Below are 57671 nucleotides of genomic sequence, written 5' to 3'. Positions count from 1 at the left end.
TTCAGTCGCACCAATGGCCGCACATCGGTGGCGACAAAGCCATCGGGGCGAACGATTTCGACCACGCTCCAGCTGCCGGAAAGGCCAACCGAAACCTGCGCAACCCGAGGATCACGGGCGCGGGCCGCGGCGTCAATTTCTTGGCACAAGGCGACTTTCTTCGCGAATGGGATGGTTTCCAGCGGGTTGGTTTCACCGTAAAGATGCTGGTTGGACCCGCGCGGCGGAGGCGCAAGTTCCCCCTTGGCCGGATCCAGCAGTTGCAACGTCTGGGCCGCACGCTTGATCGCCGCTTCGCTAATCTCGTTACTGTGCGAGAATCCTGTCATCTCGCCCGATACACCGCGCAGGCCAAAGCCGCTATCCGTACTATAGTCTGCCGTTTTCAAACGACCGTCATCAAAGCCGAAACTTTCTACCGCGCTATATTGCAGGTAAAGTTCCCCATCGTCACAGGCCGAAAGGCTGTTCGATACTAGAGATTTGGCGCGCTCCGGGTCCAGGCCATCGGGGCGATACAGAAACGAACGGGGGTCTAAATTTTTCATCATTCCGTTTATATAGAAACGAAATCGGGGCAGCGCACCCCCTTAAGTCAGATTATTCGCTGGAAGATGCATCGGCGGCGACATCAGCCGGTCCGCCGATCAGGATGAAGCGCCGGTCGCAATAACCGCAATCGACATAACCTTTTTCATCAATTTCCAGCCAGACGCGGGGATGGCCCAACGCAGCTCCACCCGGAATATCGGACGCGCCATCACATGCATTGCGCTTTTTTGACGTTCTTACGGTTTCGGGTGTGTCAATCATGACGCCGAATTAGCAACAGTGTTCACCCAGCGCAATATATTACCGCAGGCAAACCGGCTGATTATGTCAGAGATAATCAACCGTCATGATGAAACTGCCGGTATAGGTGCCATCCAGCTGGTTCGCGTTAACGTTCAATCGACCACCGACGGTCAACTGATAAATGCCCAGCGTCCCCAGCAAGCCGCGTACAAAGGTGCTGAAATTCCGGTTGCCATTACCGATCGCCATCTGGTTGATCAGCATGCTATCCGAACCATTGCTATGCGTAATGGTCGTTGATCCGGGAATGGAAATTTCAACAATCTGGTTTGGTCCACCATAGATAATGAAATTGGCGCGGCTATTGGCGCCAGCAGCGGTCGTAACTCCGCCCGTGGTGGTCCGGTTGCCGTTGCGTGTGTCAATGAATACCGTGCCGGCCGTTGCACTCGGGATAATGCTCCCGAACTCAAGATCAGCAATATTGACAACAGATAGCGGTCCGATGGTTACAGCACGGCTATCCGCATTTGCATCTTGCGCCAATGCCGCCGGTGCACTTGTCATCCCGACTAGGACAATCAACAGGCCGACGATCAAACGTGGTATTATCTGGTCTCTGGTCTTCATCATTAACTTACTACCCACAAAATTTAACCAACCTGCTAGCGACCATGGTTAACGAAAATATTATTTGAAATGGATCAAAAGTAATTCACATCAACTTCGAACGTGCCGACATATGCTCCTGGTGTCTGGTTCGCTCCAACATCAAGTGTTCCGCCGATCCGAACAGTAAACGGTCCCGCCCCCGTGATTCGATATTGACCACTATTGCCTCGTCCGAGAAGCGTCGCATTGTCCACTTCCATGGTCAGATCGCGCAAAATCATGATTGCCCCACTTACACCCTCGGTCAGCGTGTAACTGCCCGATGGGGCCCTCAGCCGAATGCGTTGGCCACCTGTTCCAGATCCTTGAAAACGGGCAGCTGAAACAGTCCCACCTGCTTCCACAACGCTGCCGGTGACCTGGCGTGTGCCCTGCGGGTCGACAATAACTGTGCTGGCTGTTGTACCGGAAATCAAGTCGCCGAAATTCAGGTCAGCATCCTTGATGAGGGACAAAGAACTTACCACCGTGGTCCGGCTGGTGCCGTTTGACTGTGCGGCAAAAGCGGGCCGCGCGAAACCTACGCACAGGAGGACACACAGCAAAAATGCTGCATATGCAAATCCGGGTCTGGTCACCCGATCATTGTCCCCCAACTGTTCCACAATGCACTGCATAAGGATCAGACCCCAAAAAACGGTGTAAGATCATGGTTAAAATAATACTAAACTTTGTCACATCCTGTATAATTACACTCTCTTGAGCACTGTTGCGCAAAGCCTTTGATTGTAGGGCACAAGATGGTTATGCGGTTATGATGACTGAAGCTGCTATATCCATCAACCATCTCTCTAAAACCTATGCTGGCGGAAAAAAAGCGCTGGATGACGTGACTTTTGATGTCAAACGCGGCGAGATTTTCGGGCTTTTGGGACCAAACGGGGCGGGCAAATCAACCCTGATCAACATCTTGTCCGGCATGGTCAGCAAGAGCGGTGGCTCGGCGACTATCTGGGGCTTTGACATCGATGTGGATCATCGCAACGCCAAGGCATCCATCGGGATTGTCCCGCAGGAAATCATGTTTGACCCGTTTTTTACACCAGCGGAATCGCTGGAAGTGGTTGCCGGACTTTACGGAATCAAAAAATCCGAACGCCGGACCATGGAATTGCTGCGGGCTGTCCATCTGGAAGACAAAGCCGATGCCTATTCGCGCACCCTTTCCGGCGGGATGAAGCGGCGGCTTTTGGTGGCAAAAGCGATGGTCCATTCTCCGCCTATACTGGTGCTTGATGAACCAACGGCAGGCGTTGATATCGAATTGCGCCAACAGCTTTGGGAATATGTCGAGCAGCTCAACAAATCCGGTGTGACGATTGTTCTGACCACGCATTATCTGGAAGAAGCGGAGAATCTTTGCGACCGGATTGCGATTATCAATCACGGCAAACTGATTGCGCTGAAAACAACACCGGAACTGGTGGATATGGCGCGCGAGAAACTGGTTGAATTGACGTTGGACCGGGATATTTCGCAAGAATCCGATGCGGTCACCTTTGCTGATGACCTTTTCCTGAAAGCCGATATTATCGGCCCGCGCACCGTCGCAGTAACCTATAACAAGGATCACACCAATGCCGGCGGCGTTATGCGAGCTGTGCAAAAACGCGGTTATGAGATTGTTGATGTTACGACACGAGAAGCGGATCTGGAAGACGTGTTCCTGAACCTGACGCGCAAAGCCGCATGAGCCATTTCGACGTCATCATCGTCGGCTCTGGTGCCGCAGGTCTGAGCGCGGCCATAACACTGGCGCGAACACATAAGGTGCTGGTGCTGGCCAAGGGCGATCTTGCCGGCGGCTCAACAGCCTGGGCACAGGGCGGTATTGCCGCTGTGTTGGATGCTGGCGATACCTTTGAAAATCATATCGATGACACAATGGTGGCAGGCGCTGGATTGAACCGGCGCGAAACTGTGGAATTTGTTGTCGAAAATGCCCCTGCAGCGATTGAGCGGCTGGAAGAAATGGGCGTGCCTTTCAACAAGGAAGCGGAAGTCCTTCATCTCACCCGCGAAGGTGGCCATAGCCACCGGCGGATCGTCCATGTCGACGATGCTACTGGCTGGGCGGTACAGGAAGCGTTGCAGAAGACTGCTGCGGCGCACCCCAATATCACCCTTCAGCCGCATATGGTTGCGATTGACCTGATTGCGGACCGGCATGCTGAGACGCCTACGGGCGCTAAAAATGTCTGGGGTGTCTACGCGCTCAACAACGCCACCGGGCGTGTGGAAACGCTGACCTCACGCGCCACCATCATGGCGAGTGGCGGCGCTGGTAGAACCTACCTCTTCTCCACCGCACCGCGCGGGGCGACAGGGGACGGCATTGCCATGGCCTGGCGGGCTGGCGCGCGGGTTTCGAATATGGAAATGATGCAGTTCCACCCGACCTGTCTCTATAATCTCGAAGTCAAAAATTTTCTCATAACCGAAGCGGTGCGCGGCGAAGGCGGACATTTGAAATTGCCTGCCGATGCCGGAGATGAGGCAGGCGAGCGGTTCATGGACCGCTTTGACCCCGAACGTATGGAACTGGCGCCGCGCGATATTGTCGCTCGTGCCAATGACCATGAGATCAAGCGACTGGGCCTCGATTATGTCCATCTCGATATTTCACACCGTGATCCGGAATTTGTGAAAGACCACTTCCCTAATATCTATGAGAAACTCATCGGCCTTGGCATTGATATGACCAAGGAGCCGATCCCGGTAGTACCCGCTCAGCACTATACCTGTGGCGGAATTTTGATCGATCTGCATGGCCGCACCGACCTGCCCGGCCTTTATGCGGCCGGAGAGGCCAGCGAAAGCGGCTTGCACGGTGCCAACAGGCTTGCCTCGAACAGCTTGCTCGAATGTTTCGTCTTTGGTGATGCTGCGGCCCGCGACATTGCATCCCATTGGGATGAAATGCCGGAACCGCCGGCGATCCGGCCATGGGATGAGAGCCGCGTCACCGACAGCGACGAAGAAGTCGTGATCAAGCAAACCTGGACCGAAATCCGCCGCTTCATGTGGAATTATGTCGGCATCGTCCGCACCACCAAACGTCTCGAACGCGCCCAGCATCGGATCGATCTGCTGCGCGGCGAGGTTGAGGAATATTACGGCCATTTCCGGGTGACGCAGGATTTGATCGAATTGCGGAACCTGATCGAGGTAGCGGACCTGATCGTGAAATCCGCGCTGGCCCGCAAAGAAAGCCGGGGGCTCCACTATATTACCGATTATCCGGAACTGCTGCCGGAAGCTGTGGACACCGTTTTGGCGCCATAGGGTTGGGCTTCCGCGAAGACTGCCTAAATTTGGCTTAAAAACGACACCATCACTCTGCTGGAGCAAATTCTGGATCTGTTTTAACAGGAGTTTGCCCACCGGTTCGCTTTAGTAAAAGAAGTACTACAATGAGGGTTGCCAAGCTGATTGTTATGGGCAAACCGGCAAAGCTCATTACCGCTTCCTGATGACGCACCACATAGGTTGTAATTATACCGAGGAGTAAAACACAACTCACTGTTATCAAACACTGTTTTGCAGCGCTCTGGCCAATGCGGCTGCCATATATCATCATAGCCACGAGCGACAGCCAGAATACCGCGACAAGCCCCCAGTTTGGAACGACATCGAGCAGCGCCACAAACAGCGTCAGTGCCAAAGCAGTGGGTGTACCCCAGATAATAGCTGACCACGCTCCTTCCAGCCTCGGGACTGGATTCCCCTTCTCCCGTCGTTTGGTGAAATAGATTTTCAGACCGGAAGCCACGATGACGCACAGGCCAACGCCAAATAGCATATAGGCAAGCTTCACCGGCAAACCGCCCCAGTTACCGAAATGCACATTATAGACCGAGCCGATGATTTGCTGACCGATCGTACCATCGGAAATACCGATATTTCCCTGATACTCGCCCGCTGCATTATAAGTATAATAGTCGCCGAAGATCAGGCGATCACCATGCTCGCCGACTATTTGGGAATTTTGCCCCAGGGTTCCGGGGTCGTGCATGATAAAAAATGTCGGATCGACATCGGGGAAAGTCTCTTCAATATGTTCTATCGGCTTGGCAATTTTCGCAATATCGGATGGCGCCTCATTTGCCGCCGGTTCGCTGCCAAATATGGGAGAAAAAACCGCCTCCGTATCGCCATCAAATCCGGCTGTCGCAATGACGAAGGCAAGGACACTCGCAACCCCCAATATCGATCCGGTGAGCGCATTGGAAAAATGGAAAGGCAGGGTCCAGACACTTAACCTGTTGTGCAGATCAACGGTTGTCAGCCGCCCTGCCCCGCGTCGGAATGTAAAGGCATCGCGGAATATCCGGGGATGCGCCAGGACGCCGGATATCGACAACGCTATCAGCATGATTCCCAAAGCACCCACGACCGTCAGTCCCAGCGTCTGCGGCAGATGGAGATAATAGTGCAGATCGAGCAGAAACTGGGTCCAGGGAAATGCTTCCTCCGCCACGATTGCCCCATTTTGATCAGCAAAAAAGGCTTGCGTATCCGTCGTGATCACCGTTCTCGGCAAATCCGGCCGGGGGAAGCTTATATAGAGATGGGTTGTCGGCACCTCCTCGCTTTGAAAGACATTATAGGCGGCGCGCTCGGCGGCTTCCGGGCTAATGTTTTGCATCTCGGGCGCATAGGGCTGCTCCCAACGCTGGAGCTCGTGATTAAACACCGACAAGGTTCCGGTGACCGCCAATATGTAGATTAACCCGCCAAAAATAATTGCGATCAGGCTGTGCGCCTCCAGCGAACGCATGATCCGCAATGCTGATTTTTTCGGTTTGCCGCTATCCTGCATGATCTACACCTTAACTTGCCAGGGCCAAGCCGACAGCCGGAGCAATTGCCAGACCCCATATTACCAATGATTTCCGCAGCATCGTCGGTTGTGACCCAACATAAACCGCTAAACTGGCCCACAGGATCGAGAATAGAAAAGCGATCAGGGTCAGATTAACGCCGTGCTCCATTCCCAGCCAACGCAGCAGCAGGAACAATCCTGCGGACAGGAAGACGGCGGCCAGGCCCGTTATCAGAAACAGCAAAACGCCATTGTAAATATGCCGGAGCCACAGCGCGGGACCCGTTTGCGGAGGTTCGCTCACCCGCTGTGGCACCGCGCGGCCTTCTCTCTTGGTCCGCTTTGGCACTTGCAAAGCGGTCATCAAAACCGCCAGTCCGCCGATAATCACGACGACGATGATGCCCAAGGCAACCCCTTTGTCGGCGCCGCTGGTTTGCGCCCATGCAACAAGGGAAAAAAGCACCAGTAACGACCCGGCCAGCGCCTCCCGTTGCGCCTTCAGACGCTTTTGCCAGGCTTTATGCAGCAGGAATATCCCACCCAAGGCCGCCGCGACGCCGACACATTGCCAAAGCAAGACGCTCTCCATGATCAGAACTTATATCCGACACGAACAACCGCGGTGCGCTCTTCACCGACGAAACAGTCGCCGCGCGCCAGACAGGTGGAGAAATATTTCTCGTTTGTAATATTGCGGACGTTGAAAGTGACGTCCCAGCGTTCGGTCTCATAACCCAGCAAAAAGTCGCCGAGAACATTGCCATCGGTCACCACCCGAATCGGGCCGACGGCACCAGATCCATTGCTTTCATTATCCCCGACATAGCGCAACCCAAAGCCGGTTTTGAAACCTTCCAGTACACCGGCAACTGGTTGATATTGCACCCAGGCCGACGCTTGTTCTTCGGGGATGGAGGCAAAGGGGACACCATCTGCTGTCTCGGTATCCAAGAGGCTGCCGTTCAATTCCAGATACCAGTCGCCCAGCGTCGTCTGCGCCTGCATTTCAAAACCTTTGACGGTGCCAACGCCTTCCTGTTGGCTGTCCGGTTGATTGATCAGCGACGATGGATTGGGCAGATTGGACTCTTCAATATCGAAATAGGCCAATGTAATATAGGTTTGTGTTCCGGGCGGCTGGTATTTGATACCCACCTCCCATTGCTTGCCCTCGCGTGGTTTCAGCGGATTATTGGTAAAACCATCGGTGCCGATCACCGGCTCAAAAGACTCAGCGAAACTGACATAAGGCGAAATGCCATTTTCAAAGGCATAAAGCGCGCCGACGCTGAACGAAACCGCATCATCCTTTTGGACATTGCCAAGGCTTTCCGTTTTGCTGTCGTCATAACGCAATCCAAAATTCAGTTTGAGATCACCGATCGACATTTGATTGTTGAGATAGAGACCGTAATCATCGGTGATCGTGTCCCCCACATCGAAAAAATTGGCATCGTCAAACAGCGCGGTTGGTACGTTGCCATATATAGGGTTGAAGATATTTATCGTTCCGAAAGCGCGCGTTGCGGGATCGCTCAGAAAAATCACTTCGTTGCCGGTTTTCACATATTGATAGGCAATACCGCCGAACAGCTCATGTTCAATCGGTCCGGTATCAAATGTCCAGCGGGCGCGCAGATCAAACGCGGCCTGTTCGGAAAAGGCGTTGCTACGATAAAATGTCCGTCCGCCATCGCCATTGGCATCGACACGCGGAGGGCCTACTGCGCCGAGAAAATCAATATAGGATTGCCGATAGTCGACATCCGCATCTTTATATCGGAAAATGCCGTCAATCGAGAAATTGTCGGTAAAGGCGTGGCTGGCTAGCAAGCTCACCAAAGTAGAATTTGTATTATAGCGGTTAAAATCCGGATCGCCGAGATAGGTATCAAGCTCAACCCGTTCACCTGAAGCATTCACACAGACTGCCGCCGGTGTGATTGCAACATCCCCGCTGACACAGCCGGTTCCGGTCAAGGGCAGAAATTGCTGGGCTGTATCGCTGTCACGGTCGACATATTCGAGCATCGCCGTCAGCCGGGTCTGGCCGTCATCATAGGTTATCGACGGCATGATGATGACGGCATCGTCATTGACAAAATTAACCTGTGTATCTGAATCTCGGTAAAGGCCGACGAACCGCACAAAGAGATTATCAGCAAGTTCAGCGTTCAGATCTGCGGCGGCCTGATAGCGATCAAAGGTGCCGACATCAAAGACGACTTCGCTCTGCTTGTCCGGGCCAGCCAGTTTCGACACCGCGTTGACGATGCCGCCTGGCGTGCCCTTGCCATAGAGCACCGATGCCGGGCCTTTCAAAACCTCGACTTGTTCCAGCACATATACATCGGATCGCGTATTGTTGTAAAAACCAAACAGGACTTGCTGGCCATCGCGATATTCCGCTGCGTCAAAGCCGCGCACCTGGGGAAAGTCGCCGCGTGTCGCAAAGCCAAATGTATCGCCGACAACGCCCGGGATATAGTTCAGCACGTCGTCGAGAGTGAGCGCACCCTTGTCGCGAAATTGCTCTTCTGTTTCAATAGTAACCGACCGCGCGGTCTCTACAATCGGGGTTGCTGATTTCAGCGCACCGAAATCAGAGAGTTGACCGGTAACGATGATAATATCGTCTTCTTCAGATGAATCTCTGTCATTTCCACTAGAATCCTGCGCAAATGCATAAGACGGCAATGCCAGAACTGTAATCACCAAAAGAAGCTTCATTTTCATTTTGATCCCTCATTTTCAGATAAGGGGAGCCCATAATCACCTATATTGCTAATGTAAATAAGAATCATTATCATTACGGATGTGTGAAGTCATCTCATCTGCAGCTGCTTTTGCTCGCGAAGCGGTTGCTAGGATGCCCGATGACGGGGCGTTCAGCTAATAGTCTCGATCGGGTTGGTCGTGGTGGAAATGCTTATACAAGTCCCTCGACCAGGTTTGGAGCGAACCTCCATATGCAGGGCATTTTTCTTCGCCAGATCTTGGCAGATTGCGAGCCCCAACCCTTCGCCTTTTGATTTGCCGCTTTTTTCATAGGCTGACTGAAAATAGGTGATCTCATCAGCCGACATGCCCAAGCCAGTGTCGAGTACATCAATCGTGAAACCATTCGGACGACGCCTGGCTCCGATCAGTATCTTTCCTTTATCGGTATAATTGACCGCATTGGACGCGAGGTTACTGACCATCCGCATCAACACCAACGGCGGAATTTTAGTTTTTATGCTGCTCTTAACAATGCGAAGCTGAAGTCCCTTCGATATCGCTTCTTCACGAAACATTTGCCCGACGGTCTCGAAGATCATCGACAGGGGGTAAGGCTCGTCTGCCGCCTCCGGTTCGGCGGGCAAGGGTCGGCTTTCCAACAGATAATCCCCGGAAAGTGCTTCGAGATAATCCAGTGCTTCGCGAATATTGGCTTTCTCTGCGTCGCCCAGCTTAGCGGACACGGCATCCAGACTCATCCGAAGACCGCTGATTGGCTGCCTGATATCATGCGATGCGGTTGCAAGCTGCCGTTGCCTTAGCGCCGCCTGGTCCCGGGCACGCGAATAATTTTTCTCGGCTTCCAGAAGGCGCTTGCTGGTCTGCGCATCCTGTTTGAGAACGCGGATTTTTTGCTCCTGAGCCCGGTCATGCTCTCTTCTCAGAGAGATGATACCGTAGGTCAGGCCCAGCATGACCAGTGTCCCGATCACAATGAATGTTGTTTTGGCAAAATTACGCAAAACGATCTGGTTTTCCAGATATCCGCTGAACATCAACGTGGCGTAGATTACAAACGCGATAAAAATGATGATCAGTCCAGCCCACATCTCAATCAATCTGCGATTGGATGATTTCTCCCACCAGTATAGCGGCAGGAAATGTGCAAGGCACATGATGCCGGTCCACACAAGTTGGATCTTGTAGCTGGTAACCCGAGGAATAAACGGAATCATCACCAAGGTCACAACAGGCACCACAGCCAGCCACTGAACATATTTGGACCAGGGGTGGCTACCCTTGCGGGTGACCATCGAGGCCCCGGCGACATAAAAGCCGAACATGATGCAGGCATAGCTGATCAGAAAGCCGATATATGCATTCCACTCCGGATGGCCCGGATACAAAAAGCGCATGGGAATATTGTCATCAAAGGATAAGGCAGCGAGCAACAACCAGAAAAGCAAGGCATATCGGACTCCGACGTAACTTTTCAGCGATATGTTAACCCCTAACATCACAATCAGTCCGAAGACGGCCAGCGAATAAAAAGCCGCATTCAGCGCAGCGGTGCGCAGTTCATGCTCGATAAGGTCCGCTTCATCCCTTATCGCAAGGCTGGGTGCAGCGGCCATGAGTTTGGAGGTCCGCACCATCAGGATAGCTGTTTCCTCCGGTCGCAAGATCATGGGTTTGGATTTGATCTGTGTCCCGCTGAAAATTGCAGGATCATATGGTTCTGCCGATGAGAAAGATAATAATCGGTCCACGTCTCCAGTATTTCGAACCAGAAAAATATCGGCATGCCGAACGGCAAAGGCATCGAAGGTCACAATCCACTGATCTGCCAGACGTCCATCCGGCTTTGAGCCGTTCCTTAATGTGACCGCTGACCAAATATCGGAATAGGCGATAAAATCCTCTTCGGTTGTCGGTACGCTGGCTTTAAATCTGCCCGCCTCATATTCCGAAACCATTTGCGCTAGCGTCCGATTTTCGCCCAATTCATAAGTCATTTGGCTTGCCAAACTGGTCCGGTTTTCACCAGGCACCAATGTGACAACAGGTGCCGCTATTGCCTGGCTCAGCCCCATGGTCACGATCATGATGAGAACGACGATCAGGCTCCTGAAGCGCAAATCTGATTGGACGGATTGCTTGCTTAAGTTAAGAAATGTCATAGGTTACAATCATTTGTAGCATGTTGTAGAGCAAGCAAATGCCCCAAGGCAAGCAGAGCAGAAAACTGGAATGAGCCACTATACCGCCATTATTGCCGACGACCATGCGATTGTCCGTTCGGGTTTGAAGTCTGCTCTGGAAAACCAGCAGCTTGTCGACGGACATATTGTCGAAATCGTTGCAGAAGCGGGCAATGGAATGGATGCGATTGCGGCGGTCAAACAGTATCGGCCGAATCTGCTTGTTCTTGATGTTTCCATGCCCATTGCGGGCGGCGTCGAAGTCCTGGTTGAAACACGGCGCTGGTCGCCGGACACAAGGATCATTGTGTTTACCGGTATATCGGCGATGGGCAAAGTGGCCGAGTTGATCGAAGCCGGTGTCGATGGCCTGTTTTCCAAAGCCGAGGATAACGAGGGACTGTACCAGCATGTCCCGTTGATCCTTCAGGGTGGTCGATATATTTCGGCATTTTTTACCGACATCATGGACAATGCGCCCCAGCAAAGTGGCCTGACTGGGCGCGAGCGGCAAATACTGAACCTGATCGTCGCCGGGCAATCCAACAAAGAAATCTCTGGTCATCTGGGGATTAGCGCCAAGACAGTGGACCGCCATCGAACCAATCTCATGCAGAAACTGGACGTTCATTCGGTTGCGCAGCTGATCGCTTATTCGCTGCGTGAGGGATTGATTGATTCTGCCGCAGAAATCTGATCCCGTTAAAAAAATAATATTGGATGGAATGGTTGCCATGACCGGCAAATAGCCGTTGTTCCATCGATTTCGAAATGGGGGATTCACCTCATTCAGCCTCTCACCTTTACTTGCTACCCAAGATGGCAAGGAGCGGGACCATTTTGGTTTCCGATGTGAAGGAAGAGACGATGAAAAAGGAAAGCAAATCCTTTCGGGGTAAAAAAATCGGTTTGAAAATTTCAGGTGCTTTGCTGACGCTGGCCGCAGCCAGCGCGGTTATCACACCGCTGCCGCATCAGACGGCGCAGGCGCAGATTCCTGGGTTGTTACCAAAGGCAGACCAGGTTGCGGTTACACAGCCTATGGCCATTGATGGCGTCTGGCAGATTCGTGAACTGGGCAAACATATCATTGTCGAGGCGGGACGCGCTTACGCCTTGGAAAGCTGGATCCACGCCTTTGTATTCGAGGTTCAGCCGGACATGGTTGTGTTACGCAATTTCGAACAGACAGCACCCAACAAATATGTTGCGGACGATCTGCCGCTGATGGCGAAGGCCAATATGGTAGTCCAGGCGGACGGTTCGATCACAGCGACGGTCGCGTCACTGGTTCCAGTCACCTACCATCTTGATCCGGTAGAATTATTCTATCCCCAGCATTTCCTTGCGGCGATACAGGAAAGTCGGGTACCCGCCCAATATCATAGTCGTCCTGGACCGCCATCACATGCGCTGGGGCCACCACAACCCGGCGTTATCGGACACCCCAGAATTGAAGCTCAACCGGCATTGGAGCCGGGCGTCACAGAACCTTTCGTGGAGCGGTGTGGTAACTGCGGTCTTTTACCCCCGGGCGTAGCTGGGCAGCCCCAACTCGCCACCAACAGCAATGACAGCGCCGATGAAGGCGGTCTTTCCGATGAGGCCAAGCTGGGTATTGGTACAGTTGTGGTCGGCGGTATCGCTTACAAGGCAAGCGGATCCATCGGCAAAACGGCAAAAATGGTTGGCTCGGCCGGAAAAGTCGCTGGCAGCGGTAGAGCCGCAGCGAAACTCACAGAAGGCGCCCTGAGAGGAGGCATCTTGCAAAAGGCCGGTCCCAAAGGAACTGGACAGCTTATCGGGAAAGGCACAGCCGCGCAGGCGGCCCGCGGAATCGGCGGAGCCACCAGCGAAGCCCAGCTGATGCAGCGGATTAACAAGGCGGGCGATGTTTCCAAACTGAACAAAGCCGGTCGTGCGGCTCAGGTAGCGCGCGGTGCGGGCGGAGTAAAAGCCGCATCCACCGCTGCAGATGCTGCAAAGCTTGCCAAAATGGCCAAAGCCGGCGCGACCGCCGGAAAAGTTGGCAGGGCGGGCCGCGCAGCGCTGGCGGGCACTGGTGTAGGCGCCGTGGTGGTCGCGGCTGAGATCGTTGGCACCGAAGGGATTAAAGCAGCGACTGGAGCCGATATACAGGATCCCATTTCCACTACATTCCAATATGGATCCGCGATTTTCGACAAGGATGTGAAGCTGGGCGATGTCGCAAAGGCTCGTGCAGCGCATCACCGGGAGAATTTCCGCAAGATTGGTGAAACATTCACGACGAAAGGGAAATTCAAAGAAAATATGCAGGCCTATGGTGATGACAAACGGGTGAAAATTGAAAATTCCACCGGCATGGATTTGCAAAGCGGAAGGGAAAGACGCGCGGCTTACTCAGCAGCCCTGACCAGCGACAAGCCTGTCGCAGCGACTGCAAAAGTCATGGGTGACCGCGCCAAGCATCATCTGGAAAACACCGGCAAGGTCACAAAGAAAGTCGGCTGTAATCTGGGTAACATTTTCCGCAAGAAGGAAAATGACAAGGATTGCTGATCTGATCGAAATTGGAAGCGACCCTCGATTTCGACAGTTCAGCATAAGGAGGAGCGGCCACCGCTCCTCCTTTTTCGTTTGGCCCATCGCAATTGAGTATTGGGAACTTCAATCAGCGGGCCGCGGGACCCGTTTTCCTTTGGTGCGGCTGGTCAGATGAAACTGCCGGCAGCGGTCGCATAAATAGGGACGGAGCGGGAAATCAGCATGCTGGGCGACCAAGTGCGCATCCTGTTCGCTACGGTACCGTGCTTTCTTCCTGCAGATGCTTAGCCGGGTGCGCATTTTCCTCGTTGATCCCGCAATCTACTTCCGACCAACCACCTTTTCGCTTGCCTTGTTCTTCTCCAGCTCGGCCGGGTCAAACCAGACGGGTTTGAGCTTCTTGTCCACGAACAGCTGCATCTGGTCCGTATAATGTGGGCTGTCCGGCCGTGTCGTTGCGGCCCCGAACGGTTGTATGGAGCGTGAATTCACGTTGCCAGCCTTGTCCCATTCGACAAACATGATGAAACTGTCGCCATGGCGAACCGACAGGCGTCCGTCCTCTTCAATATCCCAAAGTGTAGAGGCGCGGATCGTATCATTGCCACCATCGATAGGAAGGTCAACATCGCCCTGGCGCAGGCGCAAGACCTCCAGCATCGGCGGATCGATGCGATCGAAATATTGGGTCAGATGATCGACCGTCTCCTGCAATATTTCTCGCGGATCAGGCACTTCGCCGCGCTGGTAATGCGCTTTGTTTGCCGGACGCAGGACTTTGAGAGCGAGCGCGTCGGCAGGCCCTTTGCCATCAAGATCCCAGTCCCATTTGGCCAGAAGGGCCTGCGCCTTTGCCAGCTGCGGATCGTCTTTCAGATCCAATGCGGCGATCTTGTCGAGCCAGTCCTTGGCATAGCCGGCCTGAACATAGGCCGTGTCATATTTGATCCTGCGGATTTCTTCCTCACCGATCTTGCCATTGGCTTCCAGCAGTTCAATCGACCGGCGCGACCGGTTGGTCTGGTCATTCTCGATCCCCATCAGCGGAGAGAAAGTTTCCGGGTTCAATTCATCGCCGGGTCCTGCCGCAACATAAGGCGTGTTATTGGCGTTCATGACATAACCAGAAGCTGGATTGATCAGCGCAGGCACGCGCGTAAACGGTAGTGTATTCTGCCACACCGCATTCGGATTATCGCCGGGCAGCACCGTCCGCCAGTCAAAACCCGGCGCACGGTCGGGGAACATGGCATTATAGAACATCCCGATATTACCCTTGGCATCGGCATAGATGAAATTGGTCGCAGGTACGCCCTGCCCCGCCATAGCGGCTTGCCATTGGTCGAAATCCTGCGCCTTGTTGATCCGGTAATATTGGGTCAGCATGTCGAGCTGGTCCATGCCCGCATAGCGCAGCGCATAGGCACCATTGCCGTTCATGATCACTGGTCCGTGGATGGAACGGTAAATCATCTGCGGATAGGGAATGACAAACGGGCCATATTTGATTTTCAGCCAGACGCGTTTCTTCTCCAGCGGCAACCACTCGCCATCAAATTTATAGGCATTGCCCTTCTCGTTCAGCGTGAGCTTGTAAATATCAATCAGATCAGGCCGGTTAACCGTATTGGTCCAGCCAAGATTCTTGTTGTGTCCAAGAAACGGGAAAGGCGATCCGGGGAAATTGGCGCCAGCAAAGTCCCAGCCTTCTTCGCTATGCACAACCAGTTCATACCACGCGACATTTCCGCGCAAAGGCTGATGCGAATTGGAAATCAGCCGGGTCTTGTCATCGGTCGAACGTTCCGGCGCAATTGCATAGGCGTTGGACCCGTTTTCATCAGGATCCGGCCCCACTGGCGTGATGATCTTGTCTTCACTCAGAGGATGCACGGTGCGGTTTTCCATCGGCACGGCCAGACTGGGTCCGCCTTCGCGGCGCAGCGGTTTGCCCTCGGTCAGCGCCTGTATCGGGCCATTGAGCCCAAAGAAAAATGGCGACCGCAACGCGAAACCGGCGGCAATATCGCGGCCGTTGACCGGAAACAAATTCGACAGGCTAACCTGATCCGGATGTTCTTCAGCATAAGCATTCAGGCCCGAAGCATAGCCTTCCAGTACAGCGCGCACATCTTCGGGCAGATCATCATATTTGCGTTTGACTGTGCCATCGACATCGAGCAGCGCCGCGACAAAATCAATCGGCGCGCCATCCGCACCGTTGAGTGTTGCGAGCCGTCCCCGGGTCATCGCAGTCACCTCTTGCAGCGTTACGAAATCATCTTCGGCATGGGCATAGGCAACACCGTAAGCGACATCGGCATCGGTTTTTCCGAAAATATGGGGTACGCCAAAATTATCGCGGACGATACGCGCTTCATAGTCCTTTTTGGGAGGTGGCGATGCAGGCGAAACGCTCAACGGCTCCCAGACAGCCAGCGAAATGGCAACGAGCAAAATCAGGATTAACAATCCCATTCCAATTCGCTTGATCACCTTCATCCCATTTCCCTTTTCTATGGCAATCAACCTTGCCCTTTTGATTGCTCTTGCGCAAAGTTGCGACATTGGTCAACCGGGTAGCCTCCCGATCATCAAAGCCACAAAGGATCGTTCATGCCAAAACCGAAAATTTCTCGCCTTTCTCTATTGTCCGCCTTGTCCGCTCTAACCCTTGCCGCCCCGATAAACGCACAATCTGTGCTTGGATCGGGTGTGCCTGCAAGTACAGTTCCGAACAGCACCGAACGTCCGATCGCCTTTGCCGAGCAAGCGCCTGCCGATGCAGGCCTGATAATTCTAATGCAGAGCGCTGAACTGCCGGATATTTCGGCTCTTTCACCTGCCGAACGCAATGCCGTGGAAGCGGCTATCGCCTCTGCCGACTTCAAGGGCAAGACGGGAAGCACTCTCGAACTGCGCGGGATTGGCAGCCGTCCCCTCATAATGCTTTCCGGTGCGGCCCAATCCGACAAAGCGGGACCGGGTGACCAGGAACCGGACTGGAAATCAGCCGCTGGCAAGGCCGTGCAAAAGCTGATGACGGAAGAAACAGCGCTGGCGTTGGTTGGTCCTCCCGATGCCACCGGCATGGCCGATGCCGCCCTTGGCCTTGATCTGGGCCAGTACCGGTTCGATCGCTATCAGACCGATGTCGAAACAGCGCCTGCCAGCCAACAGGTTACAATAGCTGGCCCGCAGGCATCTGCGGCACAAGCCCTCTGGAGCAATCGCCATAAGCATCTTGCTGACAGTGTCAGGATGGTCCGCGATCTCCAAAGCGAACCAGCCAATACCCTCTACCCACAGAGTTTTGTGGATCGGGTGAGCGCAGCGTTCAAAGGCGTTCCCAATATCCGCATCGAAGTCCTCGACGAAGCCGCGATGCGCAAAATGAATATGGGCGCGATTGTCGGTGTCGGTCAGGGCAGCCCACGCGGGTCGAGAATGATGCTGGTTAGCTATACCGGCGGAAGCGGGGCGCCGCTGGCATTGGCTGGCAAGGGCATCACTTTTGACACGGGCGGTATCTCGATCAAGCCCAATACGGGCATGTGGGCGATGAAGGCCGACATGTCGGGCGCCGCTGCTGTAATGGGGGCCACCTTGTCGCTGGCCAAGAGCCGTGCACCGGTTAATGTTGTAGCAGTTGCCGCGCTGGCTGAAAATATGCCCGGTGCCAATGCGCAGCGTCCTGGCGATGTCGTCCGCACCTATGGCGGTAAGACCATCGAAATCCTCAGCACAGACGCAGAGGGCCGTTTGGTGCTCGCCGACGCGGTGCAATATGTGGCGGATCGCTACAAGCCCTTTGCGCTGGTTGATATCGCGACCTTGACCGGATCAGTCGGACGTGCGGTGGGCGATCAATATGCCGGACTATTCGCGCGCGAGGATGCTGTCGCCGATCGCCTTCTGAAAGCTGCCGATGACACAGGCGAGCATTTATGGCGGCTGCCCCTGCATCCGGCCTATGCCAAAGCGATACGTTCGGACATTGCCGATGTTAAAAATTCGGGGGTAACCGACGCCCCGGGCGCGAGCGCAGGGGCTCATTTTATTGGCTATTTCATCGATGAATCGATGCCTTGGGCCCATCTGGATATTGCCGGTGTTGACTGGAACAATTCCGCAAAACCTCTGACGCCTAAAGGGGCATCCGGCTTCGGTGTTCGCTTGCTTGATCAACTGGCACGCGACTGGACCGCCGAATAGCTATTTGTAACAAATATTTGTCCCGCTCCCTTGTGTGATAAAAACATCACTCCATATCTGGTTAGAACCAGAAATGAGGGAACGGGACAATGAATCTCGAGAAATTTACTGATCGCGCCAAAGGCTTTTTGCAATCTGCCCAAACAGTAGCGATCCGCATGAACCATCAGCAGATTACCGCTGCGCATTTGCTCAAGGCGTTGCTGGAAGACGATCAGGGCATGGCTGCTGGCCTGATTGCCAAAGCTGGCGGCGATGCCAAACAGGCGCATCTTGCCACCGATGAAGCGCTTGCCAAGATACCAGCGGTGTCGGGTAGCGGTGCACAGCAGACACCCGGGCTGAACAACGATGCCGTGCGTGTCCTCGATCAGGCAGAGCAAGTCGCTGAAAAAGCCGGTGACAGCTATGTCACGGTGGAACGCCTGCTGCTTGCCCTCACGCTCTCCAAAGATACCGCAGCGGGAAAAGCATTGACCGATGCCGGCGTCACTCCGGATGCCCTGAACAGCGCGATTAATGAACTGCGCGGTGGCCGTACCGCTGACACGGCATCTGCCGAAGATCGCTATGAAGCGATGAAGAAATTTGCCCGCGACCTCACGGAGGCCGCACGCGAAGGGAAGATGGACCCGGTCATCGGGCGTGATGAGGAAATCCGCCGGACAATCCAAATATTGGCCCGCCGGACCAAGAATAACCCCGTTCTTATCGGTGAACCTGGTGTGGGTAAGACCGCTATCGCCGAAGGGCTGGCGCTCCGCATTGCCAATGGCGATGTGCCAGATAGCCTGAAAGATCGCCGCCTGATGGCGCTCGACATGGGCTCGCTCATCGCTGGCGCAAAATATCGCGGCGAGTTTGAGGAACGGCTCAAAGGCGTGCTCGACGAAGTGCGCGGTGCCGAGGGCGAGATTATTTTGTTTATTGACGAAATGCACACGCTGATCGGTGCCGGTGCTTCCGAAGGCGCAATGGACGCATCCAATCTGCTCAAGCCCGCCCTCGCGCGCGGCGAGCTTCATTGTATTGGCGCGACTACGCTCGATGAATATCAGAAATATGTCGAAAAAGACCCCGCCCTGCAGCGCCGTTTTCAGCCGGTTGTTATTGGCGAACCGACGGTGGAAGATACCATCTCCATCTTGCGCGGCCTGAAGGAAAAATATGAATTGCACCACGGCGTGCGGATTACCGATGGCGCATTGGTAAGCGCCGCGACTCTGTCGCACCGCTATATCTCCGACCGCTTCCTGCCGGACAAAGCCATCGACCTGATGGACGAAGCTGCCTCGCGCATACGCATGGAAGTCGAGTCCAAGCCAGAGGAAATCGAAACACTCGACCGGCGAATCATCCAGCTCAAGATCGAGCGCGAAGCCTTGTCCAAGGAAAGCGATGATGCATCGAAAAGCCGTCTGGAAACGCTGGAAAAAGAACTGGCGGAGCTGGAACAGCAATCCACGGAACTGACGACCCGCTGGCAAGGCGAAAAAGACAAGATCCATGCCGAAGCGCATCTCAAAGAACAGTTGGATGCTGCGAAGCTGGAGCTGGAACAGGCCGAACGGGCCGGCGATCTCGCGAAGGCGGGGGAGCTGAGCTACGGCAAGATTCCTGATCTGACGCGCCAGCTCGAAGAAGCCAGCGGCGCGACCGAAGGCGCCATGTTGCGCGAGGAAGTGGTCAGCGAAGATATTGCCTCCGTCGTATCGCGTTGGACCGGCATCCCGGTTGACAAAATGCTCGAAGGCGAGCGCGAAAAATTGCTCGCCATGGAAGAGCTCATCGGCAAACGGGTTATCGGTCAAAAAGACGCGATTGATGCCGTGTCATCGGCCGTCCGCCGTTCTCGTGCCGGGCTGCAAGATCCCAATCGTCCGCTCGGCAGCTTTCTCTTCCTCGGCCCCACCGGTGTCGGCAAGACAGAGCTTACCAAGGCACTCGCAGGATTTCTGTTCGATGATGACCAGGCAATGGTCCGCATTGACATGTCCGAATTTATGGAGAAGCACAGCGTCGCTCGCTTGATCGGCGCACCTCCGGGCTATGTCGGCTATGAAGAAGGTGGTGTGCTGACCGAAGCGGTAAGACGCCGGCCCTATCAGGTCATTTTGTTTGACGAGGTCGAGAAAGCCCATGGCGACGTGTTCAACGTCCTACTCCAAGTGCTTGATGACGGCCGATTGACCGATGGTCAGGGCCGGGTCGTGGATTTCTCCAACACATTGATCATCCTGACATCCAATTTGGGCAGCCAGTATATGGCGAACCTGAAAGACGATCAGAAGGTCAAGGATGTCGAACCACAGGTGATGGAAGTTGTCCGCGCCCATTTCCGCCCGGAATTTCTCAATCGCCTCGACGAGATCATCCTGTTCCACCGACTGGCAGAAGAGCATATGGCGCCGATTGTCGAGATACAGGTCGCCCGGGTTCAGAAGCTGCTAAAGGATCGCAAGATTGTTCTCGAATTGACCGATGCTGCGAAACGCTGGCTGGGCCGGGTTGGTTTTGATCCCGTTTACGGTGCAAGGCCTCTTAAACGCGCGATCCAGAAATATCTGCAGGACCCGCTTGCCGACATGATCCTGCGCGGCAATGTTCCGGATAATAGCACCGTACAGATTGACGAGGGTGACGGCTCTCTGGAAATGGTGCCGGTGGTCGAGGCTGTCGAAGGTTGATCTTGCGCCCACGGCTGATCTTGGGCAGACAATGACGATGATCAACACTGTGCAACCGGACGAAATATTGGGCGATGCCAGCTATTTGGCGCATCGTTATGATGAGGTCGGCGATGCGTTCCGGTTCCTCTCGGTCCCGCGTGATGTCCACCGCCGATGTACATTCATTACGGATGAGCATCTGCCCAATGTCGACCAATATAAGGCGATCGCCCGCTCCACGCTTCCCGATACCTTCTCTGACAGCGTACCGGTGCATTTCATCTTTCATTCGGCCTATTGCTGTTCCACCATGCTCGCCCGCGCCTTTGATATTGAGGGCGTTTCGATGGGGCTAAAAGAGCCTGTGGTTCTGAATGACATGATTGGTTGGCGCCGGCGTGGTGCGGATCCGGCGAAGCAAAAACAAGTCATTGACACAAGCCTGAACCTCCTCGCTCGACCCTTTGGCGAAGATCGTGCAGTAATCATCAAACCATCAAATATCTGCAATCCGCTGGCCATCGACATATTACGATTGCGCCCGGATGCCAAAGCACTTCTGCTCTTCGCCCCTATTGAGGGCTTTCTAAAATCAATCGCTAAAAAGGAAATGTGGGGCCGCATATGGGTTCGTGACGTCCTGATCGGCACTCTGAAAGACGGCTATGCCGTAGGCGGTTTTTCCCAAGATGAACTGTTACAATTAACCGATTTGCAAGTCGCTGCTATCGGTTGGCTCTCTCAGCATGCGCTGTATGCCAGAATTATCGAAGAGATCGGTGAAGATCGAGTGAAAACGCTGGACAGTGATACGTTTTTGGCACGGTCTCCGGAGACGATAGAGGCGCTATGCAATCACTACGGACTAGAAATGAATGACGCACAAATAAACGCTGTCATTCAAGGTCCAGCCTTTACGAGTCATTCAAAACTTGATCAGGCGAAGCCCGGCGAGACTTTTGATGCCAAAGCACGCGATGACGAGCAGCAAAAGGTTGCGCAGGTCCACGGCGCAGAGATTGATATGGTAGCGACGTGGACCAAGGCAGTGGCAGATAGTCAGGGTATAAAGCTGAGAATTGGTTCTCAGCTCTTATAACCGAAACTGTCTAGTTATTTCCGGGAGCAAAGCCTTGCTGATTATCATCAACAAAATCACGGCTTGCTCTGTTGCCTTTTCTGTTGGTTTCTTTCCATTCAGCATTGGTCATGCACGTCCGACGCTTTCGAGACAAAGACCCAATAATAGGCTCTGAACGACAGCGAACAAAATCCGGGTGGTTACGATCCGTGATCTTCTTGGGTTTTTCTTTCTTTGTTTCCACTTCTTCGACTGTGGAAGTGACTGTGTCAGAAGCAACCGCCGGGGAAGCGATTACCAACAGAGAGGCAAAAACACCGCTTGCGGTAATTTGACGCAATTTATTCATAATATATCCTTTATTTACTGATATTTAGGTGGGGAGATCGATTTTTTACGGAAAAAAACCGGGTTGATTGTCGGCAACAAAATCACTTGCATATTTGTTACCTAGTCTAATCGCGAGCTTCCAATTGCGATTGGTCATACAAACTCTGCGGTGCTTGATGATGGATCCAGCCACTGGCTCAACGCGGCACCGAACATAATCGGGATGACGCTTGTCCGAGATTTTGTCCGCTGGCTTTTCAACATCAACAGATTGCTGCTCATCCAATTCTGGCGGCAGCATTTTTACATTAACCAGGCCGGGTGGAACCTCTTCTACTTCTTGTTCAGATGCTTGGCGAAGCATTGAGGTAGCAGCGTTCGATGCAACAGAGCTTAGAAATAAAACAGAGAGAGTTGCCAATTTAAGACGAGTAACAATCATTACTACCCCTGCCAGTGCCCGATATCTTCATAAATAGTATCAAGTTTACATTACAGTGCAACGAAAAAGGGCGGGCCAAACGGCCCGCCCTCTTCATTTCAATTCTAACCGTTTTGATTAGAAGCTGAATTTAACACTCGCACCATAGCGACGACCCAATGTATCGTAGCTTGATGGGTAAACGTTACCAGAGTTAAACGCGGTTGAACCAATGTCCGAACCAACAATACCTGGTTTGTTATCAAACAGGTTTTGTGCGGTCAACGTCAACAATACGTTTTCGCTCACATCCCACTGGAAGGAAAGATCAAAATAGCTTTCCGCTGGGATCTCAGTGAAGTCTACAGAACCAAACAATGGTGAATCACCGATGAAGGCTTCGCCGTTGTCGATGATGTCCTGTGGTTCCTGCTCAACACCACTCAGGTAGCGCCAGCGAAGAGACAATGTGTAATCTTCATCGAACGTTACAGAAGTACGCTGAGAGAAAGCGAATTCGGATTGTGGGTTACAGTTGACCGAATAGAAGCCAATGCACTCACGGTTGAGAGCCGTTGGCGACGCTTGGAACAGGTTCTTGTTGGTCCAAGTACCATCAAACGACATTGACAAACCAATCATGTCGGTGATGTCGGTTGAATAGCGAACGCTGACGTCGATACCATCGGTAGCGATTGTGCCCAAGTTACTCTGCGCGAGAACCAAACCGAGAGTGTTCGATGGATCACCGTCGAGACCACCCGTATTCGGGTTACGAGAGATAAACTCAGGTCCACAGAATTCGTTGCTACCTGATGGTGCGTCGAAACAAGCAGCAATGGCGTCGCCAACAGTTGGAGACGAAACAGCACCAGTGACCTTGATATTGAAATAATCAATGGTCAATGACAGGCCAGGAACAAAGTCAGGTTGCCAAGCAACACCAGCAGTCCAAGTTTTTGCCGTTTCTGTTTCCAGATTTGGGTTACCGCCAGTGGTGATGTTGATCTGACCAGCGGCTGGTGGAAGTACCGTACCAGCCAAAACCGCAGCAGCACCTGGGCTACCAGCAGGAACCTGAAGCAAACAAGCTGCAAGCAGATTACCGGTTGGAGCGACAGGACCCTGACATGGGTCGTTCGCAAGGTTGCTCAAGCCAGTGGATACTGGAGCGAACAATTCTCCGATGTTCGGCGCACGTGAAGAGCGCTGATAGTTACCACGGAATGTCAGGCCAGGAATAACTTCCCAAGCACCGCCAGCTTTCCAGGTAAATTCTGTGCCAGCGGTTGAGTAATCCGAATAACGGGCACCCAAATCGATGGTCAGGCTTTCAGCGAACGATTCACCTTCGAAAATTGGAATGCTAAGTTCACCAAAAGCGTCATAAACATCGTAGTCGCCGAAAATGTCTGGAGCCGCACCACCAGCACCAACAACAGCACCAGGAGTTTGTGATGCTGAGTCAGACTGACGGGTTGCTTCAAAGGCACGGTACTCACCACCAACAGCAAACTGAATGGGTGTTTCGGAGAAACCGAAGCCAAGATCACCATTGATAGAAGCGTTGACGGTTGCGATGGAAGTTGCAGTGATAACCTGCTGTGTCAGGTTAAACACATAATCGATAGCTTCCTGTGAACCCAGATCGCCCTGAAGTCCGAACAAGTTGATCGGCGCACAACCAGCGTTGCCTGAGATACAAGTACCATCTGGCAGAGCCTGCAAGCTGTCGTCGAGACGTGAGCGACGAGCAAAACCGCTTTGACGTTGTATACGCTCACTCTCACCATATGTACCCGAAATATCGTAGCTGATATTGTCGGTAATCGCACCGCGAGCACCTATGACGATGTTGAACAGCGTCGAAGTGAATTCAGAGTTACGTGTACCAGCTTCGATTGTACGACGACGAACCTGCGTGTTCACCTGAACAAAGTCAGGGTTTGGCGAACCGTCAGCAAGCGTTGGGCCGAATGGCGTGGTGATACCAGCAGTACATTCAGCAGCCGTCAAACCAAGACCGGCACAGAATTGGTTAGCAATTCCGATGGGGATGGTTGGGTTGTTCAGGTTGATGTCGTAGTTGTTAAAGAACGAACCACCTGGAGCAATGATCGTCGAAACAGTCTGCTTCGAGAACGCTGCCTGAGAGTAAAGCTCTACATTTTCGTTGATTTCATAGTTAGCCGAACCATAAATGTTGAAGCGTTCGAATGGCGTCTGGAAAATGTTGAACGGGTTAAAGTTGAATGGACGATCAAAGACGCCTTCAAGAACAGTCAATCCGTCTGGAGCGATCTGACCGAAGCCACCTGGAATAGGTCCAACGATAACAGCAGGAATAGCGTTAGAAGAACCGCCCGCTGTACCCGTGAAAGAACCGACGTTGAATTCTGAGAACGAACGGTCGCCCTGGAAAACAGGGTCCTGGTCCTGGTAGCCAACGCTCAATACTGCGTTACCACGTCCATCGTCGAAGTTAGCACCAATGGTAAGGTCAGCACGGAATACGTTGCCGTCGCCTTGCTCGGTAAGCTGCTCACTGAGGTTCAGTTCAATACCAGCAAAGTCGCGCTTGGTGATGAAGTTAACAACACCTGAGATCGCGTCAGCACCATATGTAGTGGTAGCACCGCCGGTCAGAACATCAGTACGCTCGATGACTGCCAATGGAATGGAGTTTAGGTCAACACGGCCGGTGGTGTCAGCAGGAACGAAACGACGTCCGTCAAGCAGAACAAGGTTACGCTGAGAACCGATACCGCGAAGGTTCACGAAAGAAGAACCACCGTTACCGTTGTTAACAGCAGAACCAATGCTTGGAATTGCCGAAGGCAGTTCGCGCAAGAATTGCTCAGCAGTGTTGGTCTGCCGCAGTTCCAGTTCTTCGGAGGTTACAACGCCAACCGGGCTGGAAAGCTCCAAATTGGGGTTGCTGATACGAGAACCGGTAACAACGATGACTTCCTCATCCACTGCATCCGCGTCTTGTACGTCTTGGTCCTGCGCATAGGCAGGTGCTGAAACCATAGCGAGACCAAGCACCAGTGGTGCTGTACCGCTCATCAGCTTCGTAAATTTTTTCATGTTATTCCAGTCCCTTATTCTGGAGGAGCAGGGCCCCCAATGGCCCGCTTCTATAGTTGTCCGGTCGAATCAAACACGCTTTGGACACGCGCAATATTCCATCGGAATGGCTGGCAGATGCCGTAATTGCACAATTCTGTAAAGCTCATGTTCAGCTTTTCGGCCCGCTTTTGTAGATAATGTAACTATTTTGTCACAGTCATATAGGGAGAACCATGCATAATTAACCAGTTAAGGCCGTTAGTTTAATTTACATTGTGGTAGAAAAGGCTGATGCAGCCATTTACCATGAACCCAGACGATTGCGCCCCACCTACAATCTGTTAGGGCTGTTGCAATCAGAGGTTTCATGGAAAGAAAGCCATTAGAAACATGCCGAAAGTTGGGATGGAGTAAAATATGAAAAGTCATAAAATCGCATCGCGCGGATTCTTGTCTGCACTTGTATGTACATCAATGTTGAGCAGTGTTCCGGCTTTGGCAGCCGACAGGGACAAAGCGGTTTCCACACCCCCGGCCATTTATACTGATCTCGTTGCCTGTAAGAACATATCTGACGCCGACCAAAGACTGGCTTGTTATGATGAAAAAGTCGCCGCTTTGGAATCGGCACAATCCAATAATCAGGTCGTGATTGCTGATCGTGAACAAATCCGGGAAGCCAGACGCGGTCTGTTCGGACTGTCGCTACCGCGGATCAGGCTATTTAGTGGAGATGGCGATGAAGGTGACCAGGTTAATCAGATCGAAGGCAAAATAGCCTCGGTGCGCAAGGGGTCAGGTAGCAAATGGACTCTAAGGTTGGAAGATGGCGCGGTTTGGCAGCAAACTGCAGCACCGCGAAGCACTTCTCGACGGCCAAAAGTTGGCGACACCATTGTAATAGAACGCGGTTCATTAGGTAGCTTCGTCGCGAAAGTGAATGACGGGCGCGCCTTCAAGGTCAAGCGGATCGTCAACTGAACCGCTTCCTTTTGCGTCTGGTCTAATCCATCGGCCCGGTTAGCAGGATCGGGTCGATGCGCGCTTTGTTCCATTTCATCGACCAGTGCAAATGTGGTCCGGTTGCCCGACCAGTGGCGCCGATCCGGCCGATTGGTTCGCCACGCTTTACTTCCTGGCCTTCCTTGACGAGAATTTCGGACGCATGAAGAAATGCGCTGTTGAGGCCCATACCATGGTCAATCATCAGCAGCTTGCCTTCCAGCGAAAACGGCTTTTCCGCCGCCAACGTGACAACACCATCGGCTGGTGCGACGAAATATGTCCCTGCCCCGCCTGCAATATCCACACCGCTATGGTAGCTGCCCGGCTCGCCCTTGTAGACACGTTGCGACCCAAACATCCCTGAGATCCGGCCTTTCGCTGGCCAAATAAATGTTTGCCGCCAGCCTTTGCTATCACTTCTGACCTGACGTGCAGCATTTATCTGCGCTAACTCTGGACGGCGGCGCTCCATGAAGGCTGCGCTTGGCCCGCCGCTGCGGCGGGCGACGTTGACATGTTCGATATTCCATTTGCGTGGTGCGACGTTGAAAAATTTCTTGACCGTCTCACCATTTTCCAGCGTTGCAACCATTTGCGCAGACTGGCCGGCATCGCGGTTAAACCCGATAATGAACTTGCCATCTTGATCCACCGGCACAGGTTGTCCTTCAAATGAAAGACTGCGTGTTCCTGCAGGTGCATTGCCCAACATCACTCCGCCCTGAATTTCCTGTCCGGTAAAACCGAATTTAACCGCTTGCCGAAACGCCGATTCTTCGGCGGCTTCGTCTTCAGTACCGGCGCTTTCCGCCAATGTTGAAGACAAGGGTAACGAAAAAGCGGCCACGCCAGCCAAAGCCATGGTGCCGCCGATGACGGTTTTCTTGAAATTCATTATTTTTCTTCTTCCGGCAAATGCGCCTGGGCAGAGACTTGTGCCGTTGCATAGGCCTCCTGCTTCTCGACACTCCAATAGCGGAGATCTTCCAGCGGAATCTGCTCACTGGTAATGGCACATAAAACATGATCACCGGAGGAAAGCGGCCGAAACCCGTTCGGCATGTAATAGAGCTTTGCGATTTTGTTGCGATGAGACATTAACATAGAAAAACCTTACTTCGCAGTGCATTTACTGGTGATTTACCAGCTATATAATTACTGGCAAATATTTACCACTTCTATAACAAAAATTGGCCTAGAACAAATCGGGCTGCCTGTTATCCGACGGTTTTTTCGCTTTTGAAGGCTTTGGCTTCGTTACCGGCCTGGCTTTTCGATGGCCCGCTTTTGCAGCTTCAGCCGGCGTGTCGGTAATCTGTGCCGCCACGGTGCCATCATGAAAATGCAGATTGACAGCGCCTGCATTTTTTGCCGCCACCTTGCTGCCAATAAACTGATCATCCAATCCCGATATTCTCGCATAGCCTCGTTTTAAAGGGCCATCGGGGGAGACTTGTTGTGCCAATCGCCAAAGGCTGTCGAGCCTTTGCCGGGCGTCATCCAGCGGCCGCTTGATCAGCGCGACCGGCAGATCCAGACGCCCCAGCCTGCTTTTAGCCGTGTCCAGCCGCTGGCGGAGCATGGCGGGTCGTAACGCCCCTTCCGATGCGGAAAAGCGGCTCCTTGCCTCGGCTACATTCTGTCCCATGGCATATTTCATCCCATCCGTCAGTTCATCCACGCGCTGTTGATGCGGGCGGAGCAAATCTGTTAGCGCGGGCATCAGGCGGCGCTGCGCTTCCAGCCGCTCTTGGGCAGTTGCAAAGCCCCGTTGTATCGATCGCGCCATCCGTGCTTTCGATTCACTGAGCGACGCCAGCCATTCCGCACGCACCGGAACCGCCATTTCCGCCGCTGCAGTCGGGGTCGGTGCCCGTAAATCGGCAGCAAAATCGCAAAGGGTCGTATCGGTTTCATGCCCAACCGCGGAAATAACCGGTATAGAGCAATCCGCAACCGCCCGAACCACTTCCTCTTCGTTGAAGCTCCACAGATCTTCAATCGAACCACCGCCGCGTGCAACTATTACCAAATCAGGCTTGGTCATCGCGCCATCGGTTTGCATATTCGAAAAGCCGTCAATTGCCCCGGCGATCTGCTTCGCGGCGCCATCACCCTGCACCAGCACTGGCCAAACGACCACATGGCTGGGACAACGATCTGCCAGCCGGTGCAATATATCCCGAATGACGGAACCGGTCGGCGATGTCACCACGCCGATGGTTTTGGGCAGAAAAGGTATCGCGCGCTTGCGATCCTGATCGAACAGGCCCTCGGCCTGCAATTTGGCTTTCAGCTTTTCAAAAAGCTGCATCAGCGCGCCCTCACCAGCCAATTCCATCTTGTCGATCACGACCTGATATTTGGAACGGCCCGGATAGGTGGTCAATTTGCCGGAGACGACGACCTCAATCCCATCCTCCGGCTGGAATGGCAACCGCCCGGCATTGCCCTTCCACATCACACCATCCAGCACAGCTTTGTCATCTTTTAGTGCCAAATAGACATGACCGGATGCCGCGCGCTTATAACCGGAAATCTCGCCCTTGATCCGCACATAGCCAAAACAATCTTCAACAACCCGCTTCAAGCTGCCGGATATTTCTGACACCGAAAGAGGAGCGGCATTGTCGCCAGCGCCGCTCTCGGCTAACAGCTTCGCGTCTAAAGAAAGAGAGTCGTTCATGAATATCCTGTTGCTCGGGTCCGGTGGCCGTGAACATGCCTTGGCATGGAAGCTGGCGCAATCCCCGTCTGTCCAGAAATTTTATGCCAGCCCGGGCAATCCCGGCATTGCCCATCATGCGGAGTGCGTAAAACTGGACGTTCTGGATCATACCGCAGTGGCCCAGTTTTGCGGGCGTAACAAGATTGATCTTGTGGTAGTTGGACCGGAAGCCCCTTTAGTGGACGGGCTCGGCAACAGCCTACGCACGGCAGGCATATTGGTGTTCGGCCCGGACAGAGCCCCGGCACAGCTTGAAGGCTCCAAAGGCTTTACCAAAGACCTTTGTGCTCGCGCCAATATTCCCACGGCTGGCTATGTGCGCACGACAAATACAGCGGATGCATTGGCCGCGCTCGACAAATTCACAATTCCGGTTGTTATCAAGGCAGACGGACTAGCCGCAGGCAAAGGCGTCATAATTGCCGAAACCCTTGCACAAGCGGAAGAAGCAATCGCGATGATGTTTGAGGGCGGCTTTGGCGATGCTGGTGCGGAAGTGGTGATCGAGGAATTCCTAACCGGCGAAGAAGCAAGTTTTTTTGCGATTACTGATGGCAAAAACGTCATCCCGTTTGGCACCGCACAAGATCACAAACGGGTCGGCGAAGGTGACGTCGGCCCCAATACCGGCGGCATGGGCGCTTATAGTCCGGCACCAGTGTTGACCAAGGCGTTACAAAAACAGGTCATGGACGAGATCATCCAACCTACCGTCGACACGCTTGCCGCCGAGGGCACACCTTATAGTGGCGTGCTGTTCGCGGGACTGATGCTGACCGAAACCGGTCCGCAGCTCATTGAATATAATGCCCGCTTTGGTGATCCGGAATGCCAGGTGCTGATGCTGCGGTTGAAGTCGGATCTTGCTGCTATCATGCTGGCCACCGCAAAAGGTGAACTCGGCCAGATCAGTGCCCCCGAGTTTGACCCGCAAACAGCCTTAACAGTGGTGATGGCCGCGACCGGCTATCCCGGCACCCCAGAGAAAGGTGGCAAGATCCAGAATCTCGCCCGAGCCGAACGTAAAGGAACGAAGATATTCCATGCCGGAACCGCGGAAGTCGATGGGAAGCTGGTTGCAAATGGTGGCCGCGTACTCAATGTCACGGCTCTGGGTGGAACCACAACCGAAGCGCAGACGAAAGCATATACCGCTGTCGACAAGATTGATTTCGAAAGCGGTTTTTGCAGGCGCGATATCGGGTGGCGAGAGGTTGCCCGGGAACGCCGCGATTGAGTCGGCCAACAGATCAGTATCGACCAGAATCGCCAATTCTATTGACTTGTTGTTGAAATAGCCAACCGCCTTATGTGACAACATATCATTTGTTCATAATCCAGTCAGCTTGCTCTTGGCACCTTCTATCCCGGGTTGATTGTTTCGGGAGGGAGTGAACATGCGGCGTTTTTCCAATATTTCCAAAATCTTGTGCGGCTTTGCGGCGGTAAGCTTGATCGGCACACCGGGCACGGCAACTCTAGAGGCCCAGTCAAGACAGGGGCAGCGCCCCGATATTGTACGACTACCGCCGTCAAATCCGGTTAATTGTAGCATTTTTACCCGTGATGACCACGAACAGGTCATCGTTACCGGCTCAAGAAAAAAGGGTTCGGGTCGATTGCAACGGGCCCCTGCTGCTCTCCCGCCGCCACCACCACCAACCCCCGCACCCCTTGCCTCTCCTGCTGCCGAGTCTGTTGCAAGCGGCTATGTGGCACCGCAACGCCGCATAATAGTGCCCGGACCTTATCCCTATCCCCGCCCGCAACCACGGAACCGTGAGAAATATGCTGGTGAAGAGGTTGCAAGCATCAAGCGGGTTGCTGACGAACCGGTCTCGACCTTCGCCGTGGATGTTGATACCGGCAGCTATTCCAATGTCCGCCGTTTCCTGAATGACGGCCAAATGCCGCCCGAAGCTGCGGTGCGGACTGAGGAATTGATCAACTATTTCCGCTACGACTATCCGAAACCAGCCAGCCGGGAAGCACCCTTCAGCGTGTCGACCGATTTGTCCACCACGCCATGGAATGACGCCAGCCGTTTGCTTCGCATTGGCTTGCGCGGCTATGACGTTGACAGCAGTGAGCGGCCTCGCGCCAATCTGGTCTTCCTTGTCGATGTTTCCGGTTCGATGCGCAGCCAGGATAAACTGCCACTCGTTAAATCGACACTGAAATCGCTGGCAGGCGAATTGCGCAGTGACGACCGGGTTTCGATTGTCGTTTATTCCGGCACGGTTGGCCTGCTGCTGGCTCCGACATCGAACAAAGACCATGTTAAAGAAGCAGTCGACTGCCTTTTTGCACGCGGTTCAACCGCTGGCGGTGGTGCGCTCAAGCTCGCTTATTCCACCGCGCGGCAACACTTCCTCAAAGGCGGCATAAACCGCATCATCATGGCCACTGATGGAGACTTTAATGTCGGCACTTCCAATACTGACGAGCTGAAAAAGATCGTTGCAAAAGAACGGGAATCGGGCGTCAATCTGACCATGCTCGGCTATGGCACCGGCAATATCAGGGACGAGTTGATGGAGGGCATCGCCAATGTCGGTAATGGCAATTATGCCTATATCGACAGTGCGATGGAAGCCAAGAAAGTACTCGGTGAAGAACTGAGCTCTACGCTGTTTACTATTGCTAAAGACGTCAAAATCCAAATCGAATTTAACCCCGCACATGTTAAGGAATACCGCCTGATCGGTTATGAAAACCGGATACTCGCGGAAGAAGATTTTGCCAATGACAAAATTGATGCCGGGGACATCGGCGCTGGTCACCAGGTCACCGCGCTCTATGAAATCATGCCGGCAAAATCTACAGGCTGGCTTCCGGAACGCCGCTATCCGGCCAATCGTGTAGTTGACCGTCAATCGGATTTCTCCGGTGAGGTGGCGCAGGTGAAATTGCGCTACAAACTGCCAGGCGGCAGCAAATCAAAGTTGATCAAACGCCAGATCAATGCAGGGAGCCTGAATGATGCGAGGGCACCTAGCGGAGATATGGCCTTTGCCGTGGCGGTCGCAGCATTTGGACAGAAATTGCGCGGAGATAAATATCTCGGCAATTACAACTTCCAGAATATTCAGCAACTGTCCGGCAATGGTGGCGATTACTGGCGCCAGGAATTCCGCAAGTTGAATGATTTAGCGCAAAGTCAAAGCTGAATTTGATTCGGTCTGGCGGCCTAACCGATCAAAAAATAGCAAGCTGTTAACCATGTTTGCTAAATAATTGTCTCATATGGGGACAATTACAGCTCGTCTCGTCGGATATTCGGCGATCTGCCCATGCTGACAAACTGGACTCATCCTTAATTATCCTCCATTTTAGCGGATGGACAAATGATGATATGAACTGAGTAAGGGGTTCCGGAATGGAAGTTGGGGGTAAGATATTAACCGGTGCAGTCGCGACAGCGCTTTTGGCGGTAGTCGGGCATTATGCCACTGGTGATAATTTCATCTCAGGCCTTGAAAATGCCGCGCAAACTGAGCTGACAGCGCAGGGCATGGAAGGCGTCAAAGTAGCGTTCGCGCGTGCCCCCCTGTCTCGCAAAGCTGTTTTGAACGGTGATGTTAGCGATGAGGTCAAGCAAAAGGCCCTCAACACTGTGTCTGCTGTCACAGGAATTTCCAGTGTCGTTTGGGCGGGCAGTGATCTGGTTGCCGAACCACAAAGCGGCGATGGTGCCATTGAAAATGGCAACAATGGTGGTCTTGATTCCGCAACACAAGCGGCCGTGGCAAAATGTCAGGCCGGTGTCGATACGGCGATTGGCGATAAAAAACTCAGCTTCCGATCGGGCAGCGCTTATATCTCGCCGGCATCTAACAAAATATTGGATGAATTGGCGGTGGCAATCAAACCTTGCACTGGCCTGACCATAGCGGTTGGCGGTCATACCGATGGCAACGGCAATGCCGAGGTGAATAAAATCCTTTCACAGGAACGCGCTGACCGGGTTCGTGCAGGCCTGATTGAACGTGGTATTCCGGAAAATCTGGTAACTGCAACCGGCTATGGTGCTGAACAACCGCTGGCAACCGGACAGGGGCCAGAAGCCGATGCCCAGAACCGGCGCATTGAATTCAAGGTCCAGGCGGCAAATAAAAATGACGTAATTGATGCGAAATCGCAACAGGGGGAATGAACCATGCCATTATTAATCGAAAATCTGTTGCTCCTGCTCCTGACTTTTGCAATTGGGCTCGGCATCGGCTGGCTCTTCTGGGGCCGCGATCGCGACGAGATTTGACTGAAAATGAGGATGGATTTGACTTGCGGCGCAATTATAGCGGCCCGGTCGTGCATTTCATATTTGAATATAGGGGTTTAAAACAATGATATCGCTGATTTCTGCAAATTGGCTGCTATTCCTGATCGCTTTGCTCATTGGTGTCGCAACCGCTTTTTGGGCTTGGGCCGCATCTGGACGCGAAATCGCATCTGATCCTTTTGATGCCAATGACGGCTTGCTGGAAAAAGCGGGTGATGCGGTTGTTCCAACACCGGAACCGGTTGTGCCAGAACCAGTGGCTTCCCCTACCCCTGCGCCAAAGGTCGCTCCTGCGGCCGCACCGAAACCGGTGCCCGCCGTCGAACAGGCTGCTGCAACAACAACGGCAACACCCGCCGTTACGCCCGCTCCGCGTCCGCGGAAACGTCCGGTTGTCGATGATACGCCTCCGCCGCCGCCACCTGGAAAACCCAAAATTGCACCTCCCGTAGGTGATCCCGACAACCTGCGCCTGATCAAAGGCGTTGGCCCGAAACTCAATACCCTGCTGAACAATCTCGGCGTGACCCGGTTTGACCAGATTGCAGCTTGGAAAGAGGCTGAGATTCAGGAAGTCGATCAATATCTGGAGAGCTTCAGCGGCCGGATCACACGTGACTCATGGATTGATCAGGCAAAATATCTTGCGAAGGACGATATTGCGGGTTTTGAGAAGAAATACGGCAAGCTCTGATTTCGATTATCGAAGGCTAGTCAAATTCAGGATTGGAAGCCCGCACGATCAGCTTGTCTATTTTGCGACCGTCCATGTCGATAATCTCGAATAGCCAGTCCTGATCCTCAAAGCTTTCACCCTCTTGGGGAAGGTGGCGCAGTTGTCCGAGCGCATGTCCGGCGACAGTGGCATAGTCACGATCATCTGGCAGTTTGATGCCCAGCCGATCGGCCAGCGCATCCATTGACATCGCACCGGACACCAAAAAGCTGCCATCGGCCCGTTCGATCAAGCTGCGCTGGGTCTTCTCATCCTGGTCCGAGACAAATTCACCGGCAATCGAACTGAGCAGGTCATTAGGCGTAACAATGCCTTCAAAATGGCCATATTCATCATGCACCAGGATCATCGGAACATCGGCTTCTCGCAGAATATCCAATGCATCCAGTGCATCGAGCTGATCGGGGACTTTCTCCAATGGTCGCATCAGCTTGCTAAGATCAAGCGCCTGGCCGCTAAATTGTGCGGCAACAATATCGCGGGCTTGCACCACGCCTCTTATCTCGTCGACCGAATTTTCCGCTACCGGCAAGCGGCTATGCGGCGATTCAATCAGCATGGCGAGGATCTCTTCGGTTGTGGCCTTGATATCCAGCCAGTCAACCTCTGTCCGCGGGGTCATCACTTCGCGGATCGGGCGATCGGCCATGCGCACCACACCCGCGATCACGGCGCGTTCATGCTCTTCGATCACACCGGATCGGGTCGCCTCGGCAAAGACCATTTGCAATTCCTCTGCCGTCACATGACTGGTCTGGTCGCGTTTGAGGCCCAGCAGCCGGAAAATCAGCGCGCTGGTGCCGTCCAGCAGCCAGACCAACGGTGCCGCTATTCGTGCAAGCAAGTCCATCGGCGGTGCCATGATCACGGCAATTTTTTCGGCGGAGCGAAGTGCTATTTGCTTGGGAACCAATTCCCCGATTACCAGTGAAGCATAAGTCGTCAATCCAATGACAAGCGCGAATCCAACGGTTACCGACCAATCGCTTGGCATGCCCAAAGCTGCCAATCGCTCCGCCACAGGACCGCCCAGGCTTGCACCGGAAAAAGCACCGGCAACAATGCCTATCAAGGTAATACCGATTTGAACCGTCGAAAGAAATTTGCCTGGATCGCTGGCCAGGCGCAGGGCAATTTTTGCACCACGACTGCCTTGATCGGCGGAAGAATGGAGATGCGCCTTGCGCGCAGAGACAATGGCCAGTTCTGACATGGCGAAAACACCATTGATCAGTACCAGCACAACGATGATTGCAACATCAAACCAGGGAAAAGCTGTCATATTATCCAAATAAAGGGAATAAGCCCGAAAAATCCCTATAGCCACATGTTTTACTAAATATCAAACTTACTGTCAGTCCCGGTTCATAATTTTGGGTTCATCTTGTCTATGGTTAATTACGACTATCGCGCTGGAAACGATAAGTATATCCCGGCGATGTTATCTATGAGGGACTAATCACATGCGTATCAAACAAGCATTCATCGCGGCATTTTCATTAAGCGCACTGACGCTAGCCAGCGGTTGTACGACAAATCCGGAAACCGGAAACCGCGTCCTTTCCAAAGCAGCCATCGGCGGCATTGGCGGTGCGCTTGGCGGCTATCTGCTTGGAGACATTATCGGTGGCCGAAATGACCGAACAGCCAAAATTGTGGGCGCCGGCCTCGGTGGTCTCGCGGGCGCGGGCGTGGGCTATTATATGGACGAACAGGAAAAGAAACTGCGCGAACAAACCGCCGGCACAGGTATTGATGTGACCCGGGACGGTGACAATCTGATCCTCAACATGCCGTCCAATGTCACGTTTCCGGTCAATAGCGCGGCCATTGAACCACAGTTTCAAGAGACATTGGGCAGTGTTGCCAATACGCTGTCGCAATATGAAAAAAGCTATATTGACATCTACGGCCATACCGACAGCACCGGAACGGACGAATATAATCAGTCGTTGTCCGAACGCCGTGCGTCATCGGTTGCCAATTTTCTGAGCAATAGCGGTGTTCAAAGCGCCCGTATCGAAACCCGCGGCTATGGTGAAAGCCAGCCCATCGCCAGCAACAGTACGGAAGAAGGCCGCGCCGCCAATCGCCGGGTTGAACTCAAGATTGTGCCGATCCGCGAGCAGGATCTTTAAGCTGGCAAACTATCCGCTTGCCTAAAGGATGATCGTTCGGGCATCCCTGTCCTGATAACAGGATGAGGATGCCCCGATATGACAACACCCAATTTTTCGACTGACCTGACCGGACGCACGGCCATTGTGACCGGCGCTTCTGCTGGCCTGGGTCACCGCTTTGCAAGCGTTTTGGCGGCTTGTGGCGCGAAGGTTGCCTGCACCGCAAGGCGGAGGGAAAAGCTTGACGAATTGGTTGACGAAATCACGGACAATGGCGGCACGGCGGCGGCTTTCGATCTCGATGTGCGTGATGCTGATCAGCTGAAAGCGATTGTTCCTTCAGTCACCGAAGCCCTCGGACAACCGGATATTTTGATCAATAATGCCGGCATCGTGGATGCGGCGCGAGCGGTAAAAATGTCGACCCAACTGATCGATGATGTCCTCGATACTAACATGCGCGCCGCCTATATATTGTCCTGCGAATTTGCGCGCCCGCTGATCGAACAGAAGATGCCTGGACGGATCGTCAATATCTCTTCCATCGCGGCCACCCATTATGATGGACATGGCGCCGCGCTTTATTCCACGACGAAGGCTGGAATATCCAGAATAACCGAGGCACTGGCTGTGGAATGGTCGAGATTTTTCATCAACGTCAATGCAATCGCACCGGGATTATTTCAAACCGACATGTCCGATGGAATGACCAGTCGCATGGGTAATTTTTACGAGAATTTTCCGCGCAAACGCCTGTGCCAGCCTGAGCAGATGGATAGCACATTGCTCTACTTGCTATCACCTGCATCGGAATGTGTGACCGGGACAATCATCAAGGTCGATGACGGTCAAGGGCCACGTTAACGCAGAACAGCTAGACCTAGATGATCGCTAATGTCCGCTTTGGGCCCAGAAAGCGGACGTTGATATGGCTTGATCTGAACAAGCGCCAAGCAATCCGCCCCACAGCAAAATTCTCGGGTTGCAACGCCCTTAGAATGGTGTGATCACACCAGTTCATTGTAAAACAATGCGCAGTACAATGAATCCCTTCTGATTTGGCTGCAGGAAACAGAAAATGAGGATATTAAAACGGATATTTCAGACGGCATTTGCAGGGCGATCGTGATGATTGTACTGGTCTACCCGAGATCATTCCAAGTCGTCGACAGTGCTCCCGTTGTCCCCATTTCGTGTGTGATCGACGATTTCCAAAAGCCCGTCACGAGCTGCCAATGTCATGAGTTCTGCTAGTGAGTGCACATCCAATTTTTGCATCAGGCTGGTGCGATGATTGTTGACCGTGTTTATGCTAATCCCAAGACGGGCGGCCAGCGTTCCGTTGCTGCCGCCCTGTATCAGACCGATAAGTATCTGGCGTTCTCGCCTTGTCAGGCTATCGTGAATGGATGGTTCTTCCAAAACAGCTTTTACACTTTTCGAAACCCGCATTTCACCATTGGCGATATCGCAAAGAAGCTGAGGCCATCGGTCAATTTCATCCCCCTTCAGAAGAAGACCGTGAGCCCCACTTGCCATGGCACATTTCATTATGGTCGGGTTTTGCAAACCGGTCATAAGAACGATTTTTGTGTCAGGGCACCAGCGGCAGATCTCTTCAACCACTTCCAGACCGGTGATTACCGGCATGGCAATATCGACAATCAAAATATCCGGACGATGTTGTTTGGTTGCTGCAATGGTTTTGAGACCGTCCTGGGCATCGGCAAGTATGGTAAAGCGACCATCACGTTCCAGCACACCCCGCAGCCCCGCACGCACAACCGCATGATCATCTCCGAGAACGATCCGCAGTGGATTTTGCGAGTGAATAATGTCCATTGTCCCCCAACCACATATTTTTCCAACGGTTTGCCAGCAAAACCCAGATCGGCAGGCACAATATGAACAGGGTGTCCGATATTATCAACCAACTTGTACCGCGCCTTCGAAACCGGTCATTTGGCGGAGTGACACTGCTGCTGTTTTCCTTCCTGGCACTGGTATTGATGAGTGATGAAGCCCAGGCGAAGCAGGACGTGATTGATCTCGCATATGTTTCAACAATCGAGGATATTCAGGAAAATTCAGAACCGGTCTTGCGGAAACAAACCGGCCCGATCGAATTGCTCCGATATAGTGTTCAACTTGAAAACAGCGGAGAAAAACCTCTGCTCTTCAGGGTAGTAACCGAAGAAGCTGCTCGGGCAGAGGTGTTGATAAGTGTGGTTGATCAAGGACAGAAAGAGATTCTGCTCCAATCCCGCCCACGGTTTAAGGATGCAGAAACACTCAGCAGTCAAAACCTTCAACTGGCATCTCGACCGGTCATTATAACCAGAAACGGATCGATACGGCTTGATATTGATATCCAAGTGGCCACTACTGACCGTGCGTTTCCGATCAGTCTGATTTCCGAAGATCAGTTTATCGCCAAACGCCAATTGGTTACCGCGGTTCATGGCCTGTATTTTGGTTCAACCTTGTTTGCCGTAGTGCTTGCCACCGGCTTTGCGTTTCTGATGCGCTCGCATGTCATTGCCCTGTTTTCGCTTTACACTTTCACGCTAATCTTGCTGAATGTTCATACCTATGGCTACGCAACACCCTATTTGCCGGAATTTTTCTCGATCCATCATGACGGAATAAAGCGTATCTTGCGACTGTCCTGGTGCGTTTTCTATTTCTTCTTTGCAACCAGCTTCACCAATGCATCCCGCAATGCTCCGCGCATGTACCGGATTGCCCTTTTTGTGGTTGGAGCAACCGTCATCAACTCCCTGGTTGGTGCGGTTTTTCAACTGCCTGTCACGACAATCATAATGATCGCCACAGGCACAGGTTTCTTTGCATTCGTTGGTTATTTTGTATGGTTGGCACTTCGTGAAAAGGTTAAAGGCGCAGGTTTGTTCGCGTTAGGCTTCTGTATCCTGCTTGCCTATATCATGCTCACGATACGTGCCGGATTTCCTGATGTAGCCAGATTCAATGATCAGTTCGACACCGCCGCACTTTTTCTTCTGGTGCTGGATTGCCTGGTCTTCGGTGCTGCGATCATCAGCCAGGTGCGCGGCATCATTCAGGAACGGGACGCATCAAAGGAGCAGCAGCTCGCGGCGGCCGTGCAAAGCAGCGAGATCGCCAACCGGCTGGCACAAGCGCATATTGATCGCAATATCGCCCTTGCAGAGATAAGTCGCGCGCGGCGCAGTCTTTCGGAAACGCGGCACGATTTACGTCAGCCCCTTGTTTCGCTGCAGAGCGCACTGTCTGGCGTTGACCCTAAAAACCGGGAACTGCACCGAGCACTGGAATGGAGTATTGACTATATAGATCAGTTGCTTTCGGCCACAACTCTGGATGAGGAAGGCGCTGTAACCACGGTGAAGAGAAAAACCGAGGATGTCCAAAGTCGTCAGGAGACAGCGCTGAATGAGCATTTGCTGACGCTGGAGCAGATGTTTGTCGAAGAGGCGCGTGCCAATGGCTGTACCCTCGAAATCAGGAAGAGTGATCTAGTTCTCGCGGTACCGTCGGTGGCCATTCACCGCATTCTGTCGAACCTGATCGACAATGCGATCAAGCATTCTGGCGCAACTTGCATTGGTGTGGAAGCCGGACTGCACGATGGGCAAGCCTGGATAGAAGTGACCGATAATGGCTCTGGGTTACCACCAGACATCCTAGCAAAATTCGATAATATGGGCGATGATGAGCAGCGCGATCAGAATCACGGACCACATGGATTGGGTCTTGGGATCGCGCGTTCGATATCCGCCGGTGAAGGCCTGAAACTTGAACATTGCCCGACAGATTCCGGGACTCGCTGGAGGCTATCCGACATTCCCCTTGCAGCAACCCGATGAATTTCTGCAAAATTTAAACCGGACCGAGACTATCTGACCTAGTTAAAGTTAACGTAATTCTTGCCAGCTGGTACCAACAGAGTTGCCAAAACAAGCCTCTTTTCAACACTGCCTAAAGCCTGCTTTTGGCTTAGTGTGGGCACGAGGCTAGTGACTGCTATGTGGGCAAAACGTAAGGCAGCACTTCCTGGATATGGGCTATCATCAATTTTGCCAAGGCCTAATCAAATGTCCTGCAATTCAGAAAGCGGACCTCATCGGAGAGCGCGGTCTCTACCGATATAAAAGCTGCCCGGTCGCCTTTTATGTGGAAACTGGCAAGGTCAGTCGCATAGCGCATCCCGCTTCCACTCTGGGATCGGGGGAGGAGCAGTGTTCGGTTTTTTGTTTGGCTTCGACTGGACGGATGCGTGATGGAAATCAACGAGTTGGCATCAATGGACATCCATGCGATCTGGAGACGGAAACTACCGTCACAAATATAAGTCGTGGATCCCCGGTCCGTGCGGAAGACCAGAGCCAGACTGTCATTCGATTGGGCGAGTAAAGGTGCAGCGAAACAGGCCGGTAGGAGCACTAATCCTCTGATAATCTGCTTCAAAAGTCGCATCTGATCAATCCTCTGATGGGACGAAACGCCCGTATTAGTGCCTCTAGTCTATCCGATTGCCGGTTGCTGCCAAATGGTGTGATTGCACTATTCCGACCTGGTTCGATGGGTCCTAGAACCAGCGACACATTCATTCAGGAGACCCGATATGCGACCACAAACCGCGTTGTTAATTGCCGCCACAAGTTTGACCCTTTCCGCCTGTCTGGGCGGCAGCGGGCCGGTTAAGAGCAATCTCTCGCAATTTCACACACTGGATTCCGTTCCGGCTTCCGCCACTTTTTCGGTAGTCTCGTGGCGGCCGGAACTGGACAATTCGCTCGAGTTCCGCAGCTATGCGCAGCGATTGACTGCGATCATGCGGGAAGCCGGACTGAGGGCCGTCGCACCTGGTCAGCCGGCGGATTATATTGCCTATCTCGATTATGGCATCGATGATGGTCGCCCCGTCACTTACACTTACAACGTGCCTCAATGGGGTGTGACGTATAAAGCCCAGACAACTTCAACTGTAGTGGACGAAACCAAACCTGGGCAACAGGTCATCAGCAGCACGGTGCGGGGCGCGGATCCGACATATGGGGTTACCGGATATCAGCAGGAAGTACGGAACAGAACCGTCTATGCCCGGTTTGTGCATATCGATATCCTGCCAAAGAACGCGAGCGCCCAAACCACTCCGGTATATGAGTTGCGTTTGAAGAGCAGCGGATCGTGCGGCAGCATTCCATCATTGATGCCGCGTTTCATGCGGGCCATCGAGAAACGGTTTGACCGTAAGTCCGGATATTCGGGCAAGGTCAAAACTGGCGGTGTAGACTGCTAGCCTCTTGCTGACCCAATTCCACAGATAGCAGGGAAAAGCTCTTGAAAAAGCTATAATTTTTACAAATTTCCTGAACTCCAGATGAACGGTTTTCTGCGGAATATAGTGTGATTCCACTATGGGCTTCCATGTCACTTTTCCACATGATTGCTCCATCGTCAGAAACGGAGAGAACGACCATGAAAAAGATCAGACTGTATTCCGGATTGTCGCTTGCAACAATGGCATTGGCCGCGACCACCATCGCGGGAGCGCAGCCGGCGCTGGCACAGTCCCAAGATTTCCGTTCCTTCTTTCCAACAACCGCCAGCGAAGCGGGCGAAGTGGGGCAGCGCGACAATCAGGCCAGGGATCAAAGAAGAAACGCCCGGAAAACTGCCGACCCCGATTTCAAAGGCCCGGATTATCGCAGACATGTCGGTGATCTGGCGGTCAACGGGGATCTTCCGGAGATTGAACAACGTGGCTATGACGCGCGCCGGGCTCGCAAGGGACAGCAAGTCAACAATGTAAACGACCTGACTCCGGTTGAACGACAGCAGCTTGATCGTCGGGGCCGCAATGCGCAAGTCGCACATGGGGTGCGGCCAGGGTATCAGAATAATGGTCATCCGACTGCGCAACGCAGCACCAACCGCCATCAGCGCGACCATGCGCGTACGCCGCGCGGCACGAACTTTCAGGGCGCGGCCTATCGCGAACATACCGGTCGGCTAGCTGGAACCGGTAATTTAAAGCAACTGGAACAGCGCGGATATGACGCCCGGCGTGCCCGGCCGGGACATCAAGTCCGGGACGAATATGACTTGACGCCGAACGAGCGCCGGGATTTGCAGCAGCGTGGCCGGCAGACGCAAGTTACCCGCGGAAAGCGCAACGGTTTTCGTCCTGTGGCTTTGGGAGCGACCTCTGACCACGGACATTATCAACGGCAAGCAAGATATGGCAACAATGGCTATCCCGGTGCGGGGAGAGCGCCATTTCGCGGCCAGGGCGCACAGAATATGAGCAGGGCTAGCCGGATAAAAGGTACGGCCAGGACTAGCTTCACCGCCACCTCCATATCGAACAAGGTTTCAGGCGTCGATATGGGTACGGAGGCCTTTGGCGGGCGCAGTGCCGGAATTGGTGAATATGGCGTCGACATGACTATCGGTCAGGTGCAAACTTTTGCCAACGGAGATGATCCGGTCATGGCTGCAGGTCGGGCGACCGAGCGCTTTGGTCAGAATCTTTATGGCGCCGCACATGGTATTGGCGATTCTATCCGCGACCCCCGGAAAATCCCGGGGAATGTAGTGCGAGCTGGCACAGGCGTTGTCCGAACCGGTGTTGGCGCGGTGCAATATGTCGGTGAAAAGACGATCAAGACAACCCGTGACGGCGCCCGGTTCATGACCGACCCCAACTATGCGTCCAAGCAGGTCAACTATGGCGCCAAGCGGGTCGGGAAGACGGTCAGCAATATCGGCAAGTCGACCTGCAAGGGGTTTTCCACGCTTCTAGGGCTCAACAAGAAGAAGTGCAAATAAGGAGCGGTCGCAAATAATCCATCGCAGGAGAATGATCATGACGGGACTTTCGAATATTATCGGCTCCGCAGCGTTACTCGTCACTGCCATGACGGCTGCCTTATGGGCCGTGCCTGCCGAGGCCAGCGGGACAGCGCCCCAGTATCGGGGCTATTGCGAGGCAAAGTACCGGACCGGCGCACTCGAAGGGGTCAAACCGCGCTGGAGCCACGGCTATAACAGTCGCACAAAGCGCATGGAATGCCGGGAAGCGGATTCCATGGGTTTCAACACGTCCGTCAAAGGCCGGACTTTCTGGATCAACCTCAACGATCTGTGCCACTTCACAACCGGCAGATCAGATTTCCATTGGCATGGTGAAGGCCAAGTTGCCTGTGGAAGGAATGACCACAGATGATTACGAGACTTGTTCGCCGTTCAATGCCGGGGTTGTTTCTGTTGACAGCCTGCCTCACGACTTCCGGCCTGTTGTTGCCATCTCCCGTAAAGGCTGGAGGATCATCGATCGATCTGTCCAAATTCTGTGATGGCCGATATCGAACGGGCTTGCTTCGGGGTCTAAAGTCCAAAATTCGGGCGAAGTGGGACCCGAAGAGGAAAAAGTGGGGATGCTTCATTCCCGGTTCGTTCGGCTATGGCATCGTCACTCCGGCTGGTTTCAAACCTCTCGGCTATGCCGAAGCGTGTCGCAAGATGCGCGGTACACCAATTTATCATGTACATGGCCGGACACTGCATTGCGGTCGGGATACCGCACAGCGCCAGCCGCCACCTCGCGAGGCTCCGCCTGTGCCGCCATCCAATGGCTATGGGAGAGGTGAGGCCCAGTATACCGCATTGAGCATGTGCAATCGTTCCCGCACCGAAACCATCTACGCCGCGTGGGTGTGGCATGACTGGGGTGAACGGAAGCGCCCCAAAAACTGGCGTGCCCAAGGCTGGATCAGATTGGCCCGCGGACAGTGTGAACGGATAGAGTTTCCGCACTACCGTAACGGTGATCCTTATGAAGATACGGTCTATCTGCACGCCACTTCGGACAGCATAAACTGGGGAAAAGGCGACTACGCCTTCTGTCTGCACCCATCTGACTTTGATCATCTTGGTGCCGACAAAATGGCGTGTACCGGCAGGGATCAGTGGCTTGCAGAGACGTTTGAGTTCCAGTTAAATCCGGGCGCCGAGAATAGGTTCAATTTCAACTAGCCGCTGATAGTGCCAGTATTCAGACCAAAGTTTCAGGAGGTGTAACATGCCTATATTTGCAAGAAAATTGGGTGCAATTATCAGTGCCGCTTTCCTGTTCGCATCGGTTCCGATATCTGCCCAACGCCTTCCGACTACGGAAAATGGCTTCTACATGATGCGCACGAATGCAGACGACCTTTCCGAGTATCGGTCGGTAGACAGCATGTGTATCGGTGAGAATCACGATGCTCTGATCGCCTTCCAAAGTACCGGCGATGGCACGGTTGACTTTTTTGATCTGAAACAGGGTGAAAAGGTTGCTCCAGCCAAATTGAAATTGAGCGAACCGGATGCCGGGGTCAGCCAGATACGTCACAAGCTGATTGAACCGGGAAGCGATGAAGTTGTTTTGGAACTGCATTTCGTAAATCCTGGCGCATTGGGCAATCCAACCAAAATACCCATGGCGACGCTATCCCACGTCAATGTAGGGCACATGAACTTCACAAATCTCGACTGCATGATGGGCAAGCATATATTATACGCCGGCATCGATCAGAACCACAGAGTAACGGTGATGACTGACGCAGAAGGTAATCTTTCTTTTCTGCTGAGCTCGATAAAAGAACCCGGAGTGGCGATGAATTTGACCGACGGGTTCTGGTCCTCTGGCAAGCGGGAAGAAATCATCTTTACCTTTATTGAAGGCAGCGCGGTGACAAGCATCAAGGCTGCGCCTCACCAGCGCATTGAATATCCGGCATGGCGAACCGCCAACCCGGACGGGCGTCAATATTCGGCAAGCCCTAATGGGTTTTTCGTAGCCGATATGGCAAAGCTGGGCAGCAAGTCGAACCGATTGCCCTATGGGCTGGTCCTGCATTTTGAACGGCTTGAAATTTGCCGTCATCTTGCTGGTGAAACCAGCGGTAATCCGGAACGCGACAAGCAGGTGGCGCATAGTTGGCAAAAGGCGGGATGTGATGAAGCGAAGACGCATCATGCTGGATATGTTAAGCAATTTACGGACAACAAGCCGGTTTCCGAAATACTGAAAACACATGGTTTTGAATTCTAGGATTATAGTCGCAGGCGCTAGTAACAGGGAAAAAGCAACATGGGCAGCAAGGGCTATATCGCAGGCGGGCTTTTTACGGCCGTGCTTTTCATTGCTTCTATCCTCTTGCCAGTATCATCAAGCAACCACGTAAAGGCATCACCCGTAATTCCCGCCATGCTGCTCCAAACCATCGGAGAGGCCGAAAACCAGTGCCGCATCACTCAGGATAGTTGCATGATCAATTCGGATCGTTGCAAAGCCGATCATGACAATGCAATCAGGCGGCAAAATCAGTGCACAGCCCGGCAGGGCAAGAAATATCGTGCATGTTACGACAGGGTCTATCAAACGTTGAGGCCCACCATCAGTTCCGGAAATCGTCAGCGGGTTGTGGAATGGAAGCAACAGCAAGCTAAACGTCAATGCCAGTATCTGAAAGACACAAGACGAAGCTGCCCAAAACCACAAGATAGCTGTTATTCGCGCGGCTATTGTATTCAGCAATATCAGCGTTGTTCATCGAACGCGTTTCTGGAAGAGCAGTCATATAGCCAGCCCGCTGGCCCTCAACCGCCGCAACGGACAGAACAATACACACCTCCACCGGCACCGCGAACCGTTCCACGCCGGCCTTCCGGCCCGGTGAGCGGTTTGCCTTGGAATGACAAGCGACCTACCGTTTACCGCGTGGAAATCGAGAATACGTGCAAGCACCCGGTCAAGGCGGCATATGGCATCAAAGGGGGCAAAAAAACTGCGGATCGCAGTTATGGATGGAAAGTTCTGAATCGGGGAAGAAACACCATCGCGTTTCCGGAGGAACAGGTTTCTGTAAGCATATATCTGAAGCAAGGCGATCTTGCGAGTGTCAGAGCGAGAGGCGGGCTGGTGGTCTATGAGCACGACGCCTTTGGTCGATTTTATGTAAAGGATGACGGTGATTTTGACCTGAGTTACGATATGATCCACTCACGAACGCCACCCAAGCCGGGCTATCGCCAAGCCCGGTTCGCAACCCTGGCGCAGGGATTTGGTAAAAGTGCACGGCGCTACAAAGTCATAAAATGCAAAACAAAACGGTAATTGCTGTTGCTCGGCAATATCTGCTTTTGACGCACACATCGCGATCAGGTTGCCATAAACATCCTTAGATCATGCCCATCCTGCAATTGAAGTGTACCGTCGAAACTTTTTCAAATTGGCCATTTGCGATGGCGCACAAGCCAGAATGCCGCGCCCGCCGCAGCGCCAATTGGGCCAAGCGTAAGGTAATCTTCAATGGCACGCATCACCGTTATCTGGTCGCCGCGGAACAGGACCGGGATCCCGGCTGCAGCTCCGGCAAGGAGGAAAAACCAAAGCCTGGTGATCTTGCGGAATTCGGAAACAACTATAGCGACCAGAGCGACGGGAGCCGCAAGTATCCCTGCCATGGCAGCGAACAGAGGCAGATAGCCCGCCTGGTTCGCGATATCCTCGCCCCAGGTCACGCTTTCCGAGAGCGGCTGACCAATCGTCATAAGGCTGCCGACCAAAAATATTCCGAGCGAGGCCGCAAAGCAGGCGGCAACATAGGCAAGTGCAATGCGGATGAGTGCCTTCATGCTTGTCATGATGGTGACCAAAGCAGGTTCCTCTCTTCAGGGGACTATTTCGCGACAATATAGTCCGGCCTGACCAACCACGAATGGTCTAAAGACACTATTCTCGGCTAACGAAAGAAGACCGCGAGCAGTTCACCGCCATCCCAATGCTCAATGTCCGTTAGCTATATGGCCTGACAGATGACCGGTATTCGGACTTGTTTTCGACAATATCTAATGTCCGTTTTCGAGATGTAGCCGCCGGCTTCCCGGCACATTTAAGAACCGACTTAAACCAGATCCCCCATTAGCAGCTTGGGCAAATCGCCGCTTTCTCCCCGGGCTTCGGCCATGAACTGATCCTTTAGTGGCGGAAGGCGCTGGACCATTCCGATACCAAAACGGCGGATCGCGGAGGATGCGTCTCCCGGCAATCCGAATAGCCGCGTCAATATGTCTGTCGCGGCAGACATCATCAGGTTGTCCAGCCCGCGCCACCGGTCGTAACGGGCCAATATCTGGGCATCGCCCAGGTCCAGTCCGGTACGCGCGCCATCGACTATACATTCGGTTAGCGCCGCGACGTCGCGCAAGCCAAGGTTTAAACCTTGCCCGGCAATCGGGTGGATACCGTGGCCGGCGTCACCCACCAGTGCGAGGCGTTCAGCGGTTAAGCTGGCGCTGTGATGGAAACCCAGCGGATAGGTGACGCGGTCAGACTCCAGTGTCATTGGGCCAAGAAAGCCGCCCGTTTTCTTCATCAATTCCGCTTCGAACGCGCGTTTGTTGATTTTTGCCAGCGCCTGACCATCCTTGCGCGCCACGGTCCAGACTATCGCCGAGCGGTGGCGGCCCTTGTCATCATCACCCATTGGCAAGACCGCAAACGGTCCGGAAGGATAGAAAATCTCATAGGCTGTATGTTCATGTGGCTGTTCATGCGACACCGTGCAGGCAATTGCGCTATGATCATATTGCCATCTTGCCATTACGATACCTGCTGCGTCGCGAACCGAACTTCCGCGACCGTCGGCGGCAATCAATAGCGGCGCGATATGTTCATCACTATTTTCGAGCGAGACAGAGACACCATGGGCATCGCGATCGGTTTGTTGCACCCGTATGGGCATATGCAGATTAATCCGCTCGTGCTTTTGCGCGGCTTCAAAAAGCGTTTTCTGCAAAAGGCGATTTTCGATCATCACGCCCAGCGGACTGTCAAACTCATCGGGCGTAAAGTCGAGCTTTCCGGGCTTCAGGCCATCGTTGATGAGAATCCTGTCGATCGGGGACGCATGCGGTTCCAGCTTTTCTGCTAGGCCGATGGCGACGAATATATTCCAGCTCGCGCTATTAATCGAGGAGACCCGAACATCATTTTTGGCATCGCGCAAATCTGCTGGATCAGCCCGATCAATGACTGCTACCTGCAATCCATGCGCAGCCAATGTCAGTGCCTGGGTCAATCCAATCAGACCAGCGCCCAAAATAATCGCGTCACTATGCTTTGCAGAATTGCTCATATAAGGGCCTCGGTCTCCGGTTGGATAGCATCAAGATAACCTCCGCAGGACCGAAAAGAAAGCATGTTCGGTCAAAGACTAGCCAACAAACTTGTCGGCAAAACTTGACGCGGAGTCACCGATTCGCGCAAAGGAAGCATAGTTAATATGGGTTTGGGCGCGTCGATCGAAAAAGTCCGCCCCGGGAGTAGATTATGGCCGGTAAAGCGAAAGAAGCCAGTTGGCGTGATGTGATGCGCCAGAGCCTGTTGCGCAGCGGGGCGCTGATTGGCGCAATTGCGCTGGCCGTTGCTGCGACCTTTCTGTTTCTCGCCTTTGTCAGCTATTCGCCCAGCGATCCTTCATTAAACACGGCGGCGGGCAGCGTTGAACATAACTGGATGGGCGTTGTTGGCTCCTATAGTTCCGACTTGTTGCTTTCCTTGCTGGGCGTACCGGTGATATTATTTTTGCCGCTCATTCTGATATTCGCCAACCGCCTGTGGCGCGATATTCCGCAAGAGGAATGGAAAAAGCAGCTTTTCTGGTGCCTGATTGCCGCATTTTTGATCGGAACGGGCTTGTCTCTTTGGTTTCCGGACAGTCAGGCGGACCTGCCATCCGGTTGGGGTGGATTGGCCGGTATGGTCTCAGCCAAGGGAATCAGCGCGGCTCTGGGCGCCATCTCGTCAAGCTGGAGCGGAATCATATCGGGCGTGCTTACTGCGATCACAGTCACCGGCGGGCTGGTACTGGGCTATTTCAGCTTGCGGCTCGACAAACCGCTTTTCTCTATGCCGCAACTTAAATTGCCCCGACTCAAGTCCAAAGATGAAGACAGCGGTCTTGTTATCGAACCCGATAATAATGCCGCCGCGAAACCAATGAAGGCACCAGCGCCGCGCAAAGAGGTCAAACCGGACAATCGTCCGCCACCGGAAATTAGCGATCGTGCGCTCCCGCCTAAGAAAGCAAGTCTTTCCAGCGGCAAACAAGGCGATTTCTTTGGGCCTTATTCCCTGCCATCCATCGACCTGCTGACACCGCGCCCCGAAGAAGCGAACAACGTCATCGACAAGGCAGGACTAGAGCGCAACGCCCGGCTACTCGAATCCGTGCTCGACGATTTCCATGTGAAAGGCACAATCAACGCGGTTCGGCCAGGGCCGGTTGTTACCATGTATGAGCTGGAGCCAGCACCAGGCATCAAAGCCAGCCGGGTGATTCAGCTTGCCGAAGATATTGCCCGGAACATGTCTGCCCTCTCGGCCCGTGTTGCCGCGATACCCGGTCGTACGGTAATGGGTATTGAACTGCCCAACGCACAGCGGGAGTCCGTGGTTCTCCACGAAATGATCGGCAGTGACAGTTTTCAGGATCAAACCGGCCAGCTTCCGATCATTCTTGGCAAAAACATTTCCGGTGATCCGGTGATTGCCGATCTTGCGCCGATGCCGCATCTGTTGATCGCGGGCACCACCGGTTCCGGTAAGTCTGTCGGCCTGAACTGTATGATCGTGTCGCTGCTTTATCGGTTGACCCCGGATCAGTGCAAAATGATCATGATTGATCCCAAGATGCTGGAACTCAGCACCTATGATGATATTCCGCATCTGTTATCACCGGTGGTTACCGAGCCTGCCAAAGCTGTAAGGGCGCTTAAGTGGGCGGTTGAACAGATGGAAGAACGCTACCGGATGATGTCTTCAATATCCGTGCGTAACCTCGCCAACTATAACGAGAAGGTGAAGGCCGCAAAAGCCAAGGGAGAACCTTTGGGCCGCAAAGTTCAGACCGGCTATGACCCGGAAACTTCACGCCCCATTTATGAAGAAGAGCAGCTTGACTATGAGGTGCTGCCGCAAATCGTGATCATCGTGGACGAGCTCGCCGACCTGATGATGACCGCCGGCAAGGAAGTTGAGTTTCTTATCCAGCGCCTGGCCCAGAAAGCCAGGGCTGCGGGTATCCATCTCATCATGGCGACCCAGCGGCCTTCGGTTGATGTCATTACCGGCGTGATCAAGGCCAATCTGCCGACAAGGATCAGTTTCCATGTGACGTCCAAGATTGATTCGCGCACTATCCTTGGTGAACAGGGCGCCGAACAGCTGCTCGGCAAGGGTGACATGCTTTATATGCCTGGCGGCAAACAGTTGACCCGAGTCCATGGTCCCTTTGTTTCCGACGACGAGGTCCGCCTGATCGCCGATCATTGGCGCGCTCAAGGATCGCCGGAATATATTCAGGCGGTGACCGAAGAACCGGAGGACGGCAGCTACGCTCTCGATGGCGCGGATCTTTCCGACAGCAAGGAAGACCGGCAATATGCGCAGGCCTGCCAGATTGTATTTGAGAGCCAGAAAGTATCGACCAGCTGGCTACAGCGCCAACTTCGAATAGGGTATAATACCGCCGCCCGGATCATCGACCGGATGGAGGATGACCAGTTTATCAGCCCGCCCAACCATATTGGCCGCCGCGAGGTGTTGCGCGACCAAAATGGCGAAGTGATCTGATAATCACGCTAATTCAGGTGTTGTTCAATCACTTTCGTCTAGAAGTGAATATGAATTTTCAGGAGTTTTCAATATGTTAAGATATGCTTTTGCCTTTGCGGCGGCGCCTTTGTTGCTGACGGCTAGCGTGTCGGCTAGCGCCCAACAAAGTCCGGCAGACGATATCAGCGCCATTTCGGCGCATTTGCGTGCGATGACGACGATGACCGCCAACTTCACGCAAACCGACCGCAGCGGTCAATTATTGCCAGGTAAGTTGACGCTGAAACAGCCTGGCCGAATTCGCTTTCAGTACGGCAAGGAAGCCAACTTACTGATCGTCGGCGATGGCAAGGCTCTTACGATGATCGATTATGAGGTGAATCAGGTGCAACGCTGGCCGATCAAGAACAGCCCGCTGGGTGCGCTGCTTAATCCTGAACGGGATTTGTCAAAGTATGGCAAAATTATCCCAACCCGCAATCCGAATGTATTGAGCGTCGAAGTGCGCGATCCGAAAAGACCGGAATATGGCGTGATCACTATGGTTTTCACCAAGGTAGCCGGCGCACCCGCCGGTTTGCGTCTGGATGGCTGGGTATCGCTCGATTCGAAGAATAACCGGACATCAATTCGGCTTTCCGAACAAAAATTCGGCGTTCCTGTGGCCAATAACGCCTTTCAATGGACCGATCCACGTAGGAAAGGCCGTCGTGGGCGATGAATGGAGGCGCCGCCTCGACAAGCGGAAGCACTGACAGGTTTTGTTCATCTAAGCGACAGAAACACGGTTCTATAAGGGTTACAGGATGAGATGAAGCGATCAGGTTTTCCCCCTGTTACCTGATTATACAAACTTCGGACCATCCTATGCGTGACGAACGCGAGTTAGCCCTCACCTCCTAAATGCCCCCGGAGGTGAGGGTTTTTCGTCTCTAAACCATCAAAAAATATAGTGTTTCACCCCATTTTGAGGCGGCTTTAGGCTTGGGTTTTTCCTATATCATCGCTAGGAGTTTAGCGATGAGTGATAGCCTGAAAATCGTAAGCTGGAATATCAACAGCGTCCGCGCGCGAATCGAAATCGTCGAACGATTCTTGAAAGAAGAAGCGCCCGATGTGCTCTGTCTTCAGGAAACCAAAGTGCGTGATGACCAGTTTCCGGAAGGGGCTTTCCGGACTTTGGGCTATAATCATCTGATTTTAAACGGCCAACCCATGCATCATGGTGTTGCAATGATCAGCCGCGTGCCACTCCATAAAGACGAACGATTTGACTGGCAGGCCAATGGCGAAGCGCGGCATGTCGGCGCACGCCTCGAAAATGGCGTCCGGATAGAGAATGTTTATATTCCTGCTGGTGGGGAAATTCCTGACCGTGAGCAAAATCCGAAATTCGGCCAAAAACTGGATTATTATCAGCGGATGATCGATTGGTCCGCCAATTTGGACACACCTACGATCCTTTTAGGCGACTTTAACGTCGCACCGCTGGAATCCGACGTCTGGAGCCACAAGCAGCTGATCAACGTAGTCAGCCATACGCAAATTGAAATCGACACCATGGCTAAATTGCAAGCCGCCCATGGTTGGGTCGATATTGGCCGTAAGTTCATTCCTGACCCGGAACGTCTTTATACCTGGTGGAGCTATCGTGCCCGTGACTGGCGTGAATCGGATAAGGGGCGGCGGCTTGATCATGTCTGGGTGAGCCCGGAACTGGAAAACAAAGCGGTAAGCCATGTCGTGCACGAAGATGCGCGCGGTTGGACCAAGCCGTCGGATCACGCACCACTTATCACGGAATTCAAATTTTGAATGACGGCACCAATAGCATCTGAAGCGAAAGCCGCACGCCGCGCAGCCCGGGCCATAGATGCGCTAAGGCGCGGCTGGCCAATCAGTTTGGAAACAGGCCGTGAGAGGCTTAACCTGTTGCCGGTCGAAACCACCGATCTGGATGGCTATCTTTCGTTGCAAACTAACATTTCGCTGCTCATTTCGTCCAGCAGGGCAGACACACTGAAACTGCTTAATCAGCGTGCTTCCGCAGATCCCGGCCTACCCGTTCAGATTTCCCTCCCAAATCCAGTTACGGCGGCAGAAATTCAAGCGATTGTTGATCCTGTTCTGGATATGAAGCACCCAATGAAAGGTCCGTTTCGTAGCGAAGAGCTGGTTCATCCCGACGCAGCGAAAGCAGCGATGGAACTGGCGAGACATGGCGGCCTGTTGCCTGCATTTCTAATCACAAATGATCCTGCTGAAGACAAACTGTCTGTCGGCGATGTCACTGCCTTTGCCGATTCCAACGCACTGATCATCAGCGCCCATGCCAAATTGCCGGTCGCTGCCAATGGCAAAGCCCATATTTACGGATTTCGCAGCGAGGCGGATTCCACCGATCATATAGCGCTGGTGATCGGCGACCGAGACGAAACAACCCCGGTAGTGCGGCTACACAGCGAGTGTCTAACCGGCGATGTACTAGGTAGTTTAAAATGCGATTGCGGGCCGCAGCTGCATGCCGCTCTGGATCAGATGAGCGAAGCCAATTGGGGCGTGCTTCTCTATCTGCGTCAGGAAGGTCGCGGCATCGGTCTGATTAACAAGCTTCGCGCCTATGCCCTGCAAGATCAGGGATTCGACACGGTCGATGCCAATCAGCGCCTCGGATTTGCTATTGATGCTCGGGATTTCTCGATTGCAGCCCGCATGCTGGAATTGCTCAATATCGGTCAGGTTAAATTGATGACCAACAATCCGGAGAAGGTCGAAGGATTGGAAGGTTGCGGCATATCCGTAGAGGAGCGGCTGTCTGTCAAGATTACGGCAAACCCTCATAACGAATTTTATCTCGACACCAAACGGGATCGGACGGGTCACAAGCTTTGAGTGTTTTGCGGGTTGATGCAGCTACGTTGACCCTGAGTTTCAAGGAGCAAGCCATGACTTGCTCCATCGGACGATCCGGCGCTTGTCCAGCTGATCAGAAACGCGAAGGAGATGGCTGTACACCACTTGGTCGATGGCCGATCAGAGCAGCTTTGTTCCATCCTGGGCGCAGCGCCCCTGGGCCAGATATCAAACTGCCTTGGCGATGGATCGGGATGCAGGATGGTTGGTCAGATGATCCGGCGGATCCCGCCTATAATCAGCCGGTATACCTACCGCATGTATTTGGTGCCGAAACACTGATCCGCGAAGATCCACTTTATGATATCATTGTCGTTCTCGGTTATAATGATGCACCGCCCGCCCCGGGCAACGGCAGTGCGATTTTCTTTCACATAAGTGATGGCGGTAAAACCACCGAAGGCTGTGTTGCTATCGCACGATCGGATATGGATATTTTGCTGCCCGAGCTAAGGTTCGGTGATGTCATGGAGATTAGCTAAACACCGGCAGCGCTGCACCCAAAAAATCACCGATTTTTTTGAGCCAGATCAATGCATATTGCGATGGCGTCGCAATAATAGCGGTTTGTCCAAACAGGGCCAACCGGGAGAAATGCGTTGAAAACAGTCTTATTGCATGTGTTCGAAGATAGCGGCTTTGAATCGCGATTACAGGTCGCATTGGACATTACTCGCGGACATAATGGCCATTTGACCTGTGTCCAGCCAACAACACAATTTGCGCCGATGTCCTTCGGCCCGCTCGGCGGAGATTTTGTTACCGGTATTAATTTCGAAGATATGGACGCCGCAGAACGGGCGCATCGCGAAAAGATTGAGCAGCGGTTAAAAGATGAAGATGTATCGTGGGACTGGCAGACTGGCCTAGGTGATCCGGCAACCTTGTTGACCGAACGTAGCCGCCTCGCCGATCTCGTGATTGTCAGCCAGTCTTACGGCAAGCGCAATGCCGGTGACGAACCGCTGCCGATTGCGGGTGACGTCGCGATTTATGGCCATTGCGCGATCCTTGTCGTACCCACTGAAAATCAGTCTTTCGACTGCGGGGCACCGATTGTTGTGGCTTGGAACGGGTCGGCTGAGGCAGCCAAAGCCGTGCGCATGTCTTTGCCAATGTTACAAATGGCCAGCGATGTCCATCTGGTGACGGTCGGCGATGACAACAGCGACTTCCCCCACACTGCAGCATCGACCTATCTGGCCCGGCACGGCGTTCCGACTGTGCTGCACGAACTTAAGGGCAAAGGCAGCGAGGCCTCTGATATTATTGCAGATTTTGCCGTAGAGCAAAATGCCTCCGCTTTGGTTATGGGCGCCTACGGCCATAGCCGCTTGCGCGAAACACTGTTCGGCGGAGTCACCAAAAACCTTCTCAATGACACGAGAATCCCCCTGATCATGGGGCATTAAGTGAATCCCGCCAAAAGCTAAGCCTGTTAATCTAATCGTCCGCGTCGTCTTGATCGTCGGGCATTTGCTTGCGGGAACAAAATCCGTGACAGGCCTTGACGCAATCTTCGGGATTATTGCCATCGCGCTCGACTGGAATGGAAATATTTCGTGTCACTCCATCCGCGCCACAAACCGATAGTGTCATCATCCCGCTAGCCGGTGCGAGCGGAGCAATCGCCAACATTATGATTGCCAGAGCGGAAAGCTGAATTGCAGTCTGACGCTTATACATTCTTTCCCTCTTCTTTCGATTCATCTGCTTCGGGCGACATCGCGTCAGCAGGCGTGTCGTCAATCAGCACACGCTGAGCGGCGCCGTCGAGATCTTCAAATTGTCCGTTGCGCATAGCCCAGAAGAAAAATACCAGACCGGAGAGCCCCATCAAAAGGGCGACCGGGATGAGAATGGCCAGCCCGCTCATTTAGCCGCACCATTGAGCCGCAAGGCGTTACCAACCACAATCAGCGACGACAGCGACATGGCGATGGCTGCAATCAGGGGCGTTACCATTCCGGTCAAGGCCAACGGAACTGCCAAAATATTATACCCAATGGCCAGCGCGAAATTCTGCCGGACAATCTGCATAGTCCGCTGTGCCGTCTGCACCGCTAGCGCCACAGGTAAGAAAGAGTCGCTGGTAAACACAGCATCGGCAGCCTGCTGTCCGACATCGCTGGCTGATCCAGGTGCCATGGAGACATGTGCAGCGGCAAGCGCCGGTCCGTCGTTCAGCCCATCCCCAACCATCAATATCTTTGAACCACTGGCACCAAGCTCAGTGATAGCCTGCAGCTTTTCCTGAGGGCTGGCTTCAGCTTTCGCCGTCAGACCGACAGCGTTAGATATCCTGGCAACCGATGCGCTGTTGTCACCAGATATGATCGAGGCCGACAGGCCAAGAGCCTTTAACCGGACAATTGCTTCGGCAACGTCCGGCCGAATCTCATCCTGCAATTCAATGTCGACCTGCAGATCATCGATGCGCAACTGACAGGAAAGATGGTCCTCGGACTTAACCGGCTTGCCAAGCGCGACAACAACACCGTCCCAATTGCCGGACATGCCCTCACCTGGCACTTCTTCCAGTCCTTCAATCTGAACCGGAACGATATTCTGAGCTAACAGAGCCGCACGTATCCCCTTGCTCACCGGATGATTACTCGCTTGCGCCAATGCCAGCGCAACCTGTTTTTGCTGCAACGACAAATGATCGAGATTAACCGGCACAGCTCGGCCAAGGGTCAATGTTCCGGTCTTGTCAAACAGTGCGTGGTCCGCTTCAGCAAGCCGCTCGAGCGCGCTGCCATCTTTGATCATTACACCCTTTCGGAGCAAAGCACCGGAGGCCACAACCTGCGCCGCCGGAACGGCGAGTCCCAATGCACATGGGCAGGTGATGATCAGCACGGCAACCGAAATGAGTAAAGATTGATGCCACCCAACGCCTGCAAACATCCAGAATATAAAAGCCAGAAGCGCAAGACTATGCACCGCCGGGGCGTAATAGCGTGCCGCTTTGTCTGCAACGCGGACGTAAAATGACCGCTGTTGCCCCGCTTCATCCATCAAACGTGCAATATCCGACAGGCTGGTATCCTCGCCAGCCGCCGTTATTCTGACCGTTACAGGTGCAGTAAGATTAAGCGTTCCTGCAAGTACCAGATCACCCGATAGCTTGGACTGTGGTTCGCTCTCCCCGGTCATCAGCGAGAAATCAAAATTGCTGTTACCCTGTTCAATAATCCCGTCAGCTGCCAAATTATCACCGGCCGCTACTACCATTCGCATGTCAGGGCGTAAGTCTTTTGCATTCACCCAACGGGTCGCACCGTGATCATCCAGTACCATCGCCCCCGGTGCTGTCTGTTTAAGTAAAGCAGAGATTCCATCGCGTGCTCGATCGCGCATCATGCCATCCAAAACCCGCCCCGCAAGCAGGAAGAAGATCAGCATGACCACGCTTTCGAAATAGGCATGCGCACCGCTGGTCATCGTCTCGAAAAGGCTGAGACCAGTGGCAAGGATGATGCCGACCGTAATCGGTACGTCCATATTGGTGCGACCATAGCGCAGCGCCATGAAGGCGGAGCTGAAAAACGGACGCCCGGAATAGAGGATCACCGGTATCGCGATAAGCGCGGATATCCAGTGAAACAGATCGCGAGTCGCGCCCATTGCGCCGGACCAGACACTGACCGAAAGCAGCATGATGTTCATCATACCAAAGCCAGCC

51 protein-coding genes (2 of these 51 only partly in view) are annotated in these 57671 nt (G+C 53.4%); 27 read left to right on the top strand and 24 right to left on the bottom strand.

The window, feature by feature from the left end:
* From tldD to ACO6S1_RS10525, 4 genes are all read right to left on the bottom strand, one after another.
* Positions 1-551 carry the beginning of a metalloprotease TldD gene (gene tldD / locus ACO6S1_RS10540; protein WP_422342657.1) on the bottom strand. It extends 877 nt beyond the left edge of the window, so the window shows 551 of its 1428 coding nt (coding positions 1-551); it begins with the start codon at positions 549-551; the stop codon falls past the left edge of the window.
* Between the two features lie 49 nt (positions 552-600).
* Positions 601-813: a zinc-finger domain-containing protein gene (locus ACO6S1_RS10535; RefSeq protein ID WP_422342656.1), complete on the bottom strand. Its 213-nt coding sequence runs from the start codon at positions 811-813 to the stop codon at positions 601-603.
* Positions 814-879: 66 nt separating this feature from the next.
* A complete protein-coding gene (locus ACO6S1_RS10530; protein WP_422342655.1) occupies positions 880-1428 on the bottom strand; it encodes a DUF4402 domain-containing protein in 549 nt (182 codons plus the stop codon).
* A gap of 71 nt (positions 1429-1499) precedes the next feature.
* Positions 1500-2045, bottom strand: coding sequence for a DUF4402 domain-containing protein (locus ACO6S1_RS10525; RefSeq protein ID WP_422342654.1), 546 nt, complete (start codon positions 2043-2045; stop codon positions 1500-1502).
* A gap of 179 nt (positions 2046-2224) precedes the next feature.
* On the opposite strand from ACO6S1_RS10525, the gene ACO6S1_RS10520 reads away from it, so the two are divergent.
* Both ACO6S1_RS10520 and nadB read left to right on the top strand, forming a co-directional pair.
* The gene (locus ACO6S1_RS10520) at positions 2225-3160 is read left to right on the top strand and encodes an ABC transporter ATP-binding protein (RefSeq protein ID WP_422346175.1); all 936 of its coding nucleotides are present in this window, start codon (positions 2225-2227) and stop codon (positions 3158-3160) included.
* Positions 3157-4752, top strand: coding sequence for an L-aspartate oxidase (gene nadB, locus ACO6S1_RS10515; protein ID WP_422342653.1), 1596 nt, complete (start codon positions 3157-3159; stop codon positions 4750-4752). The genes ACO6S1_RS10520 and nadB overlap by 4 nt, the downstream gene beginning before the upstream one ends.
* A 49-nt stretch (positions 4753-4801) precedes the next feature.
* On the opposite strand, the gene ACO6S1_RS10510 is transcribed toward nadB, so the two are convergent.
* The 4 genes from ACO6S1_RS10510 to ACO6S1_RS10495 form a co-directional block, all read right to left on the bottom strand.
* Positions 4802-6289 carry a PepSY-associated TM helix domain-containing protein gene (locus ACO6S1_RS10510; protein WP_422342652.1) on the bottom strand — a complete coding sequence of 496 codons (1488 nt, stop codon included), beginning with the start codon at positions 6287-6289 and terminating at the stop codon, positions 4802-4804.
* Positions 6290-6299: 10 nt separating this feature from the next.
* Positions 6300-6872: a hypothetical protein gene (locus ACO6S1_RS10505; protein WP_422342651.1), complete on the bottom strand. Its 573-nt coding sequence runs from the start codon at positions 6870-6872 to the stop codon at positions 6300-6302.
* Positions 6873-6886: 14 nt separating this feature from the next.
* A complete protein-coding gene (locus tag ACO6S1_RS10500) occupies positions 6887-9031 on the bottom strand; it encodes a TonB-dependent siderophore receptor (protein ID WP_422342650.1) in 2145 nt (714 codons plus the stop codon).
* Between the two features lie 152 nt (positions 9032-9183).
* A complete protein-coding gene (locus tag ACO6S1_RS10495) occupies positions 9184-11196 on the bottom strand; it encodes a sensor histidine kinase (RefSeq protein ID WP_422342649.1) in 2013 nt (670 codons plus the stop codon).
* A gap of 70 nt (positions 11197-11266) precedes the next feature.
* Between ACO6S1_RS10495 and ACO6S1_RS10490 the strand changes: the two genes are divergently transcribed.
* Together ACO6S1_RS10490 and ACO6S1_RS10485 are read left to right on the top strand one after the other, a co-directional pair.
* Complete coding sequence (locus ACO6S1_RS10490; RefSeq protein ID WP_422342648.1) at positions 11267-11914, top strand: LuxR C-terminal-related transcriptional regulator; 648 nt, start codon at positions 11267-11269, stop codon at positions 11912-11914.
* Positions 11915-12084: 170 nt separating this feature from the next.
* Complete coding sequence (locus ACO6S1_RS10485) at positions 12085-13758, top strand: hypothetical protein (RefSeq protein WP_422342647.1); 1674 nt, start codon at positions 12085-12087, stop codon at positions 13756-13758.
* 306 nt (positions 13759-14064) lie between these two features.
* Here ACO6S1_RS10485 and ACO6S1_RS10480 read toward each other — a convergent pair whose 3' ends face one another.
* Positions 14065-16245: an acylase gene (locus tag ACO6S1_RS10480; protein WP_422342646.1), complete on the bottom strand. Its 2181-nt coding sequence runs from the start codon at positions 16243-16245 to the stop codon at positions 14065-14067.
* A gap of 114 nt (positions 16246-16359) precedes the next feature.
* Between ACO6S1_RS10480 and ACO6S1_RS10475 the strand changes: the two genes are divergently transcribed.
* The 3 genes from ACO6S1_RS10475 (at position 16360) to ACO6S1_RS10465 (ending at position 21726) form a co-directional block, all read left to right on the top strand.
* Positions 16360-17958, top strand: coding sequence for a leucyl aminopeptidase (locus ACO6S1_RS10475; RefSeq protein WP_422342645.1), 1599 nt, complete (start codon positions 16360-16362; stop codon positions 17956-17958).
* Positions 17959-18047: 89 nt separating this feature from the next.
* The gene (gene clpB / locus ACO6S1_RS10470) at positions 18048-20645 is read left to right on the top strand and encodes an ATP-dependent chaperone ClpB (protein WP_422342644.1); all 2598 of its coding nucleotides are present in this window, start codon (positions 18048-18050) and stop codon (positions 20643-20645) included.
* A gap of 31 nt (positions 20646-20676) precedes the next feature.
* Positions 20677-21726: a hypothetical protein gene (locus ACO6S1_RS10465; RefSeq protein WP_422342643.1), complete on the top strand. Its 1050-nt coding sequence runs from the start codon at positions 20677-20679 to the stop codon at positions 21724-21726.
* 10 nt (positions 21727-21736) lie between these two features.
* Here ACO6S1_RS10465 and ACO6S1_RS10460 read toward each other — a convergent pair whose 3' ends face one another.
* From ACO6S1_RS10460 to ACO6S1_RS10450, 3 genes are all read right to left on the bottom strand, one after another.
* The gene (locus ACO6S1_RS10460; RefSeq protein ID WP_422342642.1) at positions 21737-22057 is read right to left on the bottom strand and encodes a hypothetical protein; all 321 of its coding nucleotides are present in this window, start codon (positions 22055-22057) and stop codon (positions 21737-21739) included.
* Between the two features lie 45 nt (positions 22058-22102).
* Entirely contained in the window at positions 22103-22480 is a 378-nt protein-coding gene (locus ACO6S1_RS10455; protein ID WP_422342641.1) for a hypothetical protein, read from the bottom strand.
* Between the two features lie 117 nt (positions 22481-22597).
* The gene (locus ACO6S1_RS10450; protein ID WP_422342640.1) at positions 22598-25549 is read right to left on the bottom strand and encodes a TonB-dependent receptor domain-containing protein; all 2952 of its coding nucleotides are present in this window, start codon (positions 25547-25549) and stop codon (positions 22598-22600) included.
* Between the two features lie 399 nt (positions 25550-25948).
* Between ACO6S1_RS10450 and ACO6S1_RS10445 the strand changes: the two genes are divergently transcribed.
* A complete protein-coding gene (locus ACO6S1_RS10445) occupies positions 25949-26512 on the top strand; it encodes a hypothetical protein (RefSeq protein WP_422342639.1) in 564 nt (187 codons plus the stop codon).
* A 22-nt stretch (positions 26513-26534) separates the two neighbouring features.
* On the opposite strand, the gene ACO6S1_RS10440 is transcribed toward ACO6S1_RS10445, so the two are convergent.
* The 3 genes from ACO6S1_RS10440 to xseA all read right to left on the bottom strand — a co-directional run bounded on the left by ACO6S1_RS10440 (position 26535) and on the right by xseA (position 29222).
* On the bottom strand, positions 26535-27431 hold the full coding sequence (locus ACO6S1_RS10440) for a M23 family metallopeptidase (protein WP_422342638.1): 897 nt from the start codon (positions 27429-27431) through the stop codon (positions 26535-26537).
* The gene (locus ACO6S1_RS10435) at positions 27431-27640 is read right to left on the bottom strand and encodes a DUF2093 domain-containing protein (protein ID WP_422342637.1); all 210 of its coding nucleotides are present in this window, start codon (positions 27638-27640) and stop codon (positions 27431-27433) included. Before ACO6S1_RS10435 ends, ACO6S1_RS10440 begins: the two co-directional genes overlap by 1 nt.
* Before the next feature lie 91 nt (positions 27641-27731).
* A complete protein-coding gene (gene xseA, locus ACO6S1_RS10430; protein WP_422342636.1) occupies positions 27732-29222 on the bottom strand; it encodes an exodeoxyribonuclease VII large subunit in 1491 nt (496 codons plus the stop codon).
* Here xseA and purD point away from each other — a divergent pair.
* The 4 genes from purD to ACO6S1_RS10410 all read left to right on the top strand — a co-directional run bounded on the left by purD (position 29221) and on the right by ACO6S1_RS10410 (position 34240).
* Positions 29221-30501, top strand: a complete 1281-nt coding sequence (gene purD, locus ACO6S1_RS10425) for a phosphoribosylamine--glycine ligase (protein WP_422342635.1) — start codon at positions 29221-29223, stop codon at positions 30499-30501. The two genes, xseA and purD, sit on opposite strands and share 2 nt — an antisense overlap.
* Before the next feature lie 160 nt (positions 30502-30661).
* Positions 30662-32434 (top strand): vWA domain-containing protein, encoded by a 1773-nt coding sequence (locus ACO6S1_RS10420; RefSeq protein WP_422342634.1) that lies wholly within the window; start codon positions 30662-30664, stop codon positions 32432-32434.
* 209 nt (positions 32435-32643) lie between these two features.
* Positions 32644-33420, top strand: coding sequence for an OmpA family protein (locus tag ACO6S1_RS10415; RefSeq protein WP_422342633.1), 777 nt, complete (start codon positions 32644-32646; stop codon positions 33418-33420).
* Between the two features lie 190 nt (positions 33421-33610).
* Complete coding sequence (locus ACO6S1_RS10410) at positions 33611-34240, top strand: hypothetical protein (RefSeq protein ID WP_422342632.1); 630 nt, start codon at positions 33611-33613, stop codon at positions 34238-34240.
* Between the two features lie 16 nt (positions 34241-34256).
* Here the strand turns inward: ACO6S1_RS10410 and ACO6S1_RS10405 are convergent, their stop codons facing one another.
* Positions 34257-35564, bottom strand: coding sequence for a hemolysin family protein (locus tag ACO6S1_RS10405; protein WP_422342631.1), 1308 nt, complete (start codon positions 35562-35564; stop codon positions 34257-34259).
* 181 nt (positions 35565-35745) lie between these two features.
* Between ACO6S1_RS10405 and ACO6S1_RS10400 the strand changes: the two genes are divergently transcribed.
* Together ACO6S1_RS10400 and ACO6S1_RS10395 are read left to right on the top strand one after the other, a co-directional pair.
* Entirely contained in the window at positions 35746-36420 is a 675-nt protein-coding gene (locus ACO6S1_RS10400; protein WP_422342630.1) for an OmpA family protein, read from the top strand.
* Between the two features lie 78 nt (positions 36421-36498).
* Complete coding sequence (locus ACO6S1_RS10395) at positions 36499-37266, top strand: SDR family NAD(P)-dependent oxidoreductase (protein WP_422342629.1); 768 nt, start codon at positions 36499-36501, stop codon at positions 37264-37266.
* 288 nt (positions 37267-37554) lie between these two features.
* Here ACO6S1_RS10395 and ACO6S1_RS10390 read toward each other — a convergent pair whose 3' ends face one another.
* The gene (locus ACO6S1_RS10390; RefSeq protein WP_422342628.1) at positions 37555-38244 is read right to left on the bottom strand and encodes a response regulator; all 690 of its coding nucleotides are present in this window, start codon (positions 38242-38244) and stop codon (positions 37555-37557) included.
* 62 nt (positions 38245-38306) lie between these two features.
* On the opposite strand from ACO6S1_RS10390, the gene ACO6S1_RS10385 reads away from it, so the two are divergent.
* The 6 genes from ACO6S1_RS10385 to ACO6S1_RS10360 all read left to right on the top strand — a co-directional run bounded on the left by ACO6S1_RS10385 (position 38307) and on the right by ACO6S1_RS10360 (position 45502).
* Entirely contained in the window at positions 38307-40268 is a 1962-nt protein-coding gene (locus tag ACO6S1_RS10385; protein ID WP_422342627.1) for an ATP-binding protein, read from the top strand.
* 758 nt (positions 40269-41026) lie between these two features.
* On the top strand, positions 41027-41704 hold the full coding sequence (locus ACO6S1_RS10380) for a hypothetical protein (protein ID WP_422342626.1): 678 nt from the start codon (positions 41027-41029) through the stop codon (positions 41702-41704).
* A gap of 179 nt (positions 41705-41883) precedes the next feature.
* A complete protein-coding gene (locus ACO6S1_RS10375; protein ID WP_422342625.1) occupies positions 41884-43236 on the top strand; it encodes a hypothetical protein in 1353 nt (450 codons plus the stop codon).
* 37 nt (positions 43237-43273) lie between these two features.
* Entirely contained in the window at positions 43274-43633 is a 360-nt protein-coding gene (locus tag ACO6S1_RS10370; protein WP_422342624.1) for a hypothetical protein, read from the top strand.
* Positions 43630-44442, top strand: coding sequence for a DUF1036 domain-containing protein (locus tag ACO6S1_RS10365; protein WP_422342623.1), 813 nt, complete (start codon positions 43630-43632; stop codon positions 44440-44442). Before ACO6S1_RS10370 ends, ACO6S1_RS10365 begins: the two co-directional genes overlap by 4 nt.
* A 46-nt stretch (positions 44443-44488) precedes the next feature.
* Complete coding sequence (locus ACO6S1_RS10360) at positions 44489-45502, top strand: hypothetical protein (RefSeq protein ID WP_422342622.1); 1014 nt, start codon at positions 44489-44491, stop codon at positions 45500-45502.
* 138 nt (positions 45503-45640) lie between these two features.
* Here ACO6S1_RS10360 and ACO6S1_RS10355 read toward each other — a convergent pair whose 3' ends face one another.
* Together ACO6S1_RS10355 and ACO6S1_RS10350 are read right to left on the bottom strand one after the other, a co-directional pair.
* On the bottom strand, positions 45641-45907 hold the full coding sequence (locus tag ACO6S1_RS10355) for a hypothetical protein (RefSeq protein ID WP_422342621.1): 267 nt from the start codon (positions 45905-45907) through the stop codon (positions 45641-45643).
* On the bottom strand, positions 45897-46109 hold the full coding sequence (locus ACO6S1_RS10350) for a hypothetical protein (protein ID WP_422342620.1): 213 nt from the start codon (positions 46107-46109) through the stop codon (positions 45897-45899). The genes ACO6S1_RS10355 and ACO6S1_RS10350 overlap by 11 nt, the downstream gene beginning before the upstream one ends.
* A 17-nt stretch (positions 46110-46126) precedes the next feature.
* On the opposite strand from ACO6S1_RS10350, the gene ACO6S1_RS10345 reads away from it, so the two are divergent.
* Positions 46127-46567: a hypothetical protein gene (locus ACO6S1_RS10345; RefSeq protein WP_422342619.1), complete on the top strand. Its 441-nt coding sequence runs from the start codon at positions 46127-46129 to the stop codon at positions 46565-46567.
* A gap of 110 nt (positions 46568-46677) precedes the next feature.
* On the opposite strand, the gene ACO6S1_RS10340 is transcribed toward ACO6S1_RS10345, so the two are convergent.
* Positions 46678-47097 (bottom strand): hypothetical protein, encoded by a 420-nt coding sequence (locus ACO6S1_RS10340; RefSeq protein ID WP_422342618.1) that lies wholly within the window; start codon positions 47095-47097, stop codon positions 46678-46680.
* A gap of 260 nt (positions 47098-47357) precedes the next feature.
* Complete coding sequence (locus ACO6S1_RS10335) at positions 47358-48590, bottom strand: UbiH/UbiF/VisC/COQ6 family ubiquinone biosynthesis hydroxylase (protein ID WP_422342617.1); 1233 nt, start codon at positions 48588-48590, stop codon at positions 47358-47360.
* A 194-nt stretch (positions 48591-48784) separates the two neighbouring features.
* On the opposite strand from ACO6S1_RS10335, the gene ACO6S1_RS10330 reads away from it, so the two are divergent.
* From ACO6S1_RS10330 to ACO6S1_RS10305, 6 genes are all read left to right on the top strand, one after another.
* Positions 48785-51088: a DNA translocase FtsK gene (locus tag ACO6S1_RS10330; RefSeq protein WP_422342616.1), complete on the top strand. Its 2304-nt coding sequence runs from the start codon at positions 48785-48787 to the stop codon at positions 51086-51088.
* Between the two features lie 73 nt (positions 51089-51161).
* The gene (locus tag ACO6S1_RS10325) at positions 51162-51791 is read left to right on the top strand and encodes a LolA family protein (RefSeq protein ID WP_422342615.1); all 630 of its coding nucleotides are present in this window, start codon (positions 51162-51164) and stop codon (positions 51789-51791) included.
* Between the two features lie 299 nt (positions 51792-52090).
* The gene (gene xth, locus ACO6S1_RS10320; protein ID WP_422342614.1) at positions 52091-52885 is read left to right on the top strand and encodes an exodeoxyribonuclease III; all 795 of its coding nucleotides are present in this window, start codon (positions 52091-52093) and stop codon (positions 52883-52885) included.
* Positions 52886-53962 carry a GTP cyclohydrolase II gene (gene ribA / locus ACO6S1_RS10315; RefSeq protein WP_422342613.1) on the top strand — a complete coding sequence of 359 codons (1077 nt, stop codon included), beginning with the start codon at positions 52886-52888 and terminating at the stop codon, positions 53960-53962.
* Positions 53959-54465, top strand: coding sequence for a L,D-transpeptidase family protein (locus ACO6S1_RS10310; protein WP_422342612.1), 507 nt, complete (start codon positions 53959-53961; stop codon positions 54463-54465). The genes ribA and ACO6S1_RS10310 overlap by 4 nt, the downstream gene beginning before the upstream one ends.
* 117 nt (positions 54466-54582) lie before the next feature.
* Positions 54583-55395 (top strand): universal stress protein, encoded by an 813-nt coding sequence (locus ACO6S1_RS10305; protein ID WP_422342611.1) that lies wholly within the window; start codon positions 54583-54585, stop codon positions 55393-55395.
* A gap of 31 nt (positions 55396-55426) precedes the next feature.
* Here the strand turns inward: ACO6S1_RS10305 and ACO6S1_RS10300 are convergent, their stop codons facing one another.
* The 3 genes in view from ACO6S1_RS10300 to ACO6S1_RS10290 are tightly spaced (each overlapping or abutting the next) and all read right to left on the bottom strand, a layout consistent with a single transcriptional unit that may run on beyond the window.
* Complete coding sequence (locus tag ACO6S1_RS10300; protein WP_422342610.1) at positions 55427-55669, bottom strand: hypothetical protein; 243 nt, start codon at positions 55667-55669, stop codon at positions 55427-55429.
* Positions 55662-55859, bottom strand: a complete 198-nt coding sequence (gene ccoS / locus ACO6S1_RS10295) for a cbb3-type cytochrome oxidase assembly protein CcoS (protein ID WP_422342609.1) — start codon at positions 55857-55859, stop codon at positions 55662-55664. Before ccoS ends, ACO6S1_RS10300 begins: the two co-directional genes overlap by 8 nt.
* Positions 55856-57671, bottom strand: partial view of a heavy metal translocating P-type ATPase gene (locus ACO6S1_RS10290; RefSeq protein ID WP_422342608.1) — the 3' portion only. It continues 317 nt past the right edge of the window; the window shows 1816 of its 2133 coding nt (coding positions 318-2133); its start codon lies beyond the right edge, outside the window; the stop codon is at positions 55856-55858. The genes ccoS and ACO6S1_RS10290 overlap by 4 nt, the downstream gene beginning before the upstream one ends.

Origin of the sequence: Parasphingorhabdus sp., assembly GCF_965233695.1 — a bacterium.
GTDB lineage: Bacteria > Pseudomonadota > Alphaproteobacteria > Sphingomonadales > Sphingomonadaceae > Parasphingorhabdus.
The sequence above is the reverse complement of the archived record's forward strand: the minus strand, read 5'-3'. Positions and strand labels throughout refer to the sequence as shown.

Coding starts and splice junctions, on each gene's coding strand:
- ACO6S1_RS10535 (WP_422342656.1), bottom strand. CDS start 813: ATGATTGACACACCCGAAACCGTAAGAACGTCAAAAAAGCGCAATGCA.
- ACO6S1_RS10530 (WP_422342655.1), bottom strand. CDS start 1,428: ATGATGAAGACCAGAGACCAGATAATACCACGTTTGATCGTCGGCCTG.
- ACO6S1_RS10520 (WP_422346175.1), top strand. CDS start 2,225: ATGACTGAAGCTGCTATATCCATCAACCATCTCTCTAAAACCTATGCT.
- nadB (WP_422342653.1), top strand. CDS start 3,157: ATGAGCCATTTCGACGTCATCATCGTCGGCTCTGGTGCCGCAGGTCTG.
- ACO6S1_RS10510 (WP_422342652.1), bottom strand. CDS start 6,289: ATGCAGGATAGCGGCAAACCGAAAAAATCAGCATTGCGGATCATGCGT.
- ACO6S1_RS10500 (WP_422342650.1), bottom strand. CDS start 9,031: ATGAAAATGAAGCTTCTTTTGGTGATTACAGTTCTGGCATTGCCGTCT.
- ACO6S1_RS10495 (WP_422342649.1), bottom strand. CDS start 11,196: ATGACATTTCTTAACTTAAGCAAGCAATCCGTCCAATCAGATTTGCGC.
- ACO6S1_RS10490 (WP_422342648.1), top strand. CDS start 11,267: ATGAGCCACTATACCGCCATTATTGCCGACGACCATGCGATTGTCCGT.
- ACO6S1_RS10485 (WP_422342647.1), top strand. CDS start 12,085: ATGAAAAAGGAAAGCAAATCCTTTCGGGGTAAAAAAATCGGTTTGAAA.
- ACO6S1_RS10480 (WP_422342646.1), bottom strand. CDS start 16,245: ATGAAGGTGATCAAGCGAATTGGAATGGGATTGTTAATCCTGATTTTG.
- ACO6S1_RS10475 (WP_422342645.1), top strand. CDS start 16,360: ATGCCAAAACCGAAAATTTCTCGCCTTTCTCTATTGTCCGCCTTGTCC.
- clpB (WP_422342644.1), top strand. CDS start 18,048: ATGAATCTCGAGAAATTTACTGATCGCGCCAAAGGCTTTTTGCAATCT.
- ACO6S1_RS10465 (WP_422342643.1), top strand. CDS start 20,677: ATGACGATGATCAACACTGTGCAACCGGACGAAATATTGGGCGATGCC.
- ACO6S1_RS10460 (WP_422342642.1), bottom strand. CDS start 22,057: ATGAATAAATTGCGTCAAATTACCGCAAGCGGTGTTTTTGCCTCTCTG.
- ACO6S1_RS10455 (WP_422342641.1), bottom strand. CDS start 22,480: ATGATTGTTACTCGTCTTAAATTGGCAACTCTCTCTGTTTTATTTCTA.
- ACO6S1_RS10450 (WP_422342640.1), bottom strand. CDS start 25,549: ATGAAAAAATTTACGAAGCTGATGAGCGGTACAGCACCACTGGTGCTT.
- ACO6S1_RS10445 (WP_422342639.1), top strand. CDS start 25,949: ATGAAAAGTCATAAAATCGCATCGCGCGGATTCTTGTCTGCACTTGTA.
- ACO6S1_RS10440 (WP_422342638.1), bottom strand. CDS start 27,431: ATGAATTTCAAGAAAACCGTCATCGGCGGCACCATGGCTTTGGCTGGC.
- ACO6S1_RS10435 (WP_422342637.1), bottom strand. CDS start 27,640: ATGTTAATGTCTCATCGCAACAAAATCGCAAAGCTCTATTACATGCCG.
- purD (WP_422342635.1), top strand. CDS start 29,221: ATGAATATCCTGTTGCTCGGGTCCGGTGGCCGTGAACATGCCTTGGCA.
- xseA (WP_422342636.1), bottom strand. CDS start 29,222: ATGAACGACTCTCTTTCTTTAGACGCGAAGCTGTTAGCCGAGAGCGGC.
- ACO6S1_RS10420 (WP_422342634.1), top strand. CDS start 30,662: ATGCGGCGTTTTTCCAATATTTCCAAAATCTTGTGCGGCTTTGCGGCG.
- ACO6S1_RS10415 (WP_422342633.1), top strand. CDS start 32,644: ATGGAAGTTGGGGGTAAGATATTAACCGGTGCAGTCGCGACAGCGCTT.
- ACO6S1_RS10410 (WP_422342632.1), top strand. CDS start 33,611: ATGATATCGCTGATTTCTGCAAATTGGCTGCTATTCCTGATCGCTTTG.
- ACO6S1_RS10405 (WP_422342631.1), bottom strand. CDS start 35,564: ATGACAGCTTTTCCCTGGTTTGATGTTGCAATCATCGTTGTGCTGGTA.
- ACO6S1_RS10400 (WP_422342630.1), top strand. CDS start 35,746: ATGCGTATCAAACAAGCATTCATCGCGGCATTTTCATTAAGCGCACTG.
- ACO6S1_RS10395 (WP_422342629.1), top strand. CDS start 36,499: ATGACAACACCCAATTTTTCGACTGACCTGACCGGACGCACGGCCATT.
- ACO6S1_RS10390 (WP_422342628.1), bottom strand. CDS start 38,244: ATGGACATTATTCACTCGCAAAATCCACTGCGGATCGTTCTCGGAGAT.
- ACO6S1_RS10385 (WP_422342627.1), top strand. CDS start 38,307: ATGAACAGGGTGTCCGATATTATCAACCAACTTGTACCGCGCCTTCGA.
- ACO6S1_RS10380 (WP_422342626.1), top strand. CDS start 41,027: ATGCGACCACAAACCGCGTTGTTAATTGCCGCCACAAGTTTGACCCTT.
- ACO6S1_RS10375 (WP_422342625.1), top strand. CDS start 41,884: ATGAAAAAGATCAGACTGTATTCCGGATTGTCGCTTGCAACAATGGCA.
- ACO6S1_RS10370 (WP_422342624.1), top strand. CDS start 43,274: ATGACGGGACTTTCGAATATTATCGGCTCCGCAGCGTTACTCGTCACT.
- ACO6S1_RS10365 (WP_422342623.1), top strand. CDS start 43,630: ATGATTACGAGACTTGTTCGCCGTTCAATGCCGGGGTTGTTTCTGTTG.
- ACO6S1_RS10360 (WP_422342622.1), top strand. CDS start 44,489: ATGCCTATATTTGCAAGAAAATTGGGTGCAATTATCAGTGCCGCTTTC.
- ACO6S1_RS10340 (WP_422342618.1), bottom strand. CDS start 47,097: ATGACAAGCATGAAGGCACTCATCCGCATTGCACTTGCCTATGTTGCC.
- ACO6S1_RS10335 (WP_422342617.1), bottom strand. CDS start 48,590: ATGAGCAATTCTGCAAAGCATAGTGACGCGATTATTTTGGGCGCTGGT.
- ACO6S1_RS10330 (WP_422342616.1), top strand. CDS start 48,785: ATGGCCGGTAAAGCGAAAGAAGCCAGTTGGCGTGATGTGATGCGCCAG.
- ACO6S1_RS10325 (WP_422342615.1), top strand. CDS start 51,162: ATGTTAAGATATGCTTTTGCCTTTGCGGCGGCGCCTTTGTTGCTGACG.
- xth (WP_422342614.1), top strand. CDS start 52,091: ATGAGTGATAGCCTGAAAATCGTAAGCTGGAATATCAACAGCGTCCGC.
- ribA (WP_422342613.1), top strand. CDS start 52,886: ATGACGGCACCAATAGCATCTGAAGCGAAAGCCGCACGCCGCGCAGCC.
- ACO6S1_RS10300 (WP_422342610.1), bottom strand. CDS start 55,669: ATGTATAAGCGTCAGACTGCAATTCAGCTTTCCGCTCTGGCAATCATA.
- ccoS (WP_422342609.1), bottom strand. CDS start 55,859: ATGAGCGGGCTGGCCATTCTCATCCCGGTCGCCCTTTTGATGGGGCTC.